This is a genomic window from Streptomyces sp. CAI-85, from assembly GCF_013363615.1.
GTDB lineage: Bacteria > Actinomycetota > Actinomycetes > Streptomycetales > Streptomycetaceae > Streptomyces > Streptomyces antibioticus_B.
The window spans coordinates 1-42,591 of sequence record NZ_JAANNX010000044.1 but is presented as its reverse complement, the minus strand read 5'-3'; the positions used below and the strand labels follow the sequence as shown (position 1 = coordinate 42,591).

The window sequence follows — 42,591 nt, the reverse complement described above, 5'->3', positions numbered from 1 at the left end:
GTTTCCGACTCTATCAGACCTTTTCCCGATCCGATTTCCTCGGCGCTTTCCAGGTTTCCGCTTTTGTTTCGCGGTTTCCTTTCCGGCGGTTCCGACTTTATCAGAAGTTCTGAGTCGGTTTTCCCGGCCCCTCCCGGCGACCCGTTCCGGCACGTGGCGCGGCCCGGTTCCCGTTCAGGCGGAGCCGTAAACGTACTGGAGCGGGGCGCCCCGATGCAAATCGAGGTGCCCCGCTCCGGGTTCACTTGCTACGACCAGGTGCGACCGGGTCGTACGTGGCTCAGACCTCCACCACGACGGGGAGGATCATCGGCCGGCGCCGATAGTTGTCCGAGACCCACTTGCCGAGGGTGCGGCGGATGAGTTGTTGCAGTTGGTGGGGCTCGACCACGCCGTCCTGGGCCGAGCGCTCCAGGACCTCGTTGATCCTCGGGACGACGTCGGCGAAGGCCGAGTCGTCGATGCCGGAGCCCCGGGCCTGGATGTGCGGGCCGCCGGTGATCTTGCCCGTGGAGGAGTCCACGACGACGAAGACCGAGATGATGCCCTCGTCGCCGAGGATCTTCCGGTCCTTCAGCGCCGGCTCGCCGACGTCGCCGACCGAGAGGCCGTCGACGTAGACATAGCCCGCCTGGACCTTGCCGGAGATCTTGGCGTTGCCCTCGAGGAGGTCGACGGCGATGCCGTCCTCGGCGATGACGATGTGGTCGTGCGGGATGCCCGTCATGGCGCCCAGCTCGGCGTTGGCGCGCAGGTGGCGCCATTCGCCGTGGACCGGCATCAGGTTCTTCGGGCGGCAGATGTTGTAGAAGTACAGCAGCTCGCCCGCGGACGCGTGGCCGGAGACATGGACCTTGGCGTTGCCCTTGTGGACGACGTTCGCGCCCCAGCGGGTCAGGCCGTTGATCACGCGGTAGACCGCGTTCTCGTTGCCCGGGATCAGGGACGACGCCAGGATCACCGTGTCACCGGGGACGATCCGGATCTGGTGGTCGCGGTTGGCCATCCGGGACAGGGCCGCCATCGGCTCGCCCTGGGAACCCGTGCAGACCAGGACCACCTCGTGGTCCGGGAGGTCGTCGAGGGTCTTGACGTCCACGACCAGGCCCGGCGGAACCCGCAGATAGCCCAGGTCGCGTGCGATGCCCATGTTGCGGACCATCGAGCGGCCCACGAAGGCGACCCGGCGACCGTACTCGTGCGCGGTGTCCAGGATCTGCTGGATGCGGTGCACGTGGCTGGCGAAGCTGGCCACGATGATCCGCTTGCGGGCGTTGGCGAAGACCGTGCGCAGGACGTTGGAGATGTCCCGCTCGGGCGGTACGAAGCCGGGGACCTCGGCGTTGGTCGAGTCGGAGAGGAGGAGGTCGATGCCTTCTTCACTCAGACGGGCGAACGCGTGCAGGTCGGTGAGCCGTCCGTCCAGCGGGAGCTGGTCCATCTTGAAGTCGCCGGTGTGGACGGCCATGCCGGCGGGGGTGCGGATCGCCACGGCGAGCGCGTCCGGGATGGAGTGGTTGACCGCGATGAACTCGCAGTCGAAGGGGCCGATGCGCTCGCGGTTCCCCTCCGCCACCTCGAGGGTGTACGGGCGGATGCGGTGCTCCTGGAGCTTCGCCTCGATGAGGGCGAGGGTCAGCTTGGAGCCGATCAGCGGGATGTCCGGCTTCTCGCGCAGCAGGTACGGGACGGCACCGATGTGGTCCTCGTGGCCGTGTGTGAGGACGATGCCCTCGATCTTGTCGAGGCGGTCCCTGATGGACGAGAAGTCCGGCAGGATCAGGTCGATGCCGGGCTGCTCCTCCTCGGGGAACAGCACGCCGCAGTCGACGATGAGCAGACGGCCGTCGTACTCGAAGACCGTCATGTTGCGGCCGATCTCGCCGAGACCGCCGAGCGGGGTGACCCGCAGGCCGCCCTTCGGCAGCGGCGGGGGCGGGCCCAGTTCGGGATGCGGATGACTCAAAAGACTCTCCTCAAACACGCGCGCCACGTACCGGTGGGCACGTGGCGCGCGTGACGTTCGTGCAGAAGCAGTTGTCGTTGTGGTGCAGGCACCGGTGGCCTGCTTATTCAGTTGTGAAGTCCGTTGTCAGAGCTGTACCCCGCCCGCGGCAAGATCGATCTTGAGCTGCTCGATCTCTTCGGCCGAGCACTCGACCATGGGAAGGCGCAGCGGTCCGGCGGGCAGGCCCTGGAGGGCGAGCGCGGCCTTGGTGGTCATGACGCCCTGGGTGCGGAAGACACCCGTGTAGACCGGGAGCAGCTTCTGGTGGATCTCGGTGGCCTTCTGGACGTCCCCGGCGACGAACGCGTCCACGAGGGCGCGCAGGTCGGGGGTGACGAGGTGGCCGACGACGGAGACGAACCCGACCGCGCCCACGGAGAGCAGCGGGAGGTTCAGCATGTCGTCGCCGGAGTACCAGGCGAGTCCGGAGCGGGCGATGGCCCAGCTCGCCCGGCCGAGGTCGCCCTTGGCGTCCTTGTTCGCGACGATCCTCGGGTGCTCGGCGAGGCGGACGAGGGTCTCGGTGCTGATCGGGACGCCGCTGCGGCCGGGGATGTCGTAGAGCATGGCCGGCAGTTCGGTGGCGTCGGCGACGGCCGTGAAGTGGCGGTACAGGCCGTCCTGCGGGGGCTTGTTGTAGTACGGGGTGACGACCAGGAGGCCGTGCGCGCCGGTCTTCTCGGCGGCCTTGGCCAGCTCGATGCTGTGGTGGGTGTCGTTGGTGCCGACGCCGGCCACGATGTGGGCCCGGTCTCCGACGGCCTCCAGGACGGCTCGTACCAGGTCCGTTTTCTCCGCGTCGCTGGTGGTCGGGGACTCACCGGTGGTGCCGTTGATGATCAGGCCGTCGTTGCCTGCGTCCACCAGATGGGTGGCGAGCCGCTGCGCGCCGTCGAGGTCGAGCGCGCCGTCCGCCGTGAAGGGCGTGACCATGGCGGTGAGGACCCGCCCGAAGGGGGTCTGCGGAGTGGAGGTCGGAGCCATGGGTAACACGCTACTCGTTGCTCACCCCGCGGTCTGCCCTCGGGGGGTTGCGGAAAGTCAGGACAAATGTGGAGCCCGGTACTGCCTGCTCGGGGGTTCAAGCAGTACCGGGTCCGTTTGATCAGGCTAGATGAACTTCTCCAAATGCCGCAATACGGACACTTCGCTCGGATGACCCGCACATGTGTACCGAGCGTGAGAACAAGCCTTCGCTACGGGGCGACACGGCCGTTGGCATTGAAGGCGGCGTGCGTCAGGGGCATGAGCTTCAGCCACTCGGCCTCCATCTTCTCGCCCACCATCTCGATCTCCCGCTGCGGGAAGGACGGCACCTTGGCCAGCTCGTGCTGGGTCCGCAGCCCGAGGAAGTGCATCAGCGAGCGCGCGTTGCAGGTGGCGTACATCGAGGAGAACAGCCCGACCGGCAGCACCGCCCGCGCGACCTCTCGGGCGACGCCCGCCGCGAGCATCTCCTGATACGCCTCGTACGCCCGGATGTACGACTCCTCCATGGTCCGCGCGACCAGCTTCTGCTGCTCCTCGGTGCCCTCCACGAAGACGTACTTCCCGGGCCGCCCCTCCTGCACCAGCTTGCGGGACTCGTCCGGGACGTAGAAGACCGACTCCAGCTCGCGGTAGCGGCCGGACTCCTCGTTGTAAGACCATCCGACCCGGTGCCGCATGAACTCGCGGAAGACGAAGATCGGGGCGCTGATGAAGAAGGTCATCGAGTTGTGCTCGAAGGGGCTGCCGTGGCGGTCGCGCATCAGGTAGTTGATGAGGCCCTTGGAGCGCTCGGGGTCCTTCTGGAGTTCCTCCAGCGACTGCTCGCCGAGAGTCGAGACACGGGCCGCGAAGAGGACGTCCGCGTCGGAGGCGCTGGATTTGACCAGCTCGACGGTCACGTCACTGCGCATGAAGATCTTGGAGTCGCCGGCGGGCACGGGGGGATCCTTCCCATCACATCTTTGGTCGGCGCCCACTTTACGGGCCGCCGTACCCGGGCCCACTCCATCCGGGCCCCGATGCTGGTGGGCGGGGACCCGGGCGGATAGCCTCACCGGGCACAGCCCACGCATGGACGAGTGAGGACCAGCCGTGCCCCTGCCCTTCATGACGGCCGACCGCGCCTACGAGACCGCCGACGACGCCCCGTTGCCCTTCGAGGACCGGGAGCGCTGGCGGCGCCCCTACCGGCCCGGGCCCTGGCGGGTGGCGACGGCCGCGCTGGCGCTGCTGCTCGCCTCGTACGTGCTGTTCGCGGCGGTCGTGATCGCGCTGACCGGCTCGGTGACCGAGGCCGGGGTCATCTTCGGGGTGTCGCTGCTCGTCATCGCCGCGGCGCTGCGGCTGCTGCGGATGGGGGTGTGGGTGAGCGCGCGCGGGCTGCGCCATGTGCGCTTCCTCGTCACCCGTACGGTGTCGTGGAACCGCGTCGCGGCCGTGCGGACCGTGCAGCAGCCGGTGCGCTATCTGGGGCTGCCGCGGACCGTGCAGGGCCAGGCGCTGATCCTCGTACGGCGGGACCGGGCGGCGGAGCCGGCGACGCTGCTGACGACGCACGGGGCGGACTTCGTGGGGCGGGCCGAGGCGTTCGACCGGGCGGCGGACGCCGTCGAGGCGTGGACCGCGGAGAACCGGCCCGGCTGAGCCCTGGAGTGCAGAGAGGAAGGGGCCCGGTCCGCGTGGTGCGGACCGGGCCCCTTCGCCGTCAGCGGGACGTCTGGTGCAGGCCGATGGCCCGCTGCATCGCCTTGCGGGCGCGCGGGGTGTCCCGGGCGTCGTGGTAGGCGACGGCCAGCCGGAACCAGGTGCGCCAGTCGTCGGGGGCCGCCTCGGTCTCGGCCTTGCGGCGGGCGAAGACCTCGTCGGCCGCGTCGCGGTCAATCCGGCCGGCCGGGGTGCGCTTCAGCTCGTCGACCGGCAGTCCGCCCTCGGCGTCCAGTTCGGCGGCGAGCGCGTTGGCCCGGCGGACGAACTGGGTGTTCTTCCACAGGAACCAGACGCCGATGACCGGGAGGATCAGCACCGCGACACCGAAGGTGACGGTGACGACCGTGCCGGACTCGATGAGCATGACGCCGCGGCTGCCGACCAGGACGAAGTAGAAGACCAGGACGGCTGCCGTGACGGCGTAGGAGAGCTTGGCGCGCATGGGGATCCTCAGCCCAGGTCCAGGAAGTGCTCCAGGCCGAAGGTGAGGCCCGGAGTCGTCACCACCCGTCGGGCGCCGAGCAGGATGCCCGGCATGAAGCTGCTGTGGTGGAGCGAGTCGTGGCGGACGGTCAGGGTCTCGCCCTCGCCGCCCAGCAGGACCTCCTGGTGGGCCAGCAGGCCCCGCAGACGGACCGCGTGCACCGGGACGCCGTCCACGTCGGCGCCGCGCGCGCCGTCGAGGGCGGTCGCCGTGGCGTCCGGGGCGGGCGGGCTGCCGGCCGCGCGGCGGGCCTCGGCGATGAGCTGGGCGGTGCGGGTGGCGGTGCCGGACGGGGCGTCCACCTTGTTCGGGTGGTGCAGCTCGATGACCTCGACGGACTCGAAGTACGGGGCCGCGATCTGGGCGAACTTCATGGTGAGGACCGCGCCGATGGAGAAGTTCGGCGCGATGAGCACACCGGTCTCCGGGGAGGCGGCCAGCCAGCCCTTGAGCCGGGTGAGGCGCTCGTCGGTCCAGCCCGTCGTACCGACGACGGCGTGGATGCCGTGGCCGACGCAGTACTCGAGGTTCTCCATCACGGAGTCCGGCGTGGTGAGTTCGACGGCGACCTGGGCGCCGGTCTCGGTCAGCGTCTCCAGCTTGTCGCCGCGGCCCAGGGCCGCCACCAGCTCCAGGTCCTCCGCGGCCTCGACCGCACGGACCGCCTCGGAGCCGATCCGGCCCCGGGCGCCGAGGACCGCCACACGCAGCTTGCTCATCTGTTGTGCTTCCTTACGTCGGGGATCAGGCGACCGCGTCGTGCAGCCGGGCGGCCTGCTTGTCCTTGAGGGGGCCGATGACCGACAGCGAGGGACGCCGTCCCAGGATGTCGCGGGCGACGGCGCGGACCTCGTCGGGGGTCACGGCCGCTATCCGGCCCAGCATGTCGTCGACGGACATCTGCTCGCCCCAGCACAGTTCGCTCTTGCCGATGCGGTTCATGAGCGCACCGGTGTCCTCCAGGCCGAGGACCGTGGAGCCCCGGAGCTGGCCGATGGCGCGCTCTATCTCGTCGTCGGACAGGCCGTGTTCGGCGACCTGGTCGAGTTCGTCGCGGCAGATCTTCAGGACGTCGTGGACCTGTGAGGGGCGGCAGCCCGCGTACACGCCGAAGAGGCCGCAGTCGGCGAAGCCGGAGGTGTACGAGTACACGCTGTAGGCCAGGCCGCGCTTCTCGCGGACCTCCTGGAAGAGCCGGGAGGACATGCCGCCGCCGAGGGCGGTGTTCAGCACGCCGAGCGCCCAGCGGCGGTCGTCGGTGCGGGCCATCCCGGGCATGCCGAGGACGATGTGCGCCTGTTCGGTCTTGCGGCCGAGCAGTTCGACGCGGCCCGCGGTGCGCAGGAGGCGGCGGCCGTCGCGCGGGGCGATCGGGACGGCGTCGGTGTCCTTGAGGGCGCCGGCCTTCTCGAAGGCCGCGCGGACCTGGCGTACGACCTTGTGGTGGTCGATGTTGCCGGCGGCCGCGACGACCAGGTGGGTGGGGTCGTAGTGCTTCTTGTAGAAGCGGCGGATCCGGTCGGCGGTGAGGGCGTTGACGGTGTCGACGGTGCCGAGGACCGGGCGGCCGAGGGCGTTGTCGCCGAACATGGTGTGCGCGAACAGGTCGTGCACGCAGTCGCCGGGGTCGTCCTCGGTCATGGCGATCTCTTCGAGAATCGCGCCGCGTTCGACGTTCACGTCCTCTTCGAGGATCAGGGAGCCGGTCAGCATGTCGCAGACGACGTCGATGGCGAGCGGCAGGTCGGTGTCGAGCACGCGCGCGTAGTAGCACGTGTACTCCTTGGCGGTGAACGCGTTCATCTCGCCGCCGACCGCGTCGAGGGCGGAGGAGATGTCCAGCGCGGACCGGCGTCCGGTGCCCTTGAAGAGCAGGTGCTCCAGGTAGTGCGTGGCGCCGTTCAGCGAGGGCGTCTCGTCGCGGGAGCCGACGTGGGCCCAGATGCCGAAGGTCGCGGAGCGCACCGACGGCAGGGTCTCGGTGACGATGCGCAGACCGCCCGGGAGGGTGGTCTTGCGGACCGTGCCGATGCCGTTCTCGCCCTTGATCAGGGTTTGGGTACGGGCGACGGCCCGCGCCTCCGAGGAGGTGCGGGCCGTCGCCTGGGAGCTACGGGACGTCACTGCTCGGCGTCGTCCTTCTTCTCGTCCGAGGCGGCTTCCTCGCCCTCGATCACGGGGATGAGGGAGAGCTTGCCGCGGGAGTCGATCTCGGCGATCTCGACCTGGACCTTCTGGCCCACACCGAGGACGTCCTCGACGTTCTCCACGCGCTTGCCGCCGGCGAGCTTGCGGATCTGCGAGATGTGCAGCAGACCGTCCTTGCCCGGGAGCAGCGAGACGAACGCGCCGAAGGTGGTGGTCTTGACGACCGTACCCAGGTAGCGCTCGCCGACCTCCGGCATGGTCGGGTTGGCGATGCCGTTGATCGTGGCGCGGGCGGCCTCGGCGGCCGGGCCGTCGGCGGCACCGATGTAGATGGTGCCGTCGTCCTCGATCGTGATCTCGGCGCCGGTGTCCTCCTGGATCTGGTTGATCATCTTGCCCTTCGGGCCGATGACCTCGCCGATCTTGTCCACGGGGATCTTGACGGTGATGATCCGCGGGGCGTTGGGGGACATCTCGTCCGGCGTGTCGATCGCTTCCATCATCACGTCGAGGATGTGGAGGCGGGCGTCACGGGCCTGCTTGAGGGCGGCGGCCAGGACGGAGGCGGGGATGCCGTCCAGCTTGGTGTCGAGCTGGAGGGCGGTGACGAACTCCTTGGTGCCGGCGACCTTGAAGTCCATGTCGCCGAAGGCGTCCTCGGCACCGAGGATGTCGGTGAGGGCGACGTAGTGCGTCTCGCCGTTGATCTCCTGGGAGATCAGGCCCATGGCGATACCGGCGACGGGGGCCTTGAGGGGCACACCGGCGTTCAGCAGCGACATGGTGGAGGCGCAGACCGAGCCCATGGACGTCGAGCCGTTGGAGCCGAGGGCCTCGGACACCTGGCGGATCGCGTAGGGGAACTCCTCGCGGGTCGGCAGGACCGGCACGATGGCGCGCTCGGCGAGGGCGCCGTGGCCGATCTCGCGGCGCTTGGGGGAGCCCACGCGGCCGGTCTCGCCGACGGAGTACGGCGGGAAGTTGTAGTTGTGCATGTAGCGCTTGCGCGTCACCGGGGAGAGGGTGTCGAGCTGCTGCTCCATGCGGAGCATGTTGAGGGTGGTGACGCCAAGGATCTGGGTCTCGCCACGCTCGAACAGCGCCGAGCCGTGCACGCGCGGGATGGCCTCGACCTCGGCGGCGAGCGTACGGATGTCCGTGACGCCGCGGCCGTCGATGCGCTTCTTCTCCTTGATCACGCGCTCGCGGACGAGCTGCTTGGTCAGGGAGCGGTAGGCGGCGGAGATCTCCTTCTCGCGGCCCTCGAACTCCGGCAGGAGCTTCTCGGCGGCGAGCGCCTTGACGCGGTCCAGCTCGGCCTCGCGGTCCTGCTTGCCGGCGATGGTCAGCGCGGCGGACAGCTCCGGGCGGACGGCGGCGGACAGCGCCTCCAGGACGTCGTCCTGGTGGTCGAGGAAGACGGGGAACTCGCCGGTCGGCTTGGCGGCCTTGGCGGCGAGGTCGGCCTGCGCCTTGCAGAGCACCTTGATGAAGGGCTTCGCGGCGTCCAGACCGGCGGCGACGACCTCTTCGGTCGGGGCCTCGGCGCCGTCCTTGACGAGCTGGATGGTCTTCTCGGTGGCCTCGGCCTCGACCATCATGATCGCGACGTCGCCGTCCTCCAGGACGCGGCCCGCGACGACCATGTCGAAGACGGCGTCCTCGAGCTCGGTGTGCGTCGGGAAGGCCACCCACTGGCCGCGGATCAGCGCGACGCGGACGCCGCCGATCGGGCCGGAGAAGGGCAGGCCGGCGAGCTGGGTGGACGCGGAGGCGGCGTTGATCGCCACGACGTCGTACAGGTGGTCCGGGTTGAGCGCCATGATCGTGGCGACGACCTGGATCTCGTTGCGCAGGCCCTTCTTGAAGGACGGGCGCAGCGGGCGGTCGATCAGGCGGCAGGTGAGGATGGCGTCCTCGGAGGGGCGGCCCTCACGGCGGAAGAAGCTGCCGGGGATCTTGCCGGCGGCGTACATCCGCTCCTCGACGTCCACCGTGAGGGGGAAGAAGTCGAGCTGGTCCTTGGGGTTCTTGGAGGCGGTGGTGGCCGACAGCACCATGGTGTCGTCGTCCAGGTACGCCACGGCGGAGCCGGCGGCCTGCTTGGCCAGGCGGCCCGTCTCGAAGCGGATGGTGCGGGTGCCGAAGGCGCCGTTGTCGATGACGGCCTCGGCGTAGTGGGTCTCGTTCTCCACTAGCGTTTTCTCCTCGTCTTCGTCCCTGGTCCGCCCGTGTGGCGGGGGGACGGTGGCGGAGAGGCGCTCCGTTCCGTGCGGGCCGGTCTTCGATCGAAGCACCCGGGGCTCTTTCGCCCGGGGGCCACTACCGAGGACCGGCGGCGGTGGGGTGCGCGTCTCCTCGTTCGGTGTGCGTTTCGTGCGTGTCGTGCGGGGTGCGTGCTGGCGGGGCACTCGGTGCGAGTGCGTGTCATCACGCTGTGTCGTGCGTATTGCGTTGTGCTACCACACTACAAAGGGGTGGTGACAGTCCGCACGTTTCGGTACGTACGCGGGGTGCGTACAGCAAAGGGAGCGGCTCCCAGAACGGGAACCGCTCCCTGTACGGCGTCTTACTTGGCGCCGGCCGCACCGCGGCGGATGCCGAGCCGGTCGACCAGCGTACGGAAGCGCTGGATGTCCTTCTTGGCCAGGTACTGAAGCAGGCGGCGACGCTGGCCGACCAGGATCAGCAGACCACGGCGGGAGTGGTGGTCGTGCTTGTGGGTCTTGAGGTGCTCGGTCAGGTCGGAGATCCGACGCGAGAGCATGGCGACCTGGACCTCGGGAGAGCCGGTGTCGCCCTCCTTCTGGCCGAACTCGGCGATGATCTGCTTCTTCGTAGCGGCGTCGAGCGACACGCGTACTCCTCGTAGTCTGTGAGTGGCCACCGAGTGCCCCCGGTCTCTGTCTCGGGGGAGCTTCCACGACTCGGAAGGCGGGGATCCGCTGGGCGCGGCCTCCAGGGCTTCCCTCGCGGGGCTCCGGGGGCGCGTACACAAACGGCCGACAGCCAGGGTACCAGCAGGTGGGTACCGCTCTCGCCCGGGTTTCCGAAGGCCGTGGCCGGCGGGGGCTCTGCCACTAGGGTGAACGGTCGGATCATCCGTACGTCGGGAAGGGGTCGCTTCGCCATGGCGGAGGAAGTGAACGAGGACGTCAAGGCACGCAAGGAGCGGGAGCGGGACGAGCTGTACGCGCTCGACATCTCCGGCGTGACCTGGGAGTGCGCGCCGGGTACGGAGCAGCACGAGGAGCGCGTGGAGATCGCCCACCTGCCCGGCGGCGCGGTGGCCATGCGGTCGTCCCTCGACCCGGCCACGGTGCTGCGGTACACGGAGGCGGAGTGGCGCGCGTTCGTGCTGGGTGCGCGGGACGGGGAGTTCGATCTGGAGCCCACGGTGCGGAACGGAGGGGTTTCCGGGGAGTAGGGGGCGTTTCCTCGGGGCCGGTCCGCTGACGGTGTCGTAGGCATCGAGTGACACGATCGTGTGACGGGTGAGGTTGACGCCTGGGGGCTGGCTGCTGCGAGGGCACCTTGCGCTGCCGCAGGACGTGAGCCGCGTGGGGGCCGCCAGGTCACAGGGCCCACCTCGCCCGCCGGGCGCCGAGCGGATCGCGCCCCGGCCACTGCGCCGGCCCTCGCCGGAACGGCGTGGCCCTTCGCGCGTCGGCTGCAGGGCTCGCCCGGGCCGCCCCCGCGCGGGGCCCGCCGTCGATCGCCTGCCCCACCGAAGGCTTGCCGCCGCCAGACCGCACCCTGTGGTGCGGCAGGGGCCCCTCATACACGCGTGCTACCTCGCATCGCGGGGCCACGTGCCCCCGGAGGTCCCACGCCATCCGAAGCCCACGGGCCGCTGCCAGTCTCCCTGGCCGGGCACACGCCTTCCGTCGGCGGAAACAACCTCGGGGCGCCGCGCGGGTCCCTGCGGCCGCGTCTCTCACCACGGCAGCCCGCCCCCTGCGGGGCACACCGCAGCGAGGCCACGGGCCGCCGGCCGATGGCACCCTGGTTGCCGCGCAAGCCCCCGCCGCCGCGACGGACCTCGCGCACTGCTTCCCGGCCACGGCACCCGCGCGCGGGACCGCCGGCCGTGAGATAGGCGTTACGAGCAGCGTCGTCCCACCGCACCGCGCACGCGGGACCGCCGTGCCGTACTTCCCCGCCTGCGGTCTTCGCGGCCTCACCGCCCCGCGCACGCGGGGCCGCCGTAGGCGCGCGTCGGCCGGCGGCGGATCACGCCTCCGGTCGCCGTGCGGGCTCCGCCGCCACCGCGCTCAGCGCTTCAGTGCGCCGGTGTCTCGACCGCCGTCGATCACCCTCCAGCCGTCGCATCGCACCGGGGCTCACCATGCGCCCCGCCCCCATGCTCCGCTAGCTGGTCATCGCGCGGGCTGCCGCGTACACGTCGAAGACCGCCAGGGACAGGGGGACCAGGGTCAGCAGGACGAAGCCCTCGGCGATCTCCATGAAGCGGCCCCAGAAGGGGGTGACGCCGCCGCGGGAGGCGATGAGGCCGATCGCGGTGACGATCGCCGACGTGGCCGCGATCGCGGCGGTCAGCCAGATGGTGCGGAGGTCGAGGTCGGCGCGGTCGCCGGTGAGGGCGTCGCGGATCGCCGGCAGGGGCGGGTTGAGGGCGAGGCCCAGTCCGAGCAGGACGAGGGAGGCGAGGCCCGCGGCCAGGACCGGCGCGACCTGGGCGGTGTAGCGGAAGAGCTGGGCGCGCATCAGCAGGGCGACGCCGACCGCGAGGGCGAGGAGCTGGGCCCAGAGGCCGCCGGCGAAGCCGAGGACCGCGCAGGAGCCGACGGCGATCAGCGCGCAGCCGCCGACCAGGCCGACGAGGAGTTCGTGGCCGCGCCGGGCCTGGGCGGTGATGCGGTCGACGTCGACCGGTTCCTGGGGCGCGGGGTCGGCGCCGTAGCGGCTGCGCGGGGTGGTGTCGGGGGCGTCGAAGCCGATCGGGAGCCGGGCGAAGCGCATGGACAGGCCGGGCAGGAACGCCAGGGCGCCGACGGCGACCGGGGCGCACAGCGCGGCGATCTCGGACGGCGTCCAGTGCGCGAGGATCCCGGAGAACACGGCGACGAGCGCCAGCCCGGAGGCGACCGTGAAGGCGACGAACGGGCCGTCGCCGCCGGGCGAGCACAGGGTGAGCAGCACCGCGGCGAGCAGGACGGCCGCGCAGGCCAGCAGGAACTGAAGCTTGCCGATGCCCTGGCCGTCGGCGAGCGGGAGGAGTCCGGAGCCGGCGACGCCCACGTTCGGCAGGGCGCCGAGGCCCAGGGCGACGGCGGAGGCGCGGTCGTCGTAGACCCGGGCCCGGACGCAGGCGAGAGTGACGAGCAGGACACCGGCGACGGCGGCGAGGACGCCGGGCAGCGAGTGCATGTCGTGGCGGGGGTCGCCGGTCCATGCCACGAAGGCGAGCAGCGCGGGCAGGACGGCGCCGCCGACGAGACCGGCCGCGCGGGTGAGGTCGCCGCCCCACAGGGTGTGTTCGCGGGTCACGGCCGAGGCGACGGCCTCGGACACGTCGTCGTAGACCGCAGGCGGCAGCGACTCGGAGAACGGGCGCAGGGAGAGGAGTTCGCCGTCGAGGATGTGCTGCGCGGCGAAGGAGCGCGAGCCGTCGAGGACCCGGCCGTCGCGGCGGACCAGGTGGTAGCCCACCGGGGCGCCCTCGGCGGGGCTCTGCCGGGAGAGCCGCAGGATCTCGGGGTAGATGTCGACAACGGGGACGTCGTCGGGCAGCGCCACGTCGATCCTGCTGTCGGGCGCGACGATGGTGACCCGGCAGAAGCCGAGCCCGGTCCCGGAGACGGTTCCCGACCCGGAGCCGGTCGCGGAGCCGGGTCCGGTTCCGTGCCCTCCTCCGGTGGCTGCCGCGGACGCCGTGATGCTCACCTGACTGCTCCCCCTCAGTGATGGTTCCGCGTGGGCGGTGTGAAAGTCCTGCGCCGGTTCGCGTCCCGGAGGACCGAAGGGTCCGGCCGGGCGGCACAGCACCTGCCGTCGGGCCTCCGGCGGGCGCCGATCCATCCCCAATTCCGCGGAATGTCCCGGCCGTCGCAGCCCCCGTCGCATGTGCTCACGCGAACATCCGGCACCCTACCGCCCCCTCGTCGCACAAGAAGTCAGTAGGATCACGCGGCGGCCTGCGTCCGCCTGACACGGGGTGGCGGACGGTTTTACCCGGAACTGCCCGGGGCCGCTGAGGGAATTGGTGAGCAGTGAGCCACATCGTCGTGAAGCGGCCGCCGCGGTCGCTGCCGTCCGAAGTGCCCACGGGCGAGATCGCCGTACAGCCTCCGCCCGAACTGCCGCGGGGGCACCAGGAGAGCGTGCTGATGCAACTCCTGCCGACGCTCGGCATGGGTGGCTCGGTGGTCTTCTTCTTCACGAGCGGCCAGCCGTTCATGAGGATCATGGGCATGATCATGATCGCCTCGACGATCGCCATGTCGGTGGCGATGGTGGTGCGCTTCCGGCGCGGCTCCCAGGGGCAGTTGGCGGATCTGCGCCGTGACTACCTGAGTTATCTGCGGCAGACCCGCCGCGGCACGCTGGACACCGCGCGGGCGCAGCGCGACGCGCAGTACTTCCTGCACCCGTCCCCCGAACAGCTCTGGGCGCTGGTCGCCGAGGGCAGCCGGGTGTGGGAACGGCGGCCGGGCGACGAGGACTTCGCGCAGGTCCGGATCGGGCTCGGCGCGCAGGCACTCGCCACCCCGCTCGTCGCCCCCGAGACCGGCCCCGTCGAGCAGTTGGAGCCGCTGACGGCGGGCGCGCTCCAGCGGTTCCTGGCCGTCCACGGCACCCTGGAGGACCTGCCGATGGCGGTCTCCCTACGGGCCTTCTACCACGTGACGATCAGCGGTGAGCCGCAGTCCGTACGGTCCTCCGCGCGCGCGATGGCCGGTTCGCTGGCCGCGCTGCACTCCCCCGAGGACCTGGTCCTGGTGGTCGCGGCGGGCCGGGAGGAGCTGGCGCACTGGGAGTGGGCCAAGTGGCTGCCGCACGTGCAGACGTCGGACGCGGTGGACGGGGCGGGCAGCCGCCGGCTGATCGGCGCCGACGCCCGCGCGCTGGAGGACCTGATCGCGTCGAGGCTCGCCGGCCGTCCCCGGTTCCACCCCAACGCCACCCCGCTGCCGGACGAGCCGCACATCGTCGTCGTCCTCGACGGCCTGTCGCTCGCCGCCGACTCCCTCCTCGCCAACCCCGAGGGTCTTCAGGGCGTGACGCTCCTGGAGGTCGTCCCCGGCGAGCAGACCTCGGCAGGCGGCGACCTGAACATCGTCGTCGAACCGGGCGCGCTGCACCTGGAGTCGGGGCACGGGGTCGTGTACGAGGGGACGCCCGACGTCCTGCCGTACGAGTCCGCCGAAGTCCTCGCGCGCCAACTGGCGCCGCTGCGCATGGCGTCCGGCGGTGACGACGACGAACCGCTGCTGGCCAACCTGGAGTTCACCGATCTGCTGAGCCTCGGCGACGCGGCGTCCGTGGACCCCCGGCGCACCTGGCGGGCGCGGTCGCTGGCGGAGCGGCTGCGGGTGCCGATCGGCGTCGGCGAGGACGGCCGGCCCGTGATGCTGGACCTCAAGGAGGCGGCGCAGGAGGGCATGGGCCCGCACGGTCTGTGCGTGGGCGCGACCGGTTCCGGCAAGTCGGAGCTGCTGCGCACGCTGGTGCTCGGCCTCGCGGTCACGCACTCCTCGGAGACCCTGAACTTCGTCCTCGCCGACTTCAAGGGCGGTGCGACGTTCGCCGGTATGGCGCAGATGCCGCACGTGGCGGCCGTCATCACCAACCTGGCGGACGATCTGACCCTCGTCGACCGCATGGGCGACTCCATCCGCGGTGAGCTGAACCGCCGTCAGGAGATGCTGCGGGACGCGGGCAACTACGCCAACATCCACGACTACGAGAAGGCGCGCGCGGCCGGCGCCCCGCTCCAGCCGATTCCTTCCCTCGTCCTGGTCATCGACGAGTTCAGCGAACTCCTCACCGCCAAGCCGGACTTCATCGAGATGTTCGTGCAGATCGGCCGTATCGGCCGTTCGCTCGGCGTGCATCTGCTGCTGGCCTCGCAGCGACTGGAGGAGGGCCGGCTGCGCGGTCTGGAGACCTATCTGTCGTACCGGATCGGTCTGCGGACCTTCTCCGCGGCAGAGTCGCGTGCGGCGCTGGGTGTGCCGGACGCCTACGAGCTGCCGAACGTGCCGGGTTCGGGCTTCCTGAAGTTCGGCACGGACGAAATGGTGCGGTTCAAGGCGGCGTACGTCTCCGGCGTCTACCGTTCGGGCGCCCAGCGCGCCTCGTTGGGCGGCGGGCCGCTGCCGGTGGACCGGCGGCCGGTGCTGTTCACGGCGGCCGAGGTGCCGGTGCGGTACGTGCCGCTGCCCGAACCGCGGTCCGGCGGGTCCGGTGCGTCCGGTGCGTCCGGAGCGTCCGGAGCGGATGAGCCGGAGGTCGACGAGGCGCTCGCCGACACCGTGCTCGACGTGATCGTGCGCCGGCTGGAGGCGCAGGGCCCGGCGGCGCACCAGGTGTGGCTGCCCCCGCTGGACAGCCCGCCCTCGCTCGACGCCCTGCTGCCCGGCCTCGCCGCCGTGCAGGACCGGGGCCTCACCCAGCCCGGGTACGAGGGCGCGGGCCGGCTGGTGGTGCCGGTCGGCCTGGTGGACAAGCCGTACGAGCAGCGCCGCGACGCGCTGTGGGTGGACTTCTCCGGCGCGGCCGGCCATATGCAGATCCTCGGCGGCCCGCAGTCCGGCAAGTCGACCCTGCTGCGCTCCCTGATCTGTGCCTTCGCGCTCACCCACACCGCGCACGAAGTGCAGTTCTACGGGCTCGACTTCGGCGGTGGCGCGATGGCGTCCGTCGCCGGGCTCCCGCACGTCGGCGGGGTGGCCTCGCGGCTCGACCCCGAGCGGGTGCGGCGCACGGTGGCCGAGGTGTACGGCGTGATGACCCGCCGTGAGGAGTACTTCCGTTCGGCGGGCATCTCCTCCATCGCGGACTTCCGCACCAAGCGGGCCCGCGGCGAGATCTCGGTGACGGACCAGCCCTGGGGCGATGTCTTCCTCGTCATCGACGGCTGGGGCAACTTCCGTGCGGACTACGAGACGTTGGACCCGATCGTCCACGAGATCGCGGCGCGCGGCCTCGGCTACGGCATCCACCTGGTGCTGACGGCGTCCCGCTCGATGGAGGTCAGGGCGGCCCTCAAGGACCACCTGATGAACCGGCTGGAGCTGCGGCTCGGCGACACGATGGACTCCGAACTGGACCGCAAGGTCGCCGCGAACGTTCCGGCGGGCGTCCCCGGCCGGGGCCAGGCACCGCAGAAGCTGCACTTCATGGCCGCCGTCCCGCGCATCGACGGGCTCGCCTCGGACACCGAACTCTCCGACGCCACGCAGGCGTTGGCCACCCAGGTCGCCCGGCACTGGCAGGGCGCGTCCGCACCCGAAGTCCGTCTGCTCCCGCGGGAGTTCCCGGCGACGGACCTGCCCGCGGGCAACCGCCACCCCCGCCAGGGCGTCGCCTTCGCCCTCGACGAGAACAACCTCGAACCGGTCTACGTCGACTTCGAACAGGACCCGTTCTTCCTGGTGTTCGGCGAGAGCGAGTCCGGCAAGTCGAACCTGCTGCGCCTGCTGATCAGGCAGCTCGGCGAGCGGTACTCCGGCGACGAGTGCAAGCTGTTCGTGGTCGACAACCGGCGTTCCCTGCTGGACGTCACGCCCGCTTCGCACCTGGCCGAGTACATCCCGATGTCCAACGCCATGGAGCACCACATGTCGGCGCTGGCCAACCTGATGCAGCGCCGCACGCCGACGGCGGACGTCACGGCACAGCAGCTCCGCGACCGCAGTTGGTGGCAGGGCCCGACGGTCTTCGTCGTCATCGACGACTACGACCTCGTGGCCACGTCCAGCGGCAACCCGCTCGCGGGACTGACCGAACTCCTGCCGTTCGCCCGGGACGTGGGCGTACGGTTCATCATCGCCCGGTCCACGGCCGGTGCGGGGCGGGCCGGTTACGAGGCGTTCATGCAGCGCATCAAGGAACTCGGCGCCCAGGGCGTGGTCCTGGCCGGCGACCCCGGCGAGGGCGACCTCCTCGGCGGCGTCCGCCCCCGCCCGATGCCCCCGGGCCGAGGCATCTTCGTCTCCCGCCGCCGCGGGAAGCCGCTGGTGCAGGTGGGGTGGGCGCCGGAGGGGGCGTTCTGAGGGTCGGGGCGCCGCGCGCCGTTGAGGCGTGGGCCGTGGTGATGTGGGCCGTCGCGTCAAGGCATGCCCCGGCGAACGGGTGAAATACGGCGAGATCCGTGAACACGCTTGAATCGCGCTCACGGATCTGGCCAGTTGGTACCCCAGGGACCGGCCCACCCGAGGAGCGGGCGTCACGGGATCCCTGGGAAGGGGTTCGCGGCGCATGGCGTGGGACGAGTGGGAGCGACTGAAAACGGAGGCCGCTTCGGGTGACGGCCCCCAGCTACGGCTGAACCAACTGGATCCCGGCAGCGGTCCGGTACGGCCCGCACCGGATCCCGGTCGGTACGGGGAGCTGAAGGTGGGCCAGCAGGATCTGGCAAGGATCGGCACGAACGCGTTCGAGCTGTACAACAACCTCTGGAACAAGGGCCGCAGGGCGGTCCCGACGAGCGAGAGCGCCGCGAGCAAGCTGACCACCGCCGGTTTCGCCCTGGGCGGCGCCCTCCAGCACGTGGCGCTGCGCTGGGACGAGCAGTTGGGCTCCCTGCGGGACGCCTGCGCGCACATCTCGAACCACATGACCGTCACGAAGAAGCTGCACGCCGGTGACGACCACTACATCCGCCGTCAGATGAGCAGCATCGACCTGCTGGACGCGGGCTTCGACGAGCGCGTCGGAGAACCCGGCACGCCCAACCCGGTGTACGGCGGGAGCAAGGGCGGGCGGAGCTGATGGATCTCGATGCCCTTCGCACAGCCGACTTCAGCCTTCTGGATGACGCCGTCGAGGACTGGTCGACCACGGTCGGTGACCTGGAGACACTGATGGACGCCGCCGAGAAGGGGCTCCGCGGCGCGGCCAACGCGGCCAACTGGGCGGGCTACAACGCCACCGTCTCGAAGGAGTTCATCGGCAAGACCTCCGGGGAGTTCGCCGACGCGCACAGCCAGGCCTCGTCCATTCACAAGATCCTCAGGGACACCCGGGACGAGTTGAGGAAGTACAAAGGGCAGCTCGACGACGCCATCGAACGGGGCCGGCAGCAGCACCTGACGGTGATCGGGTACGAGGGCGGCTTCACGGTCACCACCGACGTCCCGCCCGAAGGTCGGGCCAAGCAGGACCAAGACAAGAAGGGCGAGATCACCGCCCTGCGCGACGACATCCAGAAGATCCTGGACCAGGCCACGGAGAGCGACTCGTCGGCGGGCAAGGTCCTCAACGCGATCGCCGACCAGAGCAAGCTGGGGTTCTCGGATGTGGACTATGCGGACCGGGACGAGGCAGCCGACGCGCTGAAGAAGGCCGACGAGCTGGCGGATCTGGCCGGGCAGAACCCCGAGGACCTGTCGGTCGCGGAGTTCGACCGGCTCAACCGGGGCCTCAAGGAGTATGCCGACGACCCGCTCTTCGCGGAGCGATTCGCCACACGTCTGGGCCCTCGGGGAACTCTGGACTTCTGGAGTGGACTCAACGACCCGTACGGAGCATCGAGGATCGGTGGGGAGCGGCTCGACCAGTACGACGACCTCCAGAAGCATCTCTCCCTCACCCTGGCCACGGCGTCGCAGAGCGACAACGCCGACATGACCCGGTGGAAGTCCACGATGATCGACCTGGTCGACCAGCCCGTCGGCCCCAACGGCCGGTTCCCGCTGGGTGGGCAAGTCATGTCCAACCTGATGCGTTGGGGCGACTACGACGACCGTTTCCTCGTCGACTACGGCAAGAAGCTGATCGATACGGAGAAGAACCTCACGCACAACGGCCAGTTCGGCGCCTGGCAGCGCACGGGCACCGACTCGTACCTCAACCGCACCGGCAGCGACTCGGGCCGGGACCCCATGACCGGCTACCTCAAGGCCCTGTCCAACAGCCCGGACGCGGCGACGGACTTCTTCAACGACACCTTCGTCACCAAGGACGAGGACCACGACTTCACCCACGACACGGACGGGGACGGCAAACAGGGCAAGCGGACCCTCAGCAACTTCGACTACCTCTTCGAAGAACGCGACTGGCCCAGGGACTACAACGACAAGGGCGAGGACAGCATCGCCGGGCGCAACAATCTGGCCCTGGCCCTTGAGGCGGCCACAACGGGGCATCCGGCGGGCGAACTGCCTACGGCGGACACACCCGCGCACAACGCCGAGCAGGCCCATCTCACGAAGAGACTCGTCGAGTCGATCTCGGAGAAACCGTCGCGTCTCACCGGCCACGGCTACATGTCCGACAGCATGGGCCAGATCGCGGCCGAGTACATGCCGGACATCCACCGGGGGCTGCACCCCGGAGCCAAGGGCGAGACTGAACTGTTCCCCATCGCGGGCTCGGCGGCGACCTTCTCCGAACGGGACACCACGCGCTTCCTCTACACCCTCGGCCGCAACCCGGACAGCTACGCGGCCGTGAACCTGGGGCAGACCAGCTACACCACGCAGCTTATGCAGTACCACTTCCAGCACCCCGACGTGTACGCACCCGACCCCGCCTTCGGCCAGGAGGAGAGCCTCAGGCAGGGCATCGGCGACATCGCCCGGACCGCGGGCCAGATCGAGGGCATGATCGGCGCGGGCCGCGCGTACGAGAGCGAACTCGAAGGCGGCGTCAAGGACGCCGACTACAACGCCACGCTCGAAAGCGTCGGCACCTGGGGCGGTACGGCCGTCGGTATCGGCGTCGGCATGGCCACGACGCCGCTCACCGGCCCGGGCGGCGTCATCGTCGGAGGGCTGGCGGGCACGGCCGCCGACGAGATCATCAGTGCTATCACCGAGGGGTCCTTGAGGGACAGTTCGGATGACGTCGTCTACCGCAACGGCGAGGAGATCGAAGGCACCCGGTCCTCGACCTACGCAGCGGTCGAGGCTGCCGCGCAGAAGGCGGGAAGGAACTCCGGCCACAGCTATCCACTCATCGAGGCTTCTGTAGGCAGTTCGGCCGAGAGTGGATTCGACAGCGCTCGCACGAAGATCCACGACTACCTCGACGGCGAGGGAGTCCCCAGGCAACTCGACACGGAGGGTTGAGCGTTGAAACTCACTCACCGCACGATCCTTCTCGTCACGGGGGGCGTGAGCGCGCTGGCGCTCCTGGCCGGAGCCGCGTTCCTCTTCAAAATGCCGCCCTTCGAGCAGGAGCGTGCGATCGAGGCGTCCGAGGTCTGTGCGTCCCTGGGCACGTCCTCCAGTGCCGCCGAGGCTCTGCGCGAGGTGCTGCCGGCGGAGTCCTCGTACTCCTTCGACGACGATGTGACCCCCCGCGTCGATGCCGCGGACGCCGGATACGAATCCGCCTGCTTCGTGTCAGGCGGAGGCGAGCAACTCCTGGTGGCGGACGTACGTTTGATGGCGGACGAGGAGGGGGAAAGCTGGACGGGGTGGGTCCGGGGGACCGCGGCCAGCGACGCGTCGGTCACGTCGCTCACGCCCTTTCCCGGCGGGAAGAAGGCGGTCGCCTCAGGCAGGTTCGCCGCCGTGTTCGTACCCTGCACTTCGGCGGGTCATATCCCGGGCGGCCAGTACAACCTCAGCATCTCCGTCGAACTGAAGAAGCCGGGAGACGCGGGCGCGGCCGCGAACCGCGCCGAGCTGATCAAGCTGGCGACGAACGCCGCTTCCTTCGCGCACACCGAGGCGAAGTGCGATCTGCCGCGCTGATGAACGCTCTGGCTGTCCCAGCACTGTCGCAGAGCCGGCGCAGGGAGGGCGCATCTGGTCGTCGTCGGTGCGGCCGGCGCCGTCAGTGGCGTGATCCTTGTATGGCGCTGCATCTCAAGACCGATATCTGACCCATGGGAGATGGACTACCCGTGTTTCGCCTGCGCCCCAACCACCCCGTACGAATCGTCCGGGCCTCGGGTTCCGTCGCCGTGGTGCTGGCCACTGTGCTGACAGCCTCCTCGTGCTCGGGCGGGGGTGGAGAGGAGGAGGCCAGGAAATACACGGTCCCCGAGGCGCTCTGCGGTGTGCCCGTGAATCCCGAACTGCTCGACGCCTTCCTGCCGGGAGGCGATTCCCTCTCTGTGAAGGCCTCAGCTCCCAACGGAGGGACGAAACGGTGTGACGTGACGGTCGAAGGTGATGTCTCGCTGCGGCAGACCCGCGACGATGAAGAGGCTGATCACGGGCTACACCCAGGCGCTCGAGAATTCCGATGAGTGCCGCTGATGCCGCCGCAAGTCAGGGAGAACCTTAGTTGGGGGCACCACTCCCTTTGATGGCTCGGCGACTTGCGCAGGCGTCGACGATGCTTGTGGTGTTCGGCATGCTTGTCGGCTGCTCGACGTCCGATGAGCAGAGGGAGTACAGCGTGCCCGCCGCCCTGTGTGGTGTCCCGGTAGACCCTGACCTGGTCTCACCCTTCCTCCCGCCGGGAAAGACGGTGAGCGTCCGGAAGAAGACTCCCGTGCCCAGCAGAACGCGGTGTCAGATCGACGTCGACGGCAAGTGGGCGCTGATCGCCAGTCAGGAGTGGTGGACCGAGGGAAGCAGCATCAGCGAAGTGGCCGATGCCCACCCCGAACTGGAATCGGCCGAGCCGACGGACGGCAACGCCCTTCTTCATTCGGGCACCGGGGCAGTGGCGCGGGTCGGCTCCTGCGCGAACGCGGACCTTCCGGAGCACGTGTTGTACACCGCGATTCAGGTGTACGCATCGGAGCGCGAGGACGCATCCGCCATGAAGAAACTCATCACAGCGTACACGAACGAAGTTGAACGTTCGAGCGCGTGCCGGTAGCAGTCAGACCGGCAAGCGGGAACGCACGTGCCGCCCCGGAAGGAAGCCGATGAGGTCTCATCGTACGAACGCGAGGAAATGCGGTGTGGTCCGCGTCGTCATCGCGATGGTTGTCCCCCTGCTGGCGGGTTGCGGCGAGGGGGGCCCGGAGCGCGCGTACGTGGTCCCTGACGCGTTGTGCGGGAGGGCTGTTGACGGTGACGCCCTTGCTTCATTCCTACCGGGAGGCCGCGAGATCGCCGTCAAGGGGAAGTCCTCCTCGGGAACCGAGGGCTGTCAGGTTGTGGTCGACGGCAAGTTGATCGTGACCACCGCGGAGATGTGGGCGGAAGCGGGCCGGACGACGGCCTTCACCGCTGCCCGGCAGTCGATCGGTGCCCTCGACGAGGCGGCGGAGGGCGGGCGGTTCGTGTATTCGGGGAGCGAGGCGTTCGGGAAGACCCGTGGCTGCGTCGACGCCGAGTATCAGCAGGAGCTGTACACCGTGATTCAGGCGGACGGCTCGAAGCGCCGGGATGCCGATGCGATGAAGCGCCTCATCCTGTCCTTCACCGAGGCGGTCGAGGAGTCGGCGGCGTGTACGGCGGGTGCGTTGTAGCGGCCGCGCGGGGACGGCGAAGGGTGGGCACCTCCCGTGCGTGCCCACCCTGGTTTCGCCTGGCCGTGCCTGCGCGTCTACTGGAAGTAGCTGGCGCCCTTCAGGTCGCCGCCGCGGTAGTCACCGCCGGCCGTGTGGACCTTCTGGGAGATCTGGACCAGCGCCGCGTGGATGGCGCGGGCATGCTTGTCCCACTCCGCGGACTTGCCCTGGAACGCCGAGTACGCCTCACCGCCCCAGCCCTGGGACACGTTGAGGACGGCCTGCTTCAGCGCCTCGAGGTCCTCCTCGAGCTTCTTGGCCTGGTCGCCCAGCTCGGTCGCGAGCGCGTCCATCGTGCCGTACGTGACGGCCAGTTCGTCGTAGTGGACTCCGGACATGGTTCCCTCGTTTCGTCGAAGATGTCAGCCGGGCCGCGCGGCCCGGAGAAGCGTCGGTGACCGTCGTCAGTAGCTGTTGAGCGCCGAGGTCTTGCCGCCGAGGTCCTCGACCGAGATCTTGGTCAGGTCGGCCTCGATCTGGTCCTCGAGGTTGCGCTTGTCGGTCTTGTTGAGGTTGATGCCCTCGAGGAAGTCGTCGAGCATCTTGCCGATCGACACCATGTGGGTGTTGATCTCCGTCTGCTTCGTGTTGAAGGCGTTGGCGCCCTGGCCCGTCCACGCCTTCTCGATCATGTCGATCGTGCCCTGGAGCTTCGCCAGCGAGCCCCGGATGTTGTCGTACCGGTCGATGACCTCGGTCTGAAGCTTCTGTACGTCGCCGTCATTGAGCTTGCGGTCGACCATGTCGGCACTCCTTTTCGTGAGAGCTGTGGGTACTTGTGTAAGGACTCAGGTCCGGCGCCGGGAACGGATCACCGCGAAGGCGCCGCCCCCGACCACCAGTACGGCGGCCGCGGCCCCGAGTGTCACCCGCATCGTGGTGTCGTCGGACGACTCCGAGCTTGATCCTGCCGCCGAAGTGGCCCCGCCTGAAGTGTCCTTGGGGGCTTGTGACGAGGTTGATGCGGACGGGGAGGCGGCCGAGGGGTCCTCCTCGACGCCCTCGGTGTTCTCCGTGGCCAGCGGGTCGGTGTCGGCGGCCACGGGCTTGTATCCGCTGTCCTCCAGCACCTTGCGGGGCCGGATCAGTCCGTATCCGAGGTATGTGCTGGGGTCGTCCCTCGCCCAGTCACGTCCCGCGGTGTCGATCAGGCTGGCCAGCACCTGATTGGCCGTCCAGTCGGGGTGCGCGGACCAGACGAGGGCGGCGGAGGCGGAGGCGATGGCTGTGGCTTGGCTGGTGCCCTGGCCTGTGCAGTACGCCTTGAAGGTGTTGTCGCACCAAGTGGGGACGTTCAGGCCGGGGGAGGCGAGGTCGACGTAGTTGCCGTGTTCGGAGAACTTGCCGACCGTGCCGTCCTTGTCGGAGGCGGCGACGCCGACCACGTAGGGGTAGGCGGCGGGGTAGCCGATGAAGTTCTTCTTCTGGGCGTCGTTGCCGGTGCCGGCGATCATCAATTTGCCCTTGGACTGCGCGTACTTGACCGCCGCCAGTACGTCCGCGTGCTCGACATCCGACGTGATGGACATGCTGATGATCTTGGCGTCACTATCGGCGATCGCCCTGATCGCGTCCGCCACCGTAGGCGCCTTCTCGGCCTCGGCCTTGTTGGTGAAGGCTGTCGTGGCCACACGATACGGAACAATCTTGGCTCCGGGAGCAAGTCCCTTCAGCCCGTCGCCAGCACCAGTACCAGCGATCAACTCAGCCATGCTGGTGCCATGACCGTCGTAATCCTCTGTCGCCTTGTAGCCGACAGCCCCACGGGCTTCGGCAAGCACCTGCCCCTTCAGAGAAGGGGTGTTGGCGTTGACTCCCGTATCGACAACGGCCACCTTCACGCCCTTGCCGGTGCTCACCTTCCACATCTCTTCGGCCTGCATCGCCGACAAGTACCACTGGTCCGACTGCCCGGCGGCCGCAGCGCTCGGCGCCAGGCCAGCCGACAGCACGGCCAAAGCGCCGAGCGCCGAGCAGACGGCCGATACGCGTCTCCCGTTTCGTCCCGCGAAAGGCGCGCTCCACCCGCCGCGTCGACTGATCCCTGACACCATTGCTCTGTCTGTCCTCGCTCTTGTCCGGTCAGTCGTTCGCCGACGTCCCGTCACGCCGCTCCTCGCGACGCGAACGGGTCTCACCGGAACGCTGCTTGCCTCCACGCCCCCGGGGCGCGCCGGCACCGCCCTTCGGCGCTCCGACCACGCCGTCGGGGCTGCCGGCCGTACGGCGGGACATCTGTGCCGGGTTCGTCTTCGGAGTGTTAGCCCCGATGACTCCACGCTGGCCGGGCCGCTCGCCCGTGTTACGCGAGGGCTGTGCTCCCTCACGGCCGATGACCGTGCCGCGCGGCACCCTGGGTCCGTTGGCGCCCGGGGTGGTACCGCCGGTCACCGGCTTCCCGCCGACGACACCGGGTCGTCCGGCGCCGTTGCGGCCGGAGTTCATGGCGTTCATGCCGTTGACGGGTCCGCGCGGGACACCGGCGGCCGGCTTGCCCGTCGAGCCTGCGGGCTTCGGTGTTCCGCCTACGACGCCTCGACCCATGGGACCACTGGTACGGCCCGCCGCCTGGCCTGGCATCGCGCCACGGCCCATCGGACCACCGGTACGACCGGCAGCCTGGCCGGGCATGGCACCACGGCCCATGGGCGTTTGCCCCGGCATGGCGCCACGGCCCATCGGACCGCCCGTGCGACCGGTGGCCTGACCGGGCATGCCGCCGCGGCCCATGGGGCCGGTGCCTGTACGTCCTGCGGTGGAGCCGCCTTGCGTGCCGCCGACTCGTCCCTGCGTCGAGAGGGGGCCCTTGGCGCCGCCGAAGCCGGTCGTACGACCGGACTGGCCTCGTGCCACGGGTGGCGTCACCACCGGTCCGATCGGAGGGTTCGGACCCACAGGGGGACCGCCCGTGGTCGTCGTCGGCGGTGCCACCGGCGTCGGCTTCATGGTGTCCTGGGGCGGCAAGGTGCCGACGCTGTCGATCTCAGTTCCAATGGACCGGGGCGGCGTTACTACAGAGCCTTCGTCGGTCTTCCGAGGAGGAGTCAGCTGATCCGTTCGTGTCTCCGACGTCCCGGAGTCCGCAAGGTGATGCTGCGCCTTCTCCGAACCGACAACCGGGGACAGCGCCTTCTGGCTTCCTGGTTCCTCGATTTTTCCGTAGCCCTCCGGAGGCTGCGGCACCCCCACATCCGGCATCTTAGGAAACACCGGCTCCTCGGCCCCCTGCATCATCCCCCCGGAGACCGTGTAGAAGGACGCCAGACGGTACATCTGGTTGATCGCCTCCTGACGGTGGCTCTCCGCCTTGACCGCCGCCGCGTACTCATCGTTGGTGTCGACGCGCTTCGGGGTCGGGATCTCGTCGACCGTCTTGGGGTCGGTGCGGTTGTCGCGGGGTGGCATGGACTTGCGGACGGAGGCGAGGCCGGAGCCGGCGGCGATGACCTGGGTGCCGACCGTGTCGGCGTAGGTGGCGAGCGAGTAGGCCGTGCTGACGAGGTCCGTGCCCCATGTGGTGAACGCGGTGTGCGCCTCGCCCTTCCAGTCGATGTCGCCCAGGTTGGTGCTGAGTTCCTCGGCAGCCTTGGTGATGGCGTCGCGGGCGGCGACCAAGGCGTTGCCGGCGTCCTCCAGGAGCTCCGGGTTCGCGGACTCCACGATGTCGATCATCGCGTTGAGGTCGTAGCCCTCGAAGCTGGTCGAGCCGAAGTGGAAGCCACGCCCACCCATGCCGAACGGGAGGATCTTGGTCACGTTCATGACCGCGTCCAGGGTGCCGTTCTGCTGGGCGGCGTCCTGGTGTTCCGCCGCGTACTCGGGCTGCTTGTCGTCGCCGCTCATCAGTACCCCGCGTCCGTGTGGTCGGCCTTGTTGTCGCGCTTCTTCTCCTCGTTGAGCATCTCTTCGCGATCCCGGTTGACCTCGGTCCGGATCTCGTGGAACCGGTAGCGGAGGTCGTCCTCGAGGTTGTTGAAGTTGACGTCCACGCCGTGCACGGCGATCTGCATGGCCTCGAGCTGGAGGCCGAGCGACTTGGACAGTGACGTGATGCGCTCGTGGACGCGCTCGTATTCCAGGTGGAGCGACTTCGCTTCCGGGAAGTTCCCCATCCCGAAAGCGTCCGCGGTCAGGCTGTGCGCACCGACCTTCGACGAGCCGCCCGCCGAGTCCTCGAAGGCGGTGAGCAGGTCGTCCACACGCTTCTTGAACGCTGAAAGGGCCATCAGGCCACGCCGTACGTCGGCGGCTCCTCCACCCATGTCTGCAGGAAGCACGAAGCTTTCCCTCCCCGTTGTCCGTTGCCTGTCCTGAGCAGCCCACGCCCCTCAAGTGTTCATGACCGCAACATGACCACTCTAATGACTTCCACCGACAGTCCCAACTGCCATATGCAACAGGTGTGCTACCGCTGCTCGAAACTTCACTGATCCTTCACGGCGTGCGGTCCGGGCCGTAGTCCGCTCTCGGTGCTGCGAGCCGTGCCGCCGTCAGGGTGAGCCAGCCGCTCGGGGTGAGGGGCGCGGGCGGGTCGACCTCCATGCCGAGGTCGGCGACGGCCAACGCGTAGTCCGGCTCCTCCAGTTGGAGGGCGAGCAGTTCGTGCACCTCTCCGACGAGGCGGGCCACGAGGTGCGGGTCGGTGGTCGCGCGGTAGTCGTCCACGGCCGCGTCGTGATGTTCGAACTCGTCCGGCATGTCCTGCGAGAACCATCCGCCGAGGAACTGGCCCAGTTCCGGGAAGCGGGCGTTCCATTCCCAGTGGGTGGCGGGGGTGGCCGGGGGCGGGACCAGGCCGTCGTCCACGCTGCGCCGGATGTGGTCGGCGAGGAGTGTCAGCCAGTCCAGGATCTCGCCGTCGGGGAGGCCGACGTCCGGCAGTGCGTAGAACTCGCCGAGCCGGACCTTCAGCCGTCCCGGCGGGTTGCGGGCGTACTCGCGTAGCTGGGTCTCGGCTGTGGCGAGTGCCCAGGGGCGGGTGTGCCAGGTGTGCCGCAGGTAGGCGGTGAGCGCCGCGCTCGGCGCGTCCTCGGTGTCGTCGGCCGGCTGACCGGCGTACGCACGGAGGACCTGGTCCAACTCGCCGTAGCGGCGGTCGTGTTCAAGGGGTGTCAGCGCCACGGTGACTGCACTGCCTTCACAGGTAGACGGGGAAACTGGCGTGTACGGCGAACCCGTGCGCGGCGGACGGCTCGCGACGCAGGACGACCCGGGCGGCACGGACGTCGATCGCGCCCCGGCCGGCCAGCGCCATCGCCTGGAGCAGCACCCTGCCGACGGGGTCCTCCCGGGACGGCCACGCCGCCTCGATCATGAGCCGTCGCCGGGCGGACTCCGCCAGCCAGCGGTGGACGACCTGTTCGTTGCGGGTGACCACATGCTGCGTCGCCCACTGCGCGGTCGCGCGGTCGGGGTAGGTGGCGGTGCGGGTGCGCAAGGGATTCTCCAGGGTGGGCGGTACGGCGGACAGCATCACATCAGCGGAACGACCAGACCATTCCGACCTCCGTCTCCGACACGAGCACCAAGCCGAAGTCGTAGGTGCGCGTGGAGAAGGGGTACCAGCCGGAAACCCGCTCGTAGTAGTCACGGGTAGCGCTGTCTCGCCCCGTGTTCGCGTAGAAGTGCGAACCTTCGGGGAAGCGCGACAAAATGACGCCAGCGTCAGCTTCGAGGGCCTCCCTGCGCTCCTCGAAATCAGGTTCCATGGTGACGTCGACCCAAGGGGTGGCGAGGGCTACGAGGAACCGTAGGGCCTGGGAACGCGGAATCTCATGCAGGTACGACTTCCAGGCATCCGGCGTCGCGAGGGCCTCCGGAGGGATGGCGAACGGGTAGGACGGCTCGTCGATCCTGTCGAGTTCCCCGTCCCACCTGTCCACGGTGCGCCAACCTCGGACGTCACGCGTCTCACCGTGCATCAGGGTGACCACGTCGAGCAGCCAGTTCTCGTGCTCCCTGCCCGTCACCTTGGCGATGGTCACCCGCCGCTCGTACATCTCCATGGCCTCGGCCCAGGACCGCTCGTTGAGTTCTGTCATCGTCCTCTCCCCGTCACCATCAGCGGAACGACCAGACCATTCCGACCTCCGTCTCCGAAACGAGCACCAACCCGAAGTCGAAGGTGCGCGTGGAAAAGGGCTGCCATTCGGAGACCCGCTGGTAGTAGTCGCAAGTGGCGCTGCTTCGCCCGGTGTTTGCATAGAAGTGCGAACCCTCGGGGAAACGCGACAGGATGACACCGGCATCAGCCTCCAGGGCCTCCCTGCGCTCCTCGAAATCCGGTTCCTTCGTGACATCGATCCAGGGCGTGGCAAGGGCCACGAGGAACCGCAGAGCCTGAGAACGCGGAATCTCATAGAGATACGGTTTCCAGGCATCCGGCGCCGCGAGGGCCTCCGGAGGGATGGCGAAGGGGTAGGACGGCTCGTCGATCCTGTCGAGTTCCCCCTCCCACCTGTCCACGGTGCGCCAGCCCCGGACGTCGCGCGTCTCACCGTGTATCAGGGTGGCCACGTCGAGCAACCAGTTCTCGTGCTCCCTGCCCGTCACCTTGGCGATGGTCACCCGCTTCTCGTACATCTCCATCGCCTCGGCCCACGAACGCTCGTCGAGTTCCGTCATCGTTCTCATCAGCGGAACGACCAGACCATTCCGACCTCCGTCTGCGACACGAGCACCAAGCCGAAGTCGTAGGTGCGCGTGGAGAAGGGGTACCAGCCGGAAACCCGCTCGTAGTAATCACGGGTAGCGCTGTCTCGCCCCGTGTTCGCGTAGAAGTGCGAACCTTCGGGGAAGCGCGACAAAATGACGCCGGCGTCAGCTTCGAGGGCCTCCCGGCGCTCCTCGAAATCAGGTTCCATGGTGACGTCGATCCAAGGGGTGGCGAGGGCTACGAGGAACCGTAGGGCCTGGGAACGCGGGATCTCGTGCAGGTACGGCTTCCAGGCATCCGGCGTCGCGAGGGCCTCCGGAGGGATGGCGAACGGGTAGGACGGCTCATCGATCCTGTCGAGTTCCCCGTCCCAGATGTCCACGGTGCGCCAACCCCGGACGTCACGCGTGTCACCGCGCATCAAGGTGGCCACATCGAGGAGCCAGTTCTCGTGCTCCCTGCTCGTCACCTTGGCGACGGTTGCACGCCTCTCGTACATCCCGATCGCCTTGGCCCACGACCGCTCGTCAAGTTCCGTCATCGCCTTCTCCCCTCTCACCACGCGATGAACGACCAGACCATCCCGACCTCGGTTTCGGAGACGAGGACGAGACCCGGGTCCCAGGTGTAGACGGACACCTCCGTACAACTGGTGATGCGCTTGTAGTAGTCGAGATCCGCGCTCTTCCGTCCGGTGTTGGCATAGAAACGGGAACTCTCCGGAAAGCGGGACAGGACAGTGTCGGCCTTCTCCTCCAGCCGGGCCCTGCTCTCCTCGAAGTCCGGCACCCGCTCCACGTCGATCCATGGCGTCGAGAGAGCTACGAGGAGTCGTTTCGCGGAAGCGCGCGGAATCTCGAACAAACGAAGCCTGAATTCGTCCGCCTTAGCGTGGTTGGACGGCAGCACCGTGAAGGGGTGGAAAGGATCGTCGCGCCTCTCGGGCTCTTCCACGTAAGGGTCGTTGACGCGCCAACCGCGCACATCCGGCGTGTCACCGCGCATCAAGGTGTATACGTCGAGCGCCCAGTCGGCGTGCTTCCTCGCCGTCACCTTGGCGATCGTGTGCCTGCGCTCATACATGCCGATCGCCTCGGCCCACGACCGCTCGTCGAGTTCGCGCATACCTGTCACCTCACTCATCATTTCGGCATGGAGGTAAGGACGATGAACGGCGGATCCAGATCCGGCACATACTTCAGCACCGTCGAAACACCATAAGCATCGACAGGTGGAGTCGGATGACCGTTCACGACGGGCGCCGTGCGCCCAGTGACAACCGGGGCTGTCAAGTTTCCACCAGGAACTGCGGCCACGTCAAAGTTTTCCTTATCGCCGATCGGTGGAGGACCTTTAAGCCATTCATCGATTTCCTGCGCATTGCTGCGAATCGAGTATTGTGTGTACTCCTGCGCCGATTCAAGATCAGTGAAGGTCGAAGCCGCCGGGATGTCCGGCCCGGTCGACCCACTTGCCTGGTCCCGCAACCGCTGCGTCAACTGCTCATCCGTCAGACCGACATGCTTGTCGATGCTGTGTCCGCCGTACAGTTCCTCCTCGGTCGCGAGGTCGAGGCTGTATTTGTAGGGGACCTGGCTTTCCGGGCGTTGCCAGCTATGTTCCTTCTTGAAGTCGTTCAGGGTGCGCGCGCCGTAGCCCGCGGCGCGGGCCGCCTCCGCGCGGAAGGTGGGGACGCTGAGGATCGCCTCGTCCAGTTCCGGGACGAGTCCCTTCACCTTGGTGGCGGCCTCGCTGAAGGCCTGGTGGTACGCCTCGACGGCCCTGTCGGCGGCGCCCTTGTCCATGTGTGAGCGGAAGGTGAGGACGATCTCGCCGAACGCCATGGTCGCCCCGAGCCGGGTCAGTTCGAAGAGGTCGAGGCCGGTCGTCAGGTCCTTGACCGTCGCCTTCGTGGCGTCGATGGCGAGCTGGGTCGTCGTGTCCGCGGTCTTGTTGCGCACGTCGGCCAGATGGTTGAGCGTGTCCTTGAGGGTGGTGGCCGTGTTGCGGAGGATCTCGATGACGGGGCGCTGTTTCGCGGGGACGACATTGCGGTTCGTCTTCCAACTGCGGCCCATGGAGACGCGGTTGCCCTGCGGGTCGTAGGTCCGGCCCCATTCCGTGGTGCCCCAGATGGTCTGGCAGAACGCCTTCATCGCGCCCTGCCACTCGTCGTTGCCCTTGTTGTTGGTGATGAACTTGATGGCGCCGTTGAAGTTGTCCGAGGCGGCCTTCGCCGCCTTCTCGGCCGCTTCCCAGCCGCCGGCCATGGTCTTCAGTTCCTCGTCCCGGGCACCCGGCGTGATCTCGTGCATCTTGCCGAGCCTGAGGCCGTGTTCGATCGCCGGGCGGATGACGTCCGCGAGGAAGTCGGGGATCTCACCGAGGACTCCCGAGATGGCCCAGGAGTCCGCGTCCTCACCCGTGCCGACCCACTTGACGTCGTTGACCGGACCGTACTTGGGCAGGTTCTCGATGACGGCGGGCGGCTGCCTGTCGACAGGGGGCGGGCCGTACATACGGCGGGCCTGCCAGTCCGCCTGGACGTACTTGTTCGTCGTGTCCGTCAGACCGACCGCGACGCCGCCCACGCTGACGACGCTCTTCGCCCACAGTTCCAGGAACTTCTCGTTGACCGTCCGGTACGCCTCGGAGAACTGGTCCGCGCCCCAGCCGGTTCCCGCCGACTGGCTGTACTCGTTCAGGACGTCGACCAGGGACCGGGCGCCCTTGTCGTAGTCGAACTGCCCGTCCCGTACGACGAGCGCGGTGTAGTACACGTGCTGGGGCTGTACGTCGAAGCCGCCGCCGCTCGTCTTGGGCGAGCGGGTGCGGGCGGCCGCGGTCTCCTTGGCGCGCTCCTCGTCCGAGGGCAGCTTCTCCCCCATCAGGCGCCGCCCCAGCCGCGCAGCACCGCGAGGTGCGCGGCGGCGTAGTTGGTGTGGCCCGTGGTCACGTACTCGTGGAGCCACTTCTGGGCGGCCTCCAGGTCCTGCGCGGAGCGGTCCCACTCGTCGAGTTTGTCCACGAAGACTTCACGGGTCTCGCCCTGCCAGGACAGCACGACGGGCACGACCCGGTCGTAGAGGCCGTCCAGCTTGGCGTTGAGCTGCTTGAGGATGTCCTCCAGGTCTGCGGCCAGTTCGTGCAGAGTCGTGAAGGACACGGATATGTATTCGTCGGGTTCGTTGCCGGTCGACATGTTTCCCCCTGTTCGTCGGCGACTTCGGTGCTGGACGGGCTACAGGTCGTCGAGGCTGCTCCGCGGGGCCGTCGGGGCCTCGGTGTTCGGGGTCGACAACCGGTCGACCTCGCTGTCGACGTCCACCTCGATCCGGCGCATCTGCGCCAGCACGTCCAGGTCGTCCTGGGAGAAGCCGTCGCGGCTGAGCCGTACCGCCTCCTCCAGGAGTTTCATCACCTCGCGGATGCGTACGGCGTCCTCGGCGGCGGCGCGGTGGAAGTCCCGGTACGCGGATGCGGCCGGGCCGCTCCAGCCGGCCTCGATCCGGTCGACCAGCGCGTCCATGCGGCGGACCTGTTTGTCCAGGTGGCTCTGCATGCCGTCGAGGTCGTCGGCGAGTTTGGTGAGGTTCTCGCTCGACACCTTCAGGTTCGGCCGGGTGCCTGCTCCTGGGTGTGTCAATGTGCTGTCCTTTCCCCCGTTGTGTTCTTCGGTCTAGGGTCTTTCTTTCGGATCTGGCCGGCTCCGAGTGACGGTGCGTCTCGGCGGACCCGAGCGGGGTCTGGTGCGTGTAGCTGCAAGGCGGAGGAGGGCGGCAACGCGATGGGGGTCCCCCCGCGCGAGCGAAGCCGAGCGTGGGGGAGTTGACAACCGACGGCAACGCCGCTGGGGGTCCCCCCTCTGGGGGAGCGCGTGCCAGACCCCGCGCCCCCCGGCAAGATCCGAAAGAGAGGCCCTAGTCGACCCCCGCCACCCTCCGAGCCCGTCTCCGCGCGTCCCTGATGGCCACCGCCGTGCCGCTCGTGCCGGCGACCAGGACTGCCGCTGCCACCGCCACGTACGTGGCGAGGCGGGTGTTGCGTTCGTCGGGGGTTTCGCCGGTCTGGAACTTGGCCGCGGTGGGGGCCTCGGCGCGGGAGAGGCCGTTCTGGGGATCGGGGGACTCGATGGGGCGGTCGTCCTCCGTCAGGGCGCGGACCGGGTCGACCACGCCCCAGCCGACCAGGCGGTCGTGGCCGGCGATGGTGCGCTCGGCGGTCTGTTCGATCTGGGCGACGATCTGGCGGGCCGTCCAGTCGGGGTGCCGCGCCTTGAGCAGGGCGGCGACGCCCGCGACGTACGGCGCGGAGAAGCTCGTCCCGTTGTCGGAGCAGTGGCCGCCCGAGGGGACCGTGGAGATCATGTCGACGCCGGGGGCGGCGACGCCGACGAAGTCGCCGGACTGGGAGAAGGCGGCGCGTTCGTTGTTGCGGTCGGAGGCGGCGACGGCGAGGACGCCGTCGTAGGAGGCCGGGTAGGTCTCCTTCACGTTGCCGTCCAGGCCGTCGTTGCCTGCCGACGCCACGACGACGATCTTCTGGGCGAGGGCCTCGTCGATCGCCTTCTCCAGGTCGTCGGAGGGCTTCACGGCGTTCGAGGTGTCCTGGGAGATGTTGATGACGCCGGCCTTGGCCCGGACGGCGTAGCGGATCGCCTCGGCGAGGGTGTCGGTGGTGCCGTGGCCCTCCGCGTCGTTCTGCTGGATCGGGATGATCGTCGCCTCGGGGGCGAGGCCCACGAAGCCGGTGCCGGCGGCCGGGCGGGCGGCGATGATGCCGGCGACCTTCGTGCCGTGGCCGACGGTGTCCGTGGTGCCGTTCTCCTTGCCCCGCTCGATCGGGTCGCCGTCCTCGTCCTTGAGGCCCTTGGGCAGCAGGTTGCGGCCGCTCTTGGCGTCGACCGCCGCAGTGAGCTGCGGGTTCTCCACGTCCACGCCGGTGTCGATGACGGCCACCCGGACGCCGGCGCCCTTGGAGCGGCTCCACAGTTCGTCCAGCAGCACCCGCTGGAGGGACCAGGGGCGGCCCGGGTAGAGGCCGTTGGGGAACTGGCACTGGTCCGAGTACGGCAGCTTGTCAGCGGCGGCCGCGGGCGGGGGCGGCGCGAGGAGCGGGGCCGTGGCCAGAAGCGCCACGGCCGCGGCCGTCAGCACCGGACGCAGCAAAGTCGTACGCGGCATCGTCGTCCTCCCCCTCACGAACCCTGCGGCTGGCGGGCCGCCGCGGTCGACAGGCGGGGGCCCGTGGGCAGGAACTCCGACCAGGCGGCCGGGACCGGTGCCGGGTCGACGTCCTTGTAGCCGAGCAGGGTCTGCGCCTGCTGGGCCTCGCGCTGCTGCTGCGCGCGCTGTTCGGCGGTCATGCCGATGCCCGCGTCGTCGGTCGCGCTGTCGCCGTTGGACTGGAGGACGTACCGCAGGCCGGTGTCGGTGACCAGGAAGACCGGGCCCGCTTTGGTCGCCTTGCCCTGGAACTGGCGGTAGAGCTGGCCGGATCCGGGGGTGACGTAGGCGCTGGAGGAGCCGGCGGGAAGCTTCTCGGGGAAGTCGGTGCCCGCCCAGGTGCTCAGGGTGGTCGCGCCCGAGTCGCCGTCGACGTCGCGCAGGACGTTGCAGACGGTGCTGCGGCTTCCGGCGGCGGGCGACGGGTCGTTGACGGGCGTGGGGTCGCCGGTCGGCCAGCGGTGGTCGGTGCCGAAGGGCTTGCCCGGCACGATCGCGCCGGGGCTCACCTCGGCGGCGTGACCGGCCTGGCCGAGCGGTGCCAACTCCTCGCTGAAGAGCAGGAGTTGGGCGATGAAGGCGGAGACGGGGGCGACCCGGCCGGGCAGCACCACGTAGTACTGCTCGGCGTTGTTGTCGAACGCCTTGAGGACGGTGCCGACCTTGTCGGTCGCGTCGTCCAACTGGCCCGGCGCGCCCGCCGGTTCACCGGGGCGGCCCTCGATCTCCGGGAAGGCGACCGCGTCGCCCTGGTGCAGGGTGGCCAGCCACTCCGCGGAGACCCGCTGCGGCTGCCGGTTGGAGCCGACGACGGCCCGCAGCAGCAGTTCGTCGCTCTTGTCGATCGGGTACGCCCGGCCCGTCGCGTCCACGACGAACTGGTCGCCGTCCGGGTCGGCGACGTACAGCAACTCGCCGTCGCCGAGGCGTCCCTTGCCGTCGGTCGCCTTCATCTCGTCGCCGGAGAGCACGAGCGCGGCCTTCTGGACGGAGTCGCCGCCGCCCGCGCTCGGACGCTCGCAGACCGCCCAGCGCTTGGCCTTGCCGGCCTCCTCCGCGGAGGGCAGCCGGTCGGGGGCGTACGGGATGCCGATGGTGACGCCGTGCGGGATCTTCCCGTTGTCGAGGACCGACTCGGCGACCGTGACGACGTCACCGCCGCCCGCCTCCAACAGGAGCTTCGCGGACGCCATGTTGAGGACCGGGTGGAGCTGGACCTCGCCGTCGGTCTTCAGGATCACGTACCGGGTGGTCGACTTGCTGGCGATGATCACCTTGGCGTTGGGCTGGTCCCAGCCCTTCGGCGCGGTCGGCTTGAACATGCCCCACGCCCCGAAGACGGCCATGACGACGACGCCGATGATGACGCCGGGCAGAATCGCGCGCAGCGGCCGCGGCGCCCCCTCCTCGGAGCCGTCGGGCGACGACTGGAGGAAGGCCGCGAGCATACGGCGCTTCGCGAAGGTGTAGGCATTGAGCTGATCGCGCCGGGATGCCATCTGTCTGTGTCTCTCCCCGTTGTCCGTCCTGGCCCCATCCGCGGGGTCACGGTCCCGCGCCCCCGATGTCAGAGCGGCCCCCTACTATGCCTGGTATCCGCCGTGGCTCGGCGAGCGGGTAGGGTTCCCGGGCCGTCAAGTGCCCTGTGCGGTGCTGAAATGCGGGCGAGTCGTGAGCGATACGGGGGGATGGAGTGAGGGCTTCGGGAACGCGCGAACGCTCCGGCGGCCGGGCGCGGACACAGGGCTCCCCGGCCCCGCGGCCGTCCGCGGCGCGGCGCGCACCGGGATCGGGGACGCTTCAGCTCAAGGCGCGTTCGGGGCAGGGTGGGGCATTCCGGCTGCAACGCCTCGTCCTGTGGGAGATCGCGGCCGCGGTCCTGCTGGTCGGCTGGGCGATCGGCCCGGTGGGGATGGCGGTGGCGGCCTCCGTCGCCGTCGTGCTCGTCGTGGTGTCGGTGGCCCGCCGCCGGGGCCGCTCGCTGCCCGAATGGCTGGCCACCGCGCGCGGGTTGAAGGCCCGGCGGCGCCTCGCGGAGAAGCTGGAGATACCGGCCGGCACCGAACCGGGCTTCGGACCGGCCCTGGAGTGCGACCCCAGCCTGCGCACCTACACCTACAACGGCCGTGACCGGCGCCCCGTCGGCATCGTCGGGGACGGCACGTTCGTGACGGCCGTCCTCCAGATCGAGGCCGACGCGACCGCGCTGCGTGCCGAGCGGGACCGCCAGCCGCTGCCGCTCGCCCTGGTGCACGACGCGCTCGACGTGGACGGCATCCGCCTGGAGTCCGCCCAGATCGTGCTGCACACCCAGCCGGCGCCCGCGCTGCACCTGCCCCCGCAGTCCGTCGCCGTCTCCAACTACGCGCCGCTCCAGGAGCAGACCGGCGCCCCGGCCGTGCGCATCACCTGGATCGCGCTGAAGCTCGATCCGGAGCTGTGCCCGGAGGCCGTGGCGGTGCGCGGCGGCGGTCTCCTCGGCGCGCAGAAGTGCGTGGTGCGGGCCGCCGACCATCTCGCGAGCCGGCTCACCGGCGCCGGGTTCCGGGCGACCGTCCTCGACGAGGAGCAGCTCACGGCCGCCGTCGCCACCTCGGCCTGCGCCAACCCGCTGGTCACGGCGGAGGCGGGGCGCACCGGCACACTGGAGCGGCGGACCGAGGAGTCCGGCCGGAGCTGGCGCTGCGACAACCGCCGGCACACCACGTACTGGCTGCGCCGCTGGCCGGCCCTGGGCGGCGGCAACGGGCCTTCGCTGCCCCAGTTCATCGCCCTGGTCACCGCGGTGCCCGCGCTCGCCACCACCTTCAGCGTCACCCTCGCGCGCGGGGAGCGCCAGGAGGTCTCCCTGAGCGGGCACGTGCGCGTGACGGGCCGCAGCGACGACGAACTCGTGGCGGCCCGGCGCGCGGTGCAGGGCGCGGCCCGGCACACCGGCGCGGGCCTCGCCCGGCTCGACCGGGAACAGGTGCCCGGCATCCTGGCCACTCTGCCCCTCGGAGGTGTTCGGTGACGGCTACGACGACACGGGCGGCCGGCGCTCCCGAGCCCACCACGGGGCGGCGCGGGGAGCGTTCGCCGCGCAGCGGCTTCGGTCTCCTCGGCCCCCGGCACGGCCGCCACTCGGTGACCGTCGAGCAACTCGCCTCGCTGGCCCTGCCCATCGGGGACGACGGCGTCGTCATCGGCGTGGACGCCGAGAACCGGCCCGCCGTCCTGGGCCTCAACCGGCCCACGCCGTACGACGTCGTCCTCATCGGCGGTCTGTGGACGGCCCAGGTCCTCGCGCTCAGAGCGGCGGCGACCGGCGCCCGGGTCGCCGTGGAGACCGGACGGCCGCAGGCGTGGGTGCAGATGGTGCACGCCATGGGCGGCGGGCAGAACGGCCTCGCGGTGTACGAGGTCGGACGCGTCCCCCCGCAGGGCGCCTCGGCGGGCACACCCGTGCTCGTCGTGCGGGACTGCGGCATGCGGCCCCCGCGCGGGCGCGTCGCCTCTGGACCGTGGCAGGCGGTGCTGACGCTGCTGCCGTATCTCAGCCCGGTCGCCCCGCGGCTGCTGCGGCAGGCCCGGCTGGTCGGCGTCCAGCGGATCTCGCCGGACGAGGCCACGGAGCTGGGCCGCGCGCTGACCCTGCCCGCGGCCGACGTGACGGCGCTGCCCACGCTCGCCGACGGTCTGACCCTGTGGTGCGCCGACCGCGACCGGCAGTATGTGATGACCCAGCCGACGGACGCGGAGATCGGTCTGCTGGGCACGCCCCGGCGAATGGACTGAGACGGATCCGGTTTCCCTCAGTCGTCGTGCGGTACGCGGCACTTCGGTGACTATGACCGTTTCCTGGGGCGGCGGGTCCGCGTGACGGACCTGTGCCGAGGGGTGGGCGGGCCTGCCGGGGCGGGGCATCTGATGATTAGGCTGGTGCGGGGCGCGGCACCGGAAACCCGTGGGGCGGGTGCCGGCGTCCTCGGGGAGGGCCGGCCACCTCGGACGACCTCCGACGAACGGCCTCGAAGCCCCTGCGTACGACGAGAAGACGAGAACTGGTCGACCGGCACGGCATGAAGGTGCTCGACCACACCAGGAGGAACTGTGAGCAGCGATCGGGACGGGACGCGCGGGGGCTGGGCCACGCCCGGCGATGACCAGCCCGACGCGGAGTCCGCCATCGAGACGACGGGCGAGTTCACCATCGACTACGCACCGCCGGCCTGGTACACGCAGAACGCGGGCGGGGGTGGGGGCGCGGGTACGGGTACCGGTGGTGGTGCGGCCGCGCCTGTTCCGGCGCCTGCGCCTGCGCCCGCTCCTGCGCCGCAGGGTGTGACGGGGACGCCTCCGGGGGGTTTTCCGGCGCCGGTCGGTGAGCCGGTGCCGGGGCTGACGCCGCCTGCGCCTGTTCCGCCGACTCCGGTTCCTGCTCCTGCTCCTGCTCCTGCGGCTGACGTGGCGCCCGCGGCGCCGTACGCTCCGCCCGTGGCCCAGGTTCCGGCGCAGCCCGCGCCGGGGATTCCTGCGGGCGCCGGATTCGAACCCCAGCAGCCCCAGCCTGTCGCCGAGGAGAGCGGTGCCGGGAACGGCGACCTGGAGAGCGGCGCGACCATGCGTATCTCCGCGGTGGCCCTGAAGCGGCAGATCGCGGAGCGGGCGGAGCCCGAGGCCGCCCCGGACACGGACTCGGCGACTTCGGCGGACTCGGCCGAGGAGCCGGGTGACACCGGCGAGGCCGCGGCCGACGAGAACGCCGTTCCCGCGCAGGCGGAGGACGAGACGGAGGCCGAGGCGGCGGACGTCTCCGAGGACACCGTGTCCGACGACGCCGAGGACACCGACGTCGTCGAGGGCGCGGAGACGCCGGACGAGCCGTCCGCCGAAGTGCCGTCGGAGGAACGGGCGGAGGAGCCGGCCGAGGCATCGGCGGAGGTATCAGCGGAGGAGGAGACGTCCGCCCCTGCGGACGACGCCCCGCAGACCGACGTGGCCGAGGACCCCGCGCCGCCCGCCTGGACTCCCCCGCCGCCCGCACAGGGCGAACTGCCGCCGCTGCCGCCGTCGTACCAGCCCGCGGCCCCCGCCCCGGCCGCCGAATGGCCCGCACAGCCCCAGCCGCAGCCCGGGCCCCAACAGGCGGACGCCCCTGCACCGCCCGCACCGGCACCGCCCGTCCCGCAGCAGCCCGGTTACGGCTTCCCCCAGCCCGTCGGCACCCCGACACCCACGCCTCCGGCGGCTCCGGGCGGTTACGGCTTCCCGCAGACGGCCCCTGCCGCCGCCCAGCCGAACCCGCAGTCCCCCCAGGCCCCGCAACCGCCCGCACCCAACGCCCAGGCGGGTTACGGCTTCCCGCACCCCTCGGCCCCCAACGCCCAGGCCGGTTACGGCTTCCCGCAGCCCGTCGGCGTCCCCGAGCCCACGCCCCCGGCGGCTCCCGGCGGCTACGGCTTCCCGCAGACCGACCCGGCCGCCGCCCAGCCCAACCCGCACGCACCGCACACCCCGCAGCCGCCCGCGCCCAACGCCCAAGCGGGCTACGGCTTCCCGCACGCCCCGGCCGCCCAGCCCAACCCGCAGTCCCCCCAGGCCCCGCAGGCAGCCCAGCCGCCCCAGCCCCAGGCCCAGACCCCCCAAGCCCCCCAGCCGTACCCCCAGTTCCCCCAGCAGGCCGACGGACAGCGCCCGGCCCCCGCCGGCCCGCAGCCTCCGCACGCCGCCGCCCCGGCACCCGCGCCCGCCCCCCAGGACGCACCCCAGACGCCTCAGGCTCCCCAAGCCCACCAGGCCCCTCAGCCCCACCCCGTCGATCCCCGGATCGGGGCCTCCTGGCCGCAGCCGATCCAGCACGACCAGCGGCAGCCGGTCAACCCCGGTGCCGCGCCGCTCGGTTACACCGCGGCCGTGGAGCTGTCCTCGGACCGTCTGCTCAACGACAAGCGCCAGAAGGCGAAGAGCAGCCGCCCGACCGGAGGCTCCTCCCGCTTCAAGATCGGCGGAAAGAAGGAAGAGGCCGAGCGGCAGCGCAAGTTGGAGCTGATCCGCACGCCGGTGCTGTCCTGCTACCGCATCGCGGTCATCAGCCTCAAGGGCGGCGTGGGCAAGACGACCACGACCACCGCCCTCGGCTCCACCCTCGCCACCGAACGCCAGGACAAGATCCTCGCGATCGACGCCAACCCGGACGCCGGCACGCTCGGCCGACGCGTGCGGCGCGAGACCGGCGCGACGATCCGGGACCTCGTCCAGGCGATCCCGTACCTCAACTCCTACATGGACATCCGCCGGTTCACCTCGCAGGCGTCCTCCGGTCTGGAGATCATCGCCAACGACGTCGACCCGGCCGTGTCCACGACGTTCAACGACGAGGACTACCGGCGCGCGATAGACGTGCTCGGCAAGCAGTACCCGATCATCCTCACCGACTCCGGCACGGGTCTGCTCTACAGCGCCATGCGCGGGGTGCTCGACCTGGCCGACCAGCTCATCATCATCTCGACCCCGTCGGTGGACGGCGCGAGCAGCGCCAGTACGACGCTGGACTGGCTGTCCGCGCACGGGTACGCGGAACTGGTCTCCCGTTCCCTCACCGTCATCTCGGGAGTGCGCGAGACCGGCAAGATGATCAAGGTCGACGACATCGTCAGCCACTTCGAGACGCGCTGCCGGGGTGTCGTGGTCGTGCCGTTCGACGAGCATCTGGCCGCCGGTGCCGAGGTCGACCTCGACATGATGCGGCCGAAGGTGCGGGAGGCGTACTTCCACCTCGCGTCGCTGGTCGCCGAGGACTTCGTCCGCCACCAGCAGATGCACGGCCTGTGGACGAACGACGGCAACCCGCCCCCGGTGGCCGCCCCGCCGATGCCGGGCCAGCAGCAGTACCCGGGCCAGCAGTACCCGGCACAGCCGTTCCCCGGCCAGCAGATCCCTGGCCAGCAGCAGTACGGCGGCGGCCCGACGCCGGGTCAGCCGCCCGCCCCCGGCCAGCCCTACCCGCCCCAGGCCCACGCCCAGGCCCAGCCCCCGGCTCAGCCCCAGCCCCACGCCCCCGCGGCGCACCCGGGACAGCCGTACCCGCCCCAGCCCTACGCCCAGCAGCCGCCCCCCGCGCCGCAGCCCCCGCACGGCCAGCCGCAGCCGGGTCAGCCGTACGCCCCGCAGGCCCAGCAGCCGTACCCGCCGCAGCCCGGCCCCGGCCAGCCCTACCCCCAGCCGCCCCAGCCCCCGCCGGGCTACGGCTACCCCCAGGCACCGCAGGCGCCCCAGGCCCAGGCCCCGCAGCAGCCGCAGCCCCCGCAGCAGCAGGACGGACAGGCCCAGACGCCTCCCCCGCCCCCGCCACGCCAGCAGTAACAGCACGCGAACCCAGCAAGACAAGAAAAGGGGGCGGCCGGTGTCCGAAGACACCGGCCGCCCCCTTCGCTGAACGCCGCGCCCGCTACGCCGACGCCTCCGCCACCAGCTCCCGGCAGCGCTGCACATCCACCGCCATCTGGTCCAGCAGCCCGTCGAGGGAGTCGAACTTCGCCTGGCCGCGCACGAAGGCGAGGAAGTCCACGGCGACATGGAGCCCGTAGAGATCGAGGCCGACGCGGTCGATGGCGTACGCCTCGACCGTGCGCTCGGTGCCGTCGAACTGCGGGTTCGTGCCGACCGAGATCGCGGCCGGCATCGCCTCGCCGCCCGCGTGCAGCCAGCCGGCGTACACGCCGTCGGCCGGGATCGCGGTGTGCGGCAGGGTCTCGACGTTGGCGGTGGGGAAGCCCAGCTCCC

The 42,591-nt window shown here is 70.1% G+C and carries 38 protein-coding genes; 12 read left to right on the top strand and 26 right to left on the bottom strand.

The genetic code is table 11. The features are described from left to right. Positions 1-280: 280 nt before the first annotated feature. The 3 genes from G6W55_RS29140 to thyX form a co-directional block, all read right to left on the bottom strand. Positions 281-1,966, bottom strand: a complete 1,686-nt coding sequence (locus G6W55_RS29140) for a ribonuclease J (protein ID WP_175523757.1) — start codon at positions 1,964-1,966, stop codon at positions 281-283. 126 nt (positions 1,967-2,092) lie between these two features. Further along, positions 2,093-2,992 carry a 4-hydroxy-tetrahydrodipicolinate synthase gene (gene dapA / locus G6W55_RS29135; RefSeq protein ID WP_030797140.1) on the bottom strand — a complete coding sequence of 300 codons (900 nt, stop codon included), beginning with the start codon at positions 2,990-2,992 and terminating at the stop codon, positions 2,093-2,095. A 212-nt stretch (positions 2,993-3,204) separates the two neighbouring features. Continuing rightward, positions 3,205-3,909, bottom strand: a complete 705-nt coding sequence (thyX, locus tag G6W55_RS29130; RefSeq protein WP_175523760.1) for an FAD-dependent thymidylate synthase — start codon at positions 3,907-3,909, stop codon at positions 3,205-3,207. Positions 3,910-4,090: 181 nt separating this feature from the next. Here thyX and G6W55_RS29125 point away from each other — a divergent pair, with 181 nt between their 5' ends. Continuing rightward, a complete protein-coding gene (locus G6W55_RS29125; protein ID WP_030797138.1) occupies positions 4,091-4,642 on the top strand; it encodes a hypothetical protein in 552 nt (183 codons plus the stop codon). A gap of 61 nt (positions 4,643-4,703) precedes the next feature. Here G6W55_RS29125 and G6W55_RS29120 read toward each other — a convergent pair whose 3' ends face one another. From G6W55_RS29120 to rpsO, 5 genes are all read right to left on the bottom strand, one after another. Beyond that, positions 4,704-5,147, bottom strand: coding sequence for a hypothetical protein (locus tag G6W55_RS29120; protein ID WP_030797137.1), 444 nt, complete (start codon positions 5,145-5,147; stop codon positions 4,704-4,706). Positions 5,148-5,155: 8 nt separating this feature from the next. Beyond that, positions 5,156-5,908 (bottom strand): 4-hydroxy-tetrahydrodipicolinate reductase, encoded by a 753-nt coding sequence (dapB, locus tag G6W55_RS29115; protein WP_175523756.1) that lies wholly within the window; start codon positions 5,906-5,908, stop codon positions 5,156-5,158. Between the two features lie 25 nt (positions 5,909-5,933). Beyond that, complete coding sequence (locus G6W55_RS29110; RefSeq protein ID WP_175523755.1) at positions 5,934-7,313, bottom strand: pitrilysin family protein; 1,380 nt, start codon at positions 7,311-7,313, stop codon at positions 5,934-5,936. Beyond that, a complete protein-coding gene (locus G6W55_RS29105) occupies positions 7,310-9,532 on the bottom strand; it encodes a polyribonucleotide nucleotidyltransferase (protein ID WP_175523754.1) in 2,223 nt (740 codons plus the stop codon). Before G6W55_RS29105 ends, G6W55_RS29110 begins: the two co-directional genes overlap by 4 nt. Before the next feature lie 374 nt (positions 9,533-9,906). Further along, positions 9,907-10,194 (bottom strand): 30S ribosomal protein S15, encoded by a 288-nt coding sequence (gene rpsO, locus G6W55_RS29100; RefSeq protein ID WP_016432306.1) that lies wholly within the window; start codon positions 10,192-10,194, stop codon positions 9,907-9,909. A 273-nt stretch (positions 10,195-10,467) separates the two neighbouring features. Between rpsO and G6W55_RS29095 the strand changes: the two genes are divergently transcribed. Then, positions 10,468-10,764, top strand: a complete 297-nt coding sequence (locus tag G6W55_RS29095; RefSeq protein ID WP_175523753.1) for a DUF397 domain-containing protein — start codon at positions 10,468-10,470, stop codon at positions 10,762-10,764. Between the two features lie 944 nt (positions 10,765-11,708). Here G6W55_RS29095 and eccD read toward each other — a convergent pair. Further along, positions 11,709-13,244 carry a type VII secretion integral membrane protein EccD gene (eccD, locus tag G6W55_RS29090; protein ID WP_175523752.1) on the bottom strand — a complete coding sequence of 512 codons (1,536 nt, stop codon included), beginning with the start codon at positions 13,242-13,244 and terminating at the stop codon, positions 11,709-11,711. 326 nt (positions 13,245-13,570) lie between these two features. Between eccD and eccCa the strand changes: the two genes are divergently transcribed. The 7 genes from eccCa (at position 13,571) to G6W55_RS29055 (ending at position 22,905) form a co-directional block, all read left to right on the top strand. Continuing rightward, entirely contained in the window at positions 13,571-17,578 is a 4,008-nt protein-coding gene (eccCa, locus tag G6W55_RS29085) for a type VII secretion protein EccCa (RefSeq protein WP_175523751.1), read from the top strand. A gap of 205 nt (positions 17,579-17,783) precedes the next feature. Then, positions 17,784-18,296: a hypothetical protein gene (locus G6W55_RS29080; protein WP_175523750.1), complete on the top strand. Its 513-nt coding sequence runs from the start codon at positions 17,784-17,786 to the stop codon at positions 18,294-18,296. Next, positions 18,296-20,596 carry a DUF6571 family protein gene (locus G6W55_RS29075; protein WP_175523749.1) on the top strand — a complete coding sequence of 767 codons (2,301 nt, stop codon included), beginning with the start codon at positions 18,296-18,298 and terminating at the stop codon, positions 20,594-20,596. Before G6W55_RS29080 ends, G6W55_RS29075 begins: the two co-directional genes overlap by 1 nt. Before the next feature lie 45 nt (positions 20,597-20,641). Next, positions 20,642-21,226 (top strand): hypothetical protein, encoded by a 585-nt coding sequence (locus tag G6W55_RS29070; RefSeq protein WP_309243842.1) that lies wholly within the window; start codon positions 20,642-20,644, stop codon positions 21,224-21,226. 215 nt (positions 21,227-21,441) lie between these two features. Then, the gene (locus tag G6W55_RS29065; RefSeq protein ID WP_175523748.1) at positions 21,442-21,726 is read left to right on the top strand and encodes a hypothetical protein; all 285 of its coding nucleotides are present in this window, start codon (positions 21,442-21,444) and stop codon (positions 21,724-21,726) included. An 89-nt stretch (positions 21,727-21,815) separates the two neighbouring features. After that, complete coding sequence (locus tag G6W55_RS29060; protein ID WP_175523747.1) at positions 21,816-22,307, top strand: hypothetical protein; 492 nt, start codon at positions 21,816-21,818, stop codon at positions 22,305-22,307. An 85-nt stretch (positions 22,308-22,392) separates the two neighbouring features. Next, positions 22,393-22,905: a hypothetical protein gene (locus G6W55_RS29055; RefSeq protein ID WP_175523746.1), complete on the top strand. Its 513-nt coding sequence runs from the start codon at positions 22,393-22,395 to the stop codon at positions 22,903-22,905. 77 nt (positions 22,906-22,982) lie between these two features. Here the strand turns inward: G6W55_RS29055 and G6W55_RS29050 are convergent, their stop codons facing one another. From G6W55_RS29050 to eccB, 16 genes are all read right to left on the bottom strand, one after another. Then, positions 22,983-23,285, bottom strand: coding sequence for a WXG100 family type VII secretion target (locus G6W55_RS29050; protein ID WP_175523745.1), 303 nt, complete (start codon positions 23,283-23,285; stop codon positions 22,983-22,985). A gap of 66 nt (positions 23,286-23,351) precedes the next feature. Next, positions 23,352-23,690, bottom strand: coding sequence for a WXG100 family type VII secretion target (locus G6W55_RS29045; RefSeq protein ID WP_030797111.1), 339 nt, complete (start codon positions 23,688-23,690; stop codon positions 23,352-23,354). 45 nt (positions 23,691-23,735) lie between these two features. Next, complete coding sequence (locus tag G6W55_RS29040; RefSeq protein WP_309243841.1) at positions 23,736-24,905, bottom strand: S8 family serine peptidase; 1,170 nt, start codon at positions 24,903-24,905, stop codon at positions 23,736-23,738. A 124-nt stretch (positions 24,906-25,029) separates the two neighbouring features. Continuing rightward, positions 25,030-26,790, bottom strand: coding sequence for a hypothetical protein (locus G6W55_RS29035; protein WP_175523743.1), 1,761 nt, complete (start codon positions 26,788-26,790; stop codon positions 25,030-25,032). Then, positions 26,790-27,173 carry a hypothetical protein gene (locus G6W55_RS29030; RefSeq protein ID WP_254876491.1) on the bottom strand — a complete coding sequence of 128 codons (384 nt, stop codon included), beginning with the start codon at positions 27,171-27,173 and terminating at the stop codon, positions 26,790-26,792. Before G6W55_RS29030 ends, G6W55_RS29035 begins: the two co-directional genes overlap by 1 nt. A gap of 208 nt (positions 27,174-27,381) precedes the next feature. Beyond that, entirely contained in the window at positions 27,382-28,068 is a 687-nt protein-coding gene (locus G6W55_RS29025; RefSeq protein WP_175523742.1) for a contact-dependent growth inhibition system immunity protein, read from the bottom strand. Positions 28,069-28,084: 16 nt separating this feature from the next. After that, positions 28,085-28,420: an RNase A-like domain-containing protein gene (locus G6W55_RS29020; protein WP_254876490.1), complete on the bottom strand. Its 336-nt coding sequence runs from the start codon at positions 28,418-28,420 to the stop codon at positions 28,085-28,087. A 4-nt stretch (positions 28,421-28,424) separates the two neighbouring features. Next, positions 28,425-28,988 (bottom strand): hypothetical protein, encoded by a 564-nt coding sequence (locus G6W55_RS29015; protein ID WP_175523741.1) that lies wholly within the window; start codon positions 28,986-28,988, stop codon positions 28,425-28,427. A gap of 19 nt (positions 28,989-29,007) precedes the next feature. Further along, a complete protein-coding gene (locus G6W55_RS29010; RefSeq protein WP_175523740.1) occupies positions 29,008-29,571 on the bottom strand; it encodes a hypothetical protein in 564 nt (187 codons plus the stop codon). A gap of 8 nt (positions 29,572-29,579) precedes the next feature. After that, the gene (locus G6W55_RS29005) at positions 29,580-30,143 is read right to left on the bottom strand and encodes a hypothetical protein (protein ID WP_175523739.1); all 564 of its coding nucleotides are present in this window, start codon (positions 30,141-30,143) and stop codon (positions 29,580-29,582) included. Positions 30,144-30,157: 14 nt separating this feature from the next. After that, positions 30,158-30,727 (bottom strand): hypothetical protein, encoded by a 570-nt coding sequence (locus G6W55_RS29000; RefSeq protein ID WP_175523738.1) that lies wholly within the window; start codon positions 30,725-30,727, stop codon positions 30,158-30,160. A gap of 17 nt (positions 30,728-30,744) precedes the next feature. Continuing rightward, positions 30,745-32,382 carry an RNase A-like domain-containing protein gene (locus G6W55_RS39470; RefSeq protein ID WP_175523737.1) on the bottom strand — a complete coding sequence of 546 codons (1,638 nt, stop codon included), beginning with the start codon at positions 32,380-32,382 and terminating at the stop codon, positions 30,745-30,747. A gap of 107 nt (positions 32,383-32,489) precedes the next feature. Next, positions 32,490-32,804: a WXG100 family type VII secretion target gene (locus tag G6W55_RS28990; protein WP_175523736.1), complete on the bottom strand. Its 315-nt coding sequence runs from the start codon at positions 32,802-32,804 to the stop codon at positions 32,490-32,492. A 39-nt stretch (positions 32,805-32,843) separates the two neighbouring features. Further along, positions 32,844-33,248, bottom strand: a complete 405-nt coding sequence (locus G6W55_RS28985; RefSeq protein WP_030797085.1) for a WXG100 family type VII secretion target — start codon at positions 33,246-33,248, stop codon at positions 32,844-32,846. Positions 33,249-33,522: 274 nt separating this feature from the next. Beyond that, positions 33,523-34,785: a type VII secretion-associated serine protease mycosin gene (gene mycP / locus G6W55_RS28980; RefSeq protein ID WP_175523735.1), complete on the bottom strand. Its 1,263-nt coding sequence runs from the start codon at positions 34,783-34,785 to the stop codon at positions 33,523-33,525. A 14-nt stretch (positions 34,786-34,799) separates the two neighbouring features. Continuing rightward, positions 34,800-36,326, bottom strand: coding sequence for a type VII secretion protein EccB (eccB, locus tag G6W55_RS28975; protein WP_175523734.1), 1,527 nt, complete (start codon positions 36,324-36,326; stop codon positions 34,800-34,802). Between the two features lie 194 nt (positions 36,327-36,520). On the opposite strand from eccB, the gene eccE reads away from it, so the two are divergent. From eccE to G6W55_RS28960, 3 genes are all read left to right on the top strand, one after another. Beyond that, positions 36,521-37,840 carry a type VII secretion protein EccE gene (gene eccE / locus G6W55_RS28970; protein WP_175523733.1) on the top strand — a complete coding sequence of 440 codons (1,320 nt, stop codon included), beginning with the start codon at positions 36,521-36,523 and terminating at the stop codon, positions 37,838-37,840. Further along, positions 37,837-38,604: a hypothetical protein gene (locus G6W55_RS28965; protein WP_175523732.1), complete on the top strand. Its 768-nt coding sequence runs from the start codon at positions 37,837-37,839 to the stop codon at positions 38,602-38,604. The genes eccE and G6W55_RS28965 overlap by 4 nt, the downstream gene beginning before the upstream one ends. Before the next feature lie 315 nt (positions 38,605-38,919). Next, positions 38,920-42,171, top strand: a complete 3,252-nt coding sequence (locus tag G6W55_RS28960) for an SCO5717 family growth-regulating ATPase (protein ID WP_175523731.1) — start codon at positions 38,920-38,922, stop codon at positions 42,169-42,171. An 85-nt stretch (positions 42,172-42,256) separates the two neighbouring features. Here G6W55_RS28960 and G6W55_RS28955 read toward each other — a convergent pair. Continuing rightward, positions 42,257-42,591, bottom strand: a 335-nt coding sequence (locus G6W55_RS28955) for a riboflavin kinase (protein ID WP_303049947.1), incomplete at its 5' end; no start/stop codon positions are given.

What these genes read in the sequence shown, in the direction of transcription:
- dapA (WP_030797140.1), bottom strand. Translation starts at nt 2,992, where the DNA reads ATGGCTCCGACCTCCACTCCGCAGACCCCCTTCGGGCGGGTCCTCACC.
- thyX (WP_175523760.1), bottom strand. Translation starts at nt 3,909, where the DNA reads ATGCGCAGTGACGTGACCGTCGAGCTGGTCAAATCCAGCGCCTCCGAC.
- G6W55_RS29120 (WP_030797137.1), bottom strand. Translation starts at nt 5,147, where the DNA reads ATGCGCGCCAAGCTCTCCTACGCCGTCACGGCAGCCGTCCTGGTCTTC.
- dapB (WP_175523756.1), bottom strand. Translation starts at nt 5,908, where the DNA reads ATGAGCAAGCTGCGTGTGGCGGTCCTCGGCGCCCGGGGCCGGATCGGC.
- G6W55_RS29095 (WP_175523753.1), top strand. Translation starts at nt 10,468, where the DNA reads ATGGCGGAGGAAGTGAACGAGGACGTCAAGGCACGCAAGGAGCGGGAG.
- G6W55_RS29080 (WP_175523750.1), top strand. Translation starts at nt 17,784, where the DNA reads ATGGCGTGGGACGAGTGGGAGCGACTGAAAACGGAGGCCGCTTCGGGT.
- G6W55_RS29075 (WP_175523749.1), top strand. Translation starts at nt 18,296, where the DNA reads ATGGATCTCGATGCCCTTCGCACAGCCGACTTCAGCCTTCTGGATGAC.
- G6W55_RS29060 (WP_175523747.1), top strand. Translation starts at nt 21,816, where the DNA reads ATGCTTGTGGTGTTCGGCATGCTTGTCGGCTGCTCGACGTCCGATGAG.
- G6W55_RS29050 (WP_175523745.1), bottom strand. Translation starts at nt 23,285, where the DNA reads ATGTCCGGAGTCCACTACGACGAACTGGCCGTCACGTACGGCACGATG.
- G6W55_RS29045 (WP_030797111.1), bottom strand. Translation starts at nt 23,690, where the DNA reads ATGGTCGACCGCAAGCTCAATGACGGCGACGTACAGAAGCTTCAGACC.
- G6W55_RS29035 (WP_175523743.1), bottom strand. Translation starts at nt 26,790, where the DNA reads ATGAGCGGCGACGACAAGCAGCCCGAGTACGCGGCGGAACACCAGGAC.
- G6W55_RS29030 (WP_254876491.1), bottom strand. Translation starts at nt 27,173, where the DNA reads ATGGCCCTTTCAGCGTTCAAGAAGCGTGTGGACGACCTGCTCACCGCC.
- G6W55_RS29020 (WP_254876490.1), bottom strand. Translation starts at nt 28,420, where the DNA reads ATGCTGTCCGCCGTACCGCCCACCCTGGAGAATCCCTTGCGCACCCGC.
- G6W55_RS29015 (WP_175523741.1), bottom strand. Translation starts at nt 28,988, where the DNA reads ATGACAGAACTCAACGAGCGGTCCTGGGCCGAGGCCATGGAGATGTAC.
- G6W55_RS29010 (WP_175523740.1), bottom strand. Translation starts at nt 29,571, where the DNA reads ATGACGGAACTCGACGAGCGTTCGTGGGCCGAGGCGATGGAGATGTAC.
- G6W55_RS29005 (WP_175523739.1), bottom strand. Translation starts at nt 30,143, where the DNA reads ATGACGGAACTTGACGAGCGGTCGTGGGCCAAGGCGATCGGGATGTAC.
- G6W55_RS29000 (WP_175523738.1), bottom strand. Translation starts at nt 30,727, where the DNA reads ATGCGCGAACTCGACGAGCGGTCGTGGGCCGAGGCGATCGGCATGTAT.
- G6W55_RS28990 (WP_175523736.1), bottom strand. Translation starts at nt 32,804, where the DNA reads ATGTCGACCGGCAACGAACCCGACGAATACATATCCGTGTCCTTCACG.
- mycP (WP_175523735.1), bottom strand. Translation starts at nt 34,785, where the DNA reads ATGCCGCGTACGACTTTGCTGCGTCCGGTGCTGACGGCCGCGGCCGTG.
- eccB (WP_175523734.1), bottom strand. Translation starts at nt 36,326, where the DNA reads ATGGCATCCCGGCGCGATCAGCTCAATGCCTACACCTTCGCGAAGCGC.